General features: G+C 70.5%; 43 protein-coding genes. 27 read left to right on the top strand and 16 right to left on the bottom strand.

The window, feature by feature from the left end:
- Positions 1 to 139: 139 nt before the first annotated feature.
- From ACFVWD_RS43410 to ACFVWD_RS43370, 9 genes are all read left to right on the top strand, one after another.
- Positions 140 to 784, top strand: a complete 645-nt coding sequence (locus ACFVWD_RS43410) for an HAD family hydrolase (protein WP_389603466.1) — start codon at positions 140 to 142, stop codon at positions 782 to 784.
- Between the two features lie 133 nt (positions 785 to 917).
- Positions 918 to 1640, top strand: a complete 723-nt coding sequence (locus tag ACFVWD_RS43405) for a VC0807 family protein (protein ID WP_389603464.1) — start codon at positions 918 to 920, stop codon at positions 1638 to 1640.
- 60 nt (positions 1641 to 1700) lie between these two features.
- Entirely contained in the window at positions 1701 to 2951 is a 1251-nt protein-coding gene (locus tag ACFVWD_RS43400; protein ID WP_389603462.1) for an MFS transporter, read from the top strand.
- Positions 2902 to 4074, top strand: a complete 1173-nt coding sequence (locus ACFVWD_RS43395; protein WP_389603461.1) for an acetoin utilization protein AcuC — start codon at positions 2902 to 2904, stop codon at positions 4072 to 4074. Before ACFVWD_RS43400 ends, ACFVWD_RS43395 begins: the two co-directional genes overlap by 50 nt.
- An 853-nt stretch (positions 4075 to 4927) precedes the next feature.
- Positions 4928 to 5743 (top strand): phosphatase, encoded by an 816-nt coding sequence (locus ACFVWD_RS43390; RefSeq protein ID WP_389603470.1) that lies wholly within the window; start codon positions 4928 to 4930, stop codon positions 5741 to 5743.
- A 129-nt stretch (positions 5744 to 5872) separates the two neighbouring features.
- Positions 5873 to 6085, top strand: a complete 213-nt coding sequence (locus ACFVWD_RS43385) for a helix-turn-helix domain-containing protein (RefSeq protein WP_004984898.1) — start codon at positions 5873 to 5875, stop codon at positions 6083 to 6085.
- Between the two features lie 165 nt (positions 6086 to 6250).
- Positions 6251 to 6349: a 30S ribosomal protein bS22 gene (locus tag ACFVWD_RS43380; protein ID WP_003948845.1), complete on the top strand. Its 99-nt coding sequence runs from the start codon at positions 6251 to 6253 to the stop codon at positions 6347 to 6349.
- Between the two features lie 405 nt (positions 6350 to 6754).
- Entirely contained in the window at positions 6755 to 7816 is a 1062-nt protein-coding gene (locus tag ACFVWD_RS43375) for an NAD-dependent epimerase/dehydratase family protein (protein WP_389603468.1), read from the top strand.
- Between the two features lie 14 nt (positions 7817 to 7830).
- Positions 7831 to 8913, top strand: coding sequence for a lysophospholipid acyltransferase family protein (locus ACFVWD_RS43370; protein WP_168494313.1), 1083 nt, complete (start codon positions 7831 to 7833; stop codon positions 8911 to 8913).
- 75 nt (positions 8914 to 8988) lie between these two features.
- On the opposite strand, the gene ACFVWD_RS43365 is transcribed toward ACFVWD_RS43370, so the two are convergent.
- The 3 genes from ACFVWD_RS43365 to ACFVWD_RS43355 all read right to left on the bottom strand — a co-directional run bounded on the left by ACFVWD_RS43365 (position 8989) and on the right by ACFVWD_RS43355 (position 12796).
- Entirely contained in the window at positions 8989 to 10212 is a 1224-nt protein-coding gene (locus ACFVWD_RS43365; RefSeq protein ID WP_389603460.1) for a DUF5667 domain-containing protein, read from the bottom strand.
- A gap of 272 nt (positions 10213 to 10484) precedes the next feature.
- Positions 10485 to 11264 (bottom strand): ECF subfamily RNA polymerase sigma factor, BldN family, encoded by a 780-nt coding sequence (locus ACFVWD_RS43360; protein WP_054230018.1) that lies wholly within the window; start codon positions 11262 to 11264, stop codon positions 10485 to 10487.
- A 581-nt stretch (positions 11265 to 11845) separates the two neighbouring features.
- Positions 11846 to 12796: an HAD family hydrolase gene (locus ACFVWD_RS43355; RefSeq protein WP_389603459.1), complete on the bottom strand. Its 951-nt coding sequence runs from the start codon at positions 12794 to 12796 to the stop codon at positions 11846 to 11848.
- A gap of 128 nt (positions 12797 to 12924) precedes the next feature.
- Between ACFVWD_RS43355 and ACFVWD_RS43350 the strand changes: the two genes are divergently transcribed.
- The 6 genes from ACFVWD_RS43350 to serC all read left to right on the top strand — a co-directional run bounded on the left by ACFVWD_RS43350 (position 12925) and on the right by serC (position 20587).
- Positions 12925 to 13224: a glutaredoxin family protein gene (locus ACFVWD_RS43350; protein ID WP_075033738.1), complete on the top strand. Its 300-nt coding sequence runs from the start codon at positions 12925 to 12927 to the stop codon at positions 13222 to 13224.
- Positions 13225 to 13586: 362 nt separating this feature from the next.
- Positions 13587 to 14351: a redox-sensing transcriptional repressor Rex gene (locus tag ACFVWD_RS43345; RefSeq protein ID WP_054228018.1), complete on the top strand. Its 765-nt coding sequence runs from the start codon at positions 13587 to 13589 to the stop codon at positions 14349 to 14351.
- Positions 14348 to 16117 carry a glutamyl-tRNA reductase gene (locus ACFVWD_RS43340; RefSeq protein WP_389603457.1) on the top strand — a complete coding sequence of 590 codons (1770 nt, stop codon included), beginning with the start codon at positions 14348 to 14350 and terminating at the stop codon, positions 16115 to 16117. Before ACFVWD_RS43345 ends, ACFVWD_RS43340 begins: the two co-directional genes overlap by 4 nt.
- The gene (gene hemC, locus ACFVWD_RS43335) at positions 16114 to 17136 is read left to right on the top strand and encodes a hydroxymethylbilane synthase (protein WP_389603455.1); all 1023 of its coding nucleotides are present in this window, start codon (positions 16114 to 16116) and stop codon (positions 17134 to 17136) included. The genes ACFVWD_RS43340 and hemC overlap by 4 nt, the downstream gene beginning before the upstream one ends.
- Positions 17133 to 18854: a uroporphyrinogen-III synthase gene (locus ACFVWD_RS43330; protein WP_389603453.1), complete on the top strand. Its 1722-nt coding sequence runs from the start codon at positions 17133 to 17135 to the stop codon at positions 18852 to 18854. Before hemC ends, ACFVWD_RS43330 begins: the two co-directional genes overlap by 4 nt.
- A gap of 614 nt (positions 18855 to 19468) precedes the next feature.
- Complete coding sequence (gene serC / locus ACFVWD_RS43325; RefSeq protein ID WP_389603452.1) at positions 19469 to 20587, top strand: phosphoserine transaminase; 1119 nt, start codon at positions 19469 to 19471, stop codon at positions 20585 to 20587.
- A 137-nt stretch (positions 20588 to 20724) separates the two neighbouring features.
- Here the strand turns inward: serC and ACFVWD_RS43320 are convergent, their stop codons facing one another.
- The gene (locus ACFVWD_RS43320; protein WP_389603451.1) at positions 20725 to 21714 is read right to left on the bottom strand and encodes a WD40 repeat domain-containing protein; all 990 of its coding nucleotides are present in this window, start codon (positions 21712 to 21714) and stop codon (positions 20725 to 20727) included.
- A 138-nt stretch (positions 21715 to 21852) separates the two neighbouring features.
- Between ACFVWD_RS43320 and ACFVWD_RS43315 the strand changes: the two genes are divergently transcribed.
- Entirely contained in the window at positions 21853 to 22527 is a 675-nt protein-coding gene (locus ACFVWD_RS43315) for an SGNH/GDSL hydrolase family protein (RefSeq protein ID WP_389603449.1), read from the top strand.
- Here the strand turns inward: ACFVWD_RS43315 and ACFVWD_RS43310 are convergent.
- Complete coding sequence (locus ACFVWD_RS43310) at positions 22515 to 22991, bottom strand: nuclear transport factor 2 family protein (protein ID WP_389603447.1); 477 nt, start codon at positions 22989 to 22991, stop codon at positions 22515 to 22517. The two genes, ACFVWD_RS43315 and ACFVWD_RS43310, sit on opposite strands and share 13 nt — an antisense overlap.
- Before the next feature lie 125 nt (positions 22992 to 23116).
- Between ACFVWD_RS43310 and ACFVWD_RS43305 the strand changes: the two genes are divergently transcribed.
- Positions 23117 to 23695, top strand: coding sequence for a Uma2 family endonuclease (locus ACFVWD_RS43305; protein ID WP_389603445.1), 579 nt, complete (start codon positions 23117 to 23119; stop codon positions 23693 to 23695).
- A gap of 60 nt (positions 23696 to 23755) precedes the next feature.
- Entirely contained in the window at positions 23756 to 24748 is a 993-nt protein-coding gene (locus tag ACFVWD_RS43300; protein WP_389603443.1) for an aldo/keto reductase, read from the top strand.
- A 252-nt stretch (positions 24749 to 25000) separates the two neighbouring features.
- On the opposite strand, the gene thpR is transcribed toward ACFVWD_RS43300, so the two are convergent.
- On the bottom strand, positions 25001 to 25573 hold the full coding sequence (gene thpR, locus ACFVWD_RS43295) for an RNA 2',3'-cyclic phosphodiesterase (RefSeq protein ID WP_389603441.1): 573 nt from the start codon (positions 25571 to 25573) through the stop codon (positions 25001 to 25003).
- Positions 25574 to 25593: 20 nt separating this feature from the next.
- Between thpR and ACFVWD_RS43290 the strand changes: the two genes are divergently transcribed.
- Positions 25594 to 26139 (top strand): hypothetical protein, encoded by a 546-nt coding sequence (locus ACFVWD_RS43290; protein ID WP_389603439.1) that lies wholly within the window; start codon positions 25594 to 25596, stop codon positions 26137 to 26139.
- Here ACFVWD_RS43290 and ACFVWD_RS43285 read toward each other — a convergent pair.
- Positions 26081 to 27364, bottom strand: coding sequence for an MFS transporter (locus ACFVWD_RS43285; RefSeq protein WP_389603438.1), 1284 nt, complete (start codon positions 27362 to 27364; stop codon positions 26081 to 26083). The genes ACFVWD_RS43290 and ACFVWD_RS43285 overlap by 59 nt on opposite strands.
- A 344-nt stretch (positions 27365 to 27708) precedes the next feature.
- On the bottom strand, positions 27709 to 28146 hold the full coding sequence (locus ACFVWD_RS43280) for a MarR family winged helix-turn-helix transcriptional regulator (protein ID WP_054235179.1): 438 nt from the start codon (positions 28144 to 28146) through the stop codon (positions 27709 to 27711).
- A gap of 143 nt (positions 28147 to 28289) precedes the next feature.
- Between ACFVWD_RS43280 and ACFVWD_RS43275 the strand changes: the two genes are divergently transcribed.
- Entirely contained in the window at positions 28290 to 28472 is a 183-nt protein-coding gene (locus ACFVWD_RS43275) for a hypothetical protein (RefSeq protein ID WP_054235178.1), read from the top strand.
- Between the two features lie 39 nt (positions 28473 to 28511).
- Here the strand turns inward: ACFVWD_RS43275 and ACFVWD_RS43270 are convergent, their stop codons facing one another.
- A complete protein-coding gene (locus ACFVWD_RS43270; RefSeq protein WP_389603437.1) occupies positions 28512 to 29963 on the bottom strand; it encodes an NCS2 family permease in 1452 nt (483 codons plus the stop codon).
- Between the two features lie 320 nt (positions 29964 to 30283).
- Between ACFVWD_RS43270 and ACFVWD_RS43265 the strand changes: the two genes are divergently transcribed.
- Both ACFVWD_RS43265 and ACFVWD_RS43260 read left to right on the top strand, forming a co-directional pair.
- Positions 30284 to 30562, top strand: a complete 279-nt coding sequence (locus tag ACFVWD_RS43265; protein WP_101404378.1) for a DUF2530 domain-containing protein — start codon at positions 30284 to 30286, stop codon at positions 30560 to 30562.
- 112 nt (positions 30563 to 30674) lie between these two features.
- On the top strand, positions 30675 to 33074 hold the full coding sequence (locus ACFVWD_RS43260) for a cation-translocating P-type ATPase (protein ID WP_389603436.1): 2400 nt from the start codon (positions 30675 to 30677) through the stop codon (positions 33072 to 33074).
- Between the two features lie 171 nt (positions 33075 to 33245).
- Here the strand turns inward: ACFVWD_RS43260 and ACFVWD_RS43255 are convergent, their stop codons facing one another.
- The 4 genes from ACFVWD_RS43255 to ACFVWD_RS43240 all read right to left on the bottom strand — a co-directional run bounded on the left by ACFVWD_RS43255 (position 33246) and on the right by ACFVWD_RS43240 (position 39988).
- Positions 33246 to 34178, bottom strand: coding sequence for a hypothetical protein (locus ACFVWD_RS43255; RefSeq protein ID WP_389603434.1), 933 nt, complete (start codon positions 34176 to 34178; stop codon positions 33246 to 33248).
- Between the two features lie 227 nt (positions 34179 to 34405).
- Positions 34406 to 35254, bottom strand: coding sequence for a DUF5707 domain-containing protein (locus ACFVWD_RS43250; RefSeq protein ID WP_389603433.1), 849 nt, complete (start codon positions 35252 to 35254; stop codon positions 34406 to 34408).
- 311 nt (positions 35255 to 35565) lie between these two features.
- Positions 35566 to 38799 (bottom strand): sacsin N-terminal ATP-binding-like domain-containing protein, encoded by a 3234-nt coding sequence (locus tag ACFVWD_RS43245; RefSeq protein ID WP_389603432.1) that lies wholly within the window; start codon positions 38797 to 38799, stop codon positions 35566 to 35568.
- Positions 38800 to 39061: 262 nt separating this feature from the next.
- The gene (locus ACFVWD_RS43240) at positions 39062 to 39988 is read right to left on the bottom strand and encodes a DUF3027 domain-containing protein (protein WP_389603431.1); all 927 of its coding nucleotides are present in this window, start codon (positions 39986 to 39988) and stop codon (positions 39062 to 39064) included.
- 476 nt (positions 39989 to 40464) lie between these two features.
- Between ACFVWD_RS43240 and ACFVWD_RS43235 the strand changes: the two genes are divergently transcribed.
- From ACFVWD_RS43235 to ACFVWD_RS43220, 4 genes are read left to right on the top strand one after another with little or no spacing between them, the layout of a single operon-like run.
- On the top strand, positions 40465 to 41895 hold the full coding sequence (locus ACFVWD_RS43235; protein WP_389603429.1) for an MFS transporter: 1431 nt from the start codon (positions 40465 to 40467) through the stop codon (positions 41893 to 41895).
- A gap of 59 nt (positions 41896 to 41954) precedes the next feature.
- A complete protein-coding gene (locus tag ACFVWD_RS43230; protein WP_389603427.1) occupies positions 41955 to 42440 on the top strand; it encodes a DUF2771 domain-containing protein in 486 nt (161 codons plus the stop codon).
- Between the two features lie 26 nt (positions 42441 to 42466).
- A complete protein-coding gene (locus ACFVWD_RS43225) occupies positions 42467 to 43204 on the top strand; it encodes a futalosine hydrolase (protein ID WP_389603425.1) in 738 nt (245 codons plus the stop codon).
- The gene (locus ACFVWD_RS43220) at positions 43182 to 44045 is read left to right on the top strand and encodes a 1,4-dihydroxy-6-naphthoate synthase (RefSeq protein WP_389603423.1); all 864 of its coding nucleotides are present in this window, start codon (positions 43182 to 43184) and stop codon (positions 44043 to 44045) included. Before ACFVWD_RS43225 ends, ACFVWD_RS43220 begins: the two co-directional genes overlap by 23 nt.
- A 91-nt stretch (positions 44046 to 44136) precedes the next feature.
- Here ACFVWD_RS43220 and ACFVWD_RS43215 read toward each other — a convergent pair whose 3' ends face one another.
- Positions 44137 to 44520, bottom strand: coding sequence for a cold-shock protein (locus ACFVWD_RS43215; RefSeq protein ID WP_067371847.1), 384 nt, complete (start codon positions 44518 to 44520; stop codon positions 44137 to 44139).
- Between the two features lie 207 nt (positions 44521 to 44727).
- On the opposite strand from ACFVWD_RS43215, the gene ACFVWD_RS43210 reads away from it, so the two are divergent.
- Positions 44728 to 44994: a hypothetical protein gene (locus ACFVWD_RS43210; RefSeq protein WP_389603422.1), complete on the top strand. Its 267-nt coding sequence runs from the start codon at positions 44728 to 44730 to the stop codon at positions 44992 to 44994.
- Here the strand turns inward: ACFVWD_RS43210 and ACFVWD_RS43205 are convergent.
- Positions 44970 to 45632, bottom strand: a complete 663-nt coding sequence (locus ACFVWD_RS43205) for an HAD family hydrolase (RefSeq protein ID WP_389603420.1) — start codon at positions 45630 to 45632, stop codon at positions 44970 to 44972. The genes ACFVWD_RS43210 and ACFVWD_RS43205 overlap by 25 nt on opposite strands.
- Before the next feature lie 64 nt (positions 45633 to 45696).
- The gene (locus tag ACFVWD_RS43200) at positions 45697 to 46767 is read right to left on the bottom strand and encodes a hypothetical protein (protein WP_389603418.1); all 1071 of its coding nucleotides are present in this window, start codon (positions 46765 to 46767) and stop codon (positions 45697 to 45699) included.
- Positions 46768 to 46984: the final 217 nt, after the last annotated feature.

Genomic DNA, 46984 nt, shown 5'->3' with positions numbered 1-46984 from the left:
TAAGCCTCACAGCGCCGATGGTACTGCAGGGGGGACCCTGTGGGAGAGTAGGACGCCGCCGAACTAATTTTAGGGAGAACCCCCGTACCGGGAAATCGGTACGGGGGTTTTCTGCGTTCAGGGGACCTAGGGTTTTGTCATGCGCTATGACCTGGTGATCTTCGACAACGACGGCGTCCTCGTGGACAGTGAGCCGATCTCCAACACGATCCTGGCCGCCTATCTGACCGAACTCGGGCACCCGACCTCGTACGAGGAGTCCATCCGGGACTACATGGGGTCCGCCATGCACCGCATCCACGAGCTCGTCCTGGAGCGGAGCGGGCAGCGGCTGCCGGAGGAGTTCGACGACGTCTTTCACGGGCGGGTGTTCGCCGCCTTCGAGCGGGAGCTGCAACCCGTTCCCGGTGCCGTGCAGCTGCTGGAGAAGCTGGCCGCGGACGAGGTCCCGTACTGCGTGGCCTCCTCCGGGAGCCATGAGCGGATCCGGGTGGGGCATCGGAAGACCGGGCTCGACCGGTGGTTCGACGAGGGGCGTGTCTTCAGCTCGCAGGACGTGGGGCGGGGCAAGCCGGCACCCGATCTGTTTCTCCACGCGGCCGAGCGGATGGGCGTGGCGCCGCACCGGTGTGTCGTTGTCGAGGACAGTCCACTCGGGGTGCGGGCTGCGAACGCCGCCGGGATGGACGTGTACGGGTTCACCGCCATGACACCGGCCGCCAAGCTCACCGGTGCCACTCAACTCTTCTCCGAGCTGGGTGAGTTGGCTGACCTGCTCGTATGACGACACCCACCGCCCGGCACTGACATTTGTCACGCCCAGCTCCGGACGATCGTTTCTGTTGGCGAGTGGGGTCCGACCGCGAAGCTGAGTACATCGAACGGGACGTACACAGCGACGACGGAGGGACCCGATCATGAGCATCACGGCCATCGAGACCAGCACTGGAGCGACCACCGTCGAGGCACCGGCCGCCACGAGCGCCGATGTCGCCGCCAGGCCCAGCTTCCTGCCGCTGATCCTCGACGTGGCGGTGCCCGTCGGGTCGTACTACCTCCTCAAGAACGGGTTCGGCATGAGCACCATGGCGGCCCTCGGCTGGAGCAGCGTGGTGCCGGCGGTGCGGACCGTGTGGAGCGCGGTGAAGGAGCGCAAGGCCAACGCCCTGGCCGGGCTGATTCTGTTCGTCAACGTCGTCGGGCTCGCCCTCAGCCTCGTCGCCGGTGACCCGCGTCTGATGCTGGCCAAGGACAGTGGGGTCAGCAGCGCGATCGGCATCGGCATCCTGGTGTCCGTGAGGCTCGGCAGGCCGATGATGACGGCGGGCATGAAGCCGTTCCTCATCAAGGGCGACGCGGCCAAGAACGCCGCGTGGGACCGGCTGGCGGCCGGCTCCCCGCGGTTCCGGAAGGCCGAGCGGACCTTCTCCCTGGTCTGGGGCGTGGCGCTGCTCGGGGAGTGCGTCGCACGGGTCGTGGGCGCGTACACCCTGCCGGTCGACACGATGGTCTGGCTGGGCACGGTCGTGATGATCGGTGCGATCGCGCTGGCCATCCTGGTAGCTGGGCGGCTGGCGGTCGTTCCGATGGAGAAGATGCTGGAGAACGAGGTCGCCGGGACCATCCAGCCGAAGAGTTGAGCAAAATTCATCTTCGGCTGGATCTACCCACCGGTAAGCCGGGGCCCTACGCTCGCCGCCATGACAGATGTGCTGCGGCGCGGTAGGGCCTCTTTGGCGTTCAGTTTCTTCGCTCAGGGCGCCACCTTTGCCCTGCTCGTGACGCGCATCCCGGCCATCCAGGACCGGTACGGCGTCTCCGACGCGTTGCTGCCCGCGTTCCTGGCCGCCGTGCCGATCCTCGCCGGGGTCGGCAGCGTGACGACCGAGCAGTTGGTGAGGCGAATACGGCCCAGTCGGCTGCTGCGCTGGTCCCAGCCCGTTGTGCTCCTCGCGCTGCTCGGGGTCGGGTCGGGGGACCGGCTGGTCGAACTGGCGGTCGCGCTCGGCGCCTTCGGGCTCGCGGTCGGCGCGCTCGACGCCTCCATGAACATGCTCGGGGTGAGCCTCCAGCGGACGTACGGGCGCAGCATCATGCTCGGCTTCCATGCCACGTACAGCCTGGGCGGGATCGTGGGCGCCTCGCTCGCGTGGGTCGGGGCGCACTGGCATCTCTCGCTGTTCGTGTCCTATCTGCCGGTGGTGCTCGTGCTGCTGCCGGCGGCGTTCGTGGGGAGTCGGTGGTACGTCGACGCGGGCGCCGCTTCTGTTCCTGAGGCCGCTGCCGAGGGCGAGGCCGCTGCCGAGGTCGGGAAGGGGCAGGGGCAGAGTGGGGCCCTGGTCTTCAGGCTGCTGTTGCCGCTGTGTCTGGTGATGACGTTCGCGTACATCGGGGACTCGACAGTTTCAAACTGGAGTGCGAAGTATCTGCAGGACGTGCTGGGCAGTTCGGAGCAGTTGGCGACCGTTCCGTACAACGTCTACATGGTGATGACACTGGTGGGACGGGCCGTCGGGGACTTCGGGGTGCGGCGGTTCGGGGCGGTGGCCGTCGTACGGCTGGGTGCGGTCGTGGCGGCGCTGGGGTTCGCGGTGGTGGCGGTGGCGCCGGGGGCGTGGGTCGGGATGCTCGGGTTCACGTTGCTGGGGCTGGGGTTGTGTGTGCTGGTGCCGCAGACATTCGCGGCGGCCGGACGGCTGTTCCCGGGGGCTTCGGATGCGGCCATCGCGCGGCTGAACATCTTCAATTACGTCGGGTTCTTGATCGGTTCGCCGTTGGTGGGGGCGTTGGGCGACGCCTGGAACTACCGGGGCGCCATGCTTGTACCGATGGTGTTGGTCCTGGCGACCTTGGGGTACGCCCGCTCGTTCGCGCCCGAACCGGACCGATACGGTGACGGACATGAGCGGCCGCGCACAGCTGATGTGGGACGAGGCAGTAACGGGCTATGACTTCGGCCCGGACCATCCGATGGATCCGGTCCGGCTGGCGCTGACCCGGCGACTGGTCGATGCCTTCGGGCTCGACCGGGAGGTGGATGTCGTCGCGGCGAAGTCGGCCGGGGAGTCGACGTTGCGGCTCGTGCATCGTGAGGACTATGTCGAGGCGGTCAAGGCCGCGTCGGTGGATCCGGGGGCCGCGGACGCCTCGTACGGGCTCGGGACCATGGACGATCCCGCCTTCGCGGGAATGCACGAGGTGTCGGCGCTGATCGCCGGGCAGTCGGTCGGGGCGGCGGAGGCGGTGTGGCACGGGGACGCGCTGCACGCGGTGAACTTCGCGGGTGGGCTGCACCATGCGATGCCGGGTGGGGCGTCCGGGTTCTGCATCTACAACGACGCCTCGCTCGCGATCGCGCGGCTGCTGGAGCTGGGGGCCGAGCGGATCGCGTACGTGGATGTCGATGTGCACCACGGGGACGGGGTGCAGGCGGCGTTCTGGGAGGACCCCCGGGTTCTGACGATCTCGCTGCACGAGCATCCGCGGACGCTGTTCCCGCAGACCGGGTGGCCGGAGGAGACGGGGGCCTCCTCGGCGGAGGGCTCCGCCGTCAATGTCGCGCTGCCGGCCGGGACCGGGGACGCGGGGTGGCTGCGGGCGTTCCACTCCGTGGTGCCCGAGCTCGTCGCCGAGTTTCGGCCGCAGGTGCTTGTCACCCAGCACGGTGCCGACACCCACTTCGAGGATCCGCTCGCTCATCTCGCCGTCTCGCTCGACGCGCAGCGGGCCGTGCAGGTCGCCTGTCACGACCTGGCGCACGAGTACGCCGACGGGCGGTGGGTCGCGTTGGGTGGGGGCGGGTACGCGGTCGTGGACGTCGTACCGCGGTCGTGGACGCATCTGGTCGCCGTCGCGGCGGGGCGGCCCATCGACCCCGAGACGGTGATTCCCGAGAGCTGGCGGCAGGAGGTCTTCGCTCGTACGCGGCAGTTGGCGCCCGTGCGGATGACGGACGGGCGGTGGCCCGTGTCCTGGAAGGGGTGGGAGTCCGGGTACGACCCGGCGGACCGCCTCGACCAGGCGATCGTCGCGACGCGCCGTGCGGTGTTCCCCCTACGCGGCCTCCTCCCCTAACACCCACCAGCCCCCACCACCGCATCCCCGCCCCCTGAGCTCCCGTCCCCCCGGCGGGGCTGCGCCCCGGGGGCTGTGGCCCCCGACCTCTGGGGGGGGGCTGCGCCCCCGCACCCGGCGGGCTCTGCTCCGGACTTCCCGCGGTGTATGCCCGTTCCCTCGGCGGGGCTGCGCCCCGGCCCCCTTACGGGGCCGTGTTCCTGTATCCCACCTGGGGAGTCTCTGCCCCGGACCTCCCGCGGGGCTGGGCTTCGGAACCCCCGGCGGGGCTCCGCCCTTGCACCCCGCGGCTCCGCCCTTGCACCCCGCGGCTCCGCCCCTGCACCCCGGGGCTTCGCCCCTGACGTCCCGGCGTATGTGCCGCGGCATCCCCGGGGCTGCGCTCCGGACCTCCCGCGGGGCTCCGTTCGCATTCCCTTGGCGCGCCTGCGTCCCGGACTCCTTTGCGGGGCTGCGCCCTTGTATCCCAACTCGGGCTCTGCCCGAGACCCCGGCCGGGCTCTGCCCGAACCCCCGGACCTCCCGTGGGGCAGTGCCCCGTCCCCTCGGCGGAGGTGCGCCGCAGACCCCCCAGCTGGGCTGCGCCCCGGACCCTCGGCGGGCTGCGCCCCGGACCCCGGCGGGGCTGCGCCCCGGACCCTCGCCGGGCTGCGCCCCGGACCCCGGCGGGGCTCCGCCCCGGCCCCCAGTGGGGCTCCACCCCGGCCCCCGGCGGGCTGCACCCCGGCCCCCCGGGGACTCCGCGTCACCCCCCGGCGGGGAACAGCCGGGGCAGAGTGTGCATTACGCCAAGTGTGGGGCGTTTTCGGGAAATTCGGGGTTAAGGGGGTTCATGTGCGTCAGCATCGCTGTCGTGTTGAGCACCGGAGCATTACGTGCGCACCTGCTGGCGGCCCGGTTGGCCGGGCCCGTTGCGACCTCGCGTGAGGAGAGTCTGCGGAGCTATCGCCTCTTCGCGGCCCGCGATCCCCGTGTGCTGCTCGGGCTCGATCCCGAGTGGACGTGGGAGCAGCGGGATCTGATCGAGTTGATGGCCGACAAGTGTGGAGTTTCGGCCGATCCGGCGCACACGAGTGGGCATGATGTGATCGACCCCGAGCGGACTTTGGTCGCACTCGATTCCTTCGCGGCGCGACTCGCGGCGGCGGCCCGGAAGCGCGAGGCGGTACTCCTCGGGACCGGTCATCCGCACCGTCTGCTCGGTTTCTACGCCGCCCTTGCGGACGCCCTGTCGGCGGCGGGATGTACCGTCCTCACCCCCGCGCAGGGTAGCTCTGTCGACATAACGACCCGGTTCGGCCTACGCACGTACAACCTTGACTACGTACAAGGTGTCGCGCTGGTACGCGAACCCGCCGCCCAAGCCCCCGGTGGTGCGACCGGCGCACACACCCACTCGCCGCTGCCGGTTCGGACCGTTCTGGCGGCTGCCGCGGAGGGCGGCGGGCCGCTCCCGGAACTCGTCATCGGGGACCACGGCTGGGTCTGCGGAGCAGGTCAGCTGGGGTTCGAGGCGATGGGGCTGGCCGATACGGACGATCCTGCGCTCTTCGTCGGAGAGGCAGAGGGGCGGGTGTCCCTCGTCGTTCCGCTTGATGACGCTGTGCGGTCTGATTACTACCGACCGCTTACTCGCTATGTACTCAATCGAGCGTGTCTGTCACAGTAGGCGGCCGATGCCATCCCCTCTTCCCCACTCGCATCACCCGCCCCTACATTGGGGAGTGAGCACGCAACGACGAAGAGTCACCGGAAGGGGAAGCCGGTGGCCGTCGAGTGCGGAAGGTTCAGGTGTGTCATGGCTGCAGCTGGCGAGAGGCCTCTGAACGAGGTTCAGTTCCTTACCGTGGCGGAAGTCGCCTCGGTGATGCGAGTGTCGAAGATGACCGTGTACCGCTTGGTGCACAGCGGTCATCTGCCGGCGATCCGGGTGGGGAGGTCCTTCCGGGTGCCGGAGCAAGCGGTTCACGAGTACCTCCGCGAGAGCTATGTGGGGGTGGAGACAGCCTGACGGATGCTTCGAGGGGTTCCCGAGAGGGTCTTGTGGCCGCCTCGGGAATCCACTCGGATCCCCTCGATTACGACCTCAGCGCTCGGACGGGTAGGCTGGCCCCTCATAGGTCGTGTGGGCCCATGCAGCCCAGCACCGAGTAAAGAGAAGTGAGCGAGGGTAGTCGTGGGCTCTGTTATCAAGAAGCGGCGCAAGCGGATGGCCAAGAAGAAGCACCGCAAGCTGCTCAAGCGCACTCGCGTTCAGCGTCGCAACAAGAAGTAGGGCCGTGCCCCGCATCGCCGGGGCTCGTCCTTGCGCTTGTGCGAGCGCTGCGAACGGCGCGCTCTGTGGCCCCCCACCGGCCGGTGGGGGGCCACAGCCGTTTTCCGGCCGGAGTCAGGGCCCTCGGCTTCCGCCGTCGCGGCGGCTTTCGCCCAGAGCGGGTACTTTCCGTGGAGAGCGGGCGCGCGTCTCCTGCGCGAGGGCCCCGGAGGGCGATGCTGTGCATACGCCCATGTGGCGTGTGGCTTGGTCTGATCGTATGTCCGTGGCTGTCGTCACTTCGTGCATCGGGTGGTCATCACAGCGCAACATCAACCCGCTAGGTTGGCGGCACACGGGGAACACGGCAGGGTACGAGCAGAGCTACGTCCGCTCATGTCCAGAACGGGAAGAGAGGCGCTGATCTTGGGGAAGGTCGTGCTCGTCACCGGAGTGGCCCGTCAGCTGGGAGGCCGGTTCGTACGACGGATCCAGCGTGACCCCCAGGTGGACCGGGTGATCGCCGTGGACGCGGTGCGGCCCGACCACCATCTGGGCGAGGCCGAGTTCGTCCAGGCCGACATCCGCCAGCCCACGATCGCCCGGGTGCTCGCCGAGCACTCCGTCGACACGGTCGTCCACATGGACGTGACGGGCATCGCGCTGGGCGGCGGCAGCCGGACGACGGTCAAGGAGACCAACGTCATCGGCACCATGCAGCTGCTGGGCGCCTGCCAGAAGTCCCCGTCGGTCAAGCGGCTCGTCGTGAAGTCCAGTACGAACGTCTACGGGTCCGCGCCGCGAGACCCGGCCGTGTTCACCGAGACCACCCCGCCCAAGTCGCTGCCCAGCGGCGGCTTCGCGAAGGACACGGTGGAGGTCGAGGGGTATGTGCGTGGCTTCGCGCGGCGGCGGCCCGACGTCGCCGTGTGTGTGCTGCGGTTCGCGAACATCCTCGGGCCGAGCGCCGACTCGCCGCTCGCCTCGTACTTCGCGCTGCCGGTGCTGCCGACCGTTTTCGGCTACGACCCGCGGCTGCAGTTCGTGCACGAGGACGACGTGATCGAGGTACTGCGGATCGCCTCGCACGATCCACAGCGCGGCACTCTCAACAGCGGCACCTTCAACATCGCCGGAGACGGCGTCCTGTTGCTCTCGCAGTGCGCTCGACGCCTGGGGCGCCCCACGGTGCCCCTGCTGCTGCCGGCGCTCAGCTGGGCGGGCACGGCGGTGCGTACCCTGGGGGTGACGGACTTCTCGCCGGAGCAGCTGCGGCTGCTCACCCACGGCAGGGTCGTGTCGACGAACCAGATGCGCGAGACGCTGGGCTACAAACCGAGATACTCGACCGCGGAGACCTTCGCGGACTTCGCACGCAGCCGGGGGCCCGGACTCCTGCCCCCCGAGGCCCTCGCTGGGGCCGTCGACCGGATCGCCGCGCTGCGTTACGTGGGCGGCGGCAACCCCCCGACACTGAGCGCCAACTGAGGAGCGCATCGACGATGGCGGACGCCAAGGTCATTCCGTTCGACGACGACCGGTCGCGCGGGGGTGCTGTGCAGCGCCCGCCGCGGCGGCGGGCCGCGGGGAGCCGGCGCAAGGGCGATCCCGTGGTGGTACGTGAGGTCCAGCCCCTGCCCGGCCGGACCTTCCCGCAGGATGATGTTCCTGTGACGCGTGAGGAACAGCCGCCTCAGCCGTCGACGCCGAAGAACGCGCCGTCGACGTCACAGGCGCGGGAGGGTGGCGGGCTGGAACGGCGCGTCGCCGGTGGTCTCGCCTTCCTGCGCCGGCGCCTCACCGGTGACTACGAGATCGATGACTTCGGGTACGACCAGGAGCTCACCGAGCAGGTCCTGATGTCCCTGATCCGGCCGCTGTACGAGAAGTACTTCCGGGTCGAGGTGAAGGGCATCGAGAACATCCCGACCGACGGCGGCGCGCTGATCGTCGCCAACCACTCGGGCACCCTCCCGCTGGACGGCCTGATGATGCAGGTCGCCGTCCACGACAACCACCCCGAGAGCCGCCATCTGCGCCTTCTCGCGGCGGACCTGGTCTTCATGCTGCCGGTGGTCAACGAGCTGGCCCGCAAGGCCGGTCACACCCTCGCCTGCGCCGAGGACGCCGAACGGCTTCTGGAGCGCGGCGAGCTGGTCGGTGTGATGCCGGAGGGCTTCAAGGGCATCGGCAAGCCGTTCGGCGAGCGCTACAAGCTCCAGCGCTTCGGCCGAGGCGGGTTCGTGTCGACGGCCCTGCGGCAGGGCGCCCCGATCATTCCGTGCTCGATCGTCGGCGCGGAGGAGATCTACCCGATGATCGGCAACGCGAAGACGCTGGCGCGGCTGCTGGGTTTCCCGTACTTCCCGATCACGCCGACCTTCCCGTGGCTGGGTCCGCTGGGCGCCGTCCCGCTCCCCACGAAGTGGACGATCCAGTTCGGCGAGCCGATTCCCACGGACGGCTATCCGCCGGAGGCCGCCGAGGACCCGATGCTGATGTTCAACCTGACGGACCAGGTCAGGGAGCAGATCCAGCACACGCTGTACAAGCTGCTGGTGCAGCGCCGGTCGGTCTTCTTCTGACGAACGTTCCGCTGGTGACGGACATACGAGGCTGGGGCGCCCTTCCGAGAAGGGCGCCCCAGCCTCGTACCGGAGTTACTTGCTGTCCTCGCTGTTGATGCCCAGGCCCGGCAAGAGACCGGGCAGCAGCGGGGGCAGGGTGACGTCCGGCGCGCCACTCGTCGGGCTGGACTTGCCGGCCGACGGGGACGAGCTGGTGGTGTCCTTGGGCGGGTCCAGGAGGCCGCCCGTGGTGCCGCCGAGCAGGCCCTCGCCGGTACTGGTGGAGCCGGACGGCTTCGGCTTGCCGCTGCCGTGGCTGCCGGTGGTGGAGCCGCTGCTGGCGCTGGGCGCCGGACGGTCCGTACCGGACGACGAGCCCGGGGCGTCCGAACTGGCACCCCGGTGACGGCCTGTGCCCTCCTTCGCCGGGGTGCCCGGGAGCAGCGGGTCGACCTCTTCGTCTATGGCGGCGAACACCGACGAGACCTGCTGACTGACGTCGCCGAGCTGGACGGGCAGCCGGTCGCGCAGCGCGCCCCAGGCCTCGCGGTGCGACTGGGCGAAGGCGGACAGGGCCTGGATGGGGCCCAGTGAACCGTCCCGCTCGTACGCCTCGTACAGCAGGCGGTGGCCCTCGGAGGCGTCGTGCTGCATGCCCGAAAGGGCGCGGCGGATCTCGCCCAGGGACTCGTGGTCGAGGTGGCCCGAGCGGCCTCGCTCCATCAGCCGGCGTGCCTCGCTCAGGCGTGTGGACGCCTGGTCGAGGTAGAGCTCACCGCGGTCGCTGTCGCCGTGGGCCAGGCCGAGTTTGATGTCCTCCATGCCTCGTTTGAGCCCGTAGAGCGAGTCACCGGGCAGGGCGTCGGAGCTGGCGGCTGCCACGCCCCCGAAGGCTCCCGCGGCCACACTCACGGTGAGCCCGCCCGCGGCCAGGCCCTTGGACAAACGCGAACGCGGTCGCAGCTTCCCCAGTCCGGTCGCCCGGTGTGCGCCCCGTGCCCGGTGCGAGCGCTGCTCGGGCACGAAACGGTCCGGGCCTTCGCCCCCCGCGGCGGTGCCTTCCAGCAGCATGGCCTCCATCGCTGCCACGAGCTGTGCTCGCTGCACGACCTTGACCTCGGGGTCCAGCTCCGGTTTGGGCAGCTCGCCGAGACCGGTGGCGAGGGCCAACAGGAGGCCCTGCTCGGTCTGTTCCGATGCAGCCCGGGACGGTGCCGATCCATCGGGCTGCTCGGCCGCCGTGCCCCGGTCGGACTGCTCCTCCAGGGCCTGGGCGAAGGCGTCCGCCCGCCGGTGTGCCGATACGTTCGCGATCACTGGCGGCACCTCCTCTCGTCAAGACGGTCGACTCCCCAGGGGGTCCTGAGGGTTGCACGCCCCGAGCGCATCCACACGATCGAGTGATCGGCGAAGGCCGGGTCGTGACCACAGGGAGCCTGTATCCCGCACAACGAGCGTCGCGGCACTTGGGTTACGGACGACGGATGACCGGACCGCGAAGTCAACGGACTTTGACGGAAGGTGAGTTGAGTGTCGCAGAGCGTGTGGGATCACTATGGCGTTCGTACGGACCGGCGTTCGTACGGGTTTCAGCGGGCGTCGTCCGGGAGGAGCCGCGCCAGGGTGCGGACGGCTCGATACTGGAGGGTCTTGATGGCGCCCTCGTTCTTGCCCATCACCCGTGCGGTCTCGGCGACCGAGAGCCCTTGCAGGAAGCGCAGGGTGACGCACTCCTGCTGCTGGGGGTTGAGCCGTCGTACGGCGTCGAGCAGGGCCGCGTTCGACAGTGACTCCAGGACGGAGTCCTCGGGGCTTCGCTCGACCTCGTTCGCGTCGAGCATTTCGCCGGTGGTCACTTCGAGTCGGAATCGGCTCGATTTGAAGTGGTCCGCGACCAGGTTGCGGGCGATGGTGACCAGCCAGGCGCCGAAGTCGCGACCCTGCCAGGTGAACGTTCCGATGCGTCGCAGGGCGCGCAGGAACGTCTCACTGGTGAGGTCCTCGGCGGTCGCCTTGCCGCCGACGCGGTAGTAGATGTAGCGGTACACGGTGTCGCTGTACTGGTCGTAGAGGCGGCCGAAGGCGTCGGCCTCGCCGGCCTGTGCGCGCTCGACCAGATCCATCATCCGGGCGCTGTCGCTGTCTGCGGCCGGGCGGCGTGCGGTGGGCGTGGCGGCCGAGCCCGAGCGGCCTCGTCTGCCGACCGCCGCGCTGCCCTCGGCCAGGGCGTAGCAAGGGCCGAGGGGCGCGGGGACGGCGGCGAGGGCGGGGACGGCGTAAGCGGTGGGGACGAAGCCGCGCAAACGGTCCAGGACCGTTGCGCGCAGCGTAGCCAGGCCCGAGGCGTCAACCCCGACGTGTGAGTACACGGGACTCCCAGAGGCAGAGCTTCCATCACGTGCAGTGCGGGACCGTTCACCCGTCGTAGCGACGGAGGGGTACCGGTTTGCGTCTGAGGAGAATAACGCTTCGTACAGGCAGCGCTACACCGAGTTGCTCAAATCATCGATTACGTCGCTTCTGTAACCGATTGACGCCCGATCAAGTGCCGGACAGTGACCGGTTGTTGATCGGATGGGTTCGGGTTCCGTCTGGGTGCGGGGCGTGTTGTGGCCGTGTGGGGATGGGGTGACTGGGCGGGGGGCCGCGGGGGTAGGACAGGGGATTGGCCGACTCCCGGCGGGATCCCTGGGGGCTGCGCCCCCAGACCCCCGAGGTGGGTTCTTCGGCTGCGGGTGGGTGGGGGCTGGTCGCGCAGTTCCCCGCGCCCCTGGGGCACGGGGCTGCGCCCCAGCGCCCCGGCGCCCCATCGGCCTGAGTGGCCTTGTCCTCGCACGCCGGACGGGCTGGAGGTCTTTAGAGGCGCGGGGAACTGCGCGCCAAGCCCCCACCGGCCGGTAGTCGAAGAACTATGGGCGGGCGGGGGATGCGGGGCGCGGCCCCGGGTGTGTCAGCGGCGGCGGCGGTGGAGGGCGATGGCGGCCGCTGTGCCGCCGGCCACGGCGCCGACGCCGGCCGCGGCGGGGATGCCGACCTTCGCGGCCTTGCGGGCCGTACGGTAGTCGCGCAGACGCCAATCGAACGTATGAGCGTGCTTGCGGAGTTTCGTGTCCGGGTTGATCGCGTAGGGGTGGCCGACCAGGGACAGCATGGGGATGTCGTTGTGGGAGTCGCTGTAGGCGGCGCAGCGGGAGAGGTCCAGGCCCTCGGCGGCGGCCAGCGCACGGACCGCCTCCGCCTTCGCCGGCCCGTGCAGGGGCTCGCCCACCAGCTTGCCCGTGTAGACGCCGTCCACCGACTCCGCGACCGTGCCCAGCGCACCGGTCAGGCCCAGCCTGCGGGCGATCACCGTGGCGATCTCGACAGGGGCCGCAGTGACCAGCCAGACCTTCTGGCCCGCGTCCAGGTGGGCCTGGGCGAGGGCGCGCGTACCGGGCCAGATGCGTTCGGCCATGTACTCGTCGTAGATCTCCTCGCCGATCGACATCAGCTCCGCGACCCGGTGGCCCTTGACGATCGAGAGTGCCGAGTCACGGGCGTCCTGCATGTGTTCCGGGTCCTCGACGCCGGCCAGCCTGAACCATGCCTGCTGCCAGGCGAATCGGGCGAGGTCGCGGGTCTCGAAGAACTTCCGTTTGTACAGGCCCCGGCCGAAGTGGAAGAGGGCGGCGCCTTGCATCACGGTGTTGTCGAGGTCGAAGAAGGCCGCGGCCTTCTCGTCGCCGAGGACCGGGAACTCCGGTTCCTGGGCGGGCGCGGCGGCGTCGGGCGCGGCGTCGTGGGCTAGTTCCTCCAGTTCCTGGGAGGACTTGCGCGCTGCCTCCGCCGAGGCCTCGCCTGCCAACACGCTCCGCGCGGTGGCGGAGCGCCTACGGGGAGTGAGCCATCCGAGAGCGGCCATGTCGTGAGCATAGCCAGTTTGTTCGGAGCTTCCGGAGTCGAGAGGATGCGAGGCTGTGAACTCTCCGCGACCGAGCCGTTAAAGAAGTCGTCCGACCGGCACCTCCTGGCCGCGCGGGTGGCGGGAGAATGACCCGTATGAGTTCCATGTTCCGGCGCGGTGGGCGCCGTACGACGCAGAAGGCACCCTCGGAGCGGCTGGTCACGCTCATCAGGAAACCTGGTTGTCATCTGTGTGATGACGCACAAGAAGTGGTGGAGAAGGTGTGTGGGGATCTCGGGGTCCCCTGGGAGCACAAGGACATCACCGAGGATGAAGAGCTGCACCGTGCCTACTGGGAGCAGATCCCCGTGGTGCTGGTGGACGGGGCGCAGCACACCTTCTGGCGTGTGGACGAGGCGCGGCTGCGCAAAGCCCTCGCGCCGTAGCGGCGCCTTGTGGCGCGGTGTGGCGTGGCGTTCCGTCCGGATTGTGCCGTGATCGGGTCCGGGCCCCCTCCTGACCGGTGAGTCCAACGGGTCCGGAAAGTCGCCTAGGATCGACGGCGATTGGTCTCGGGGGCGGGATTTGTTGAGGAGAGTGTACGGTTTTGCCCCCTTCAGGTGCGGAACGAAGTTGTGTGCGCGCCGGTTCCATACGGGCGCGCCGGGAGTGCGTGACCCCCGTCACGTTGCCCGGGCAAATCGGACACCATCTTTGTGCACGCGTTCACAAAGACATAGCCTGCATTCGACGGGGCGGTCTAGGTACGTGTGACCGCCTGCAGCCCCGCGCTACCCGCAGGAGCACCGTGGCAACTGGCCGAACTCACCGACCGGCGACCCGCAGCCGAGGGATTCCCGAGGCCACCGTCGCCCGGCTTCCGCTGTACCTCCGAGCCCTCACCGCACTGTCGGAGCGCTCGGTACCCACGGTCTCCTCCGAGGAGCTCGCGGCCGCGGCGGGGGTCAACTCCGCGAAGCTGCGCAAGGACTTCTCCTACCTCGGCTCCTACGGGACGCGTGGTGTGGGGTACGACGTCGAGTATCTCGTGTACCAGATCTCCCGTGAGCTGGGCCTGACCCAGGACTGGCCGGTAGTGATCGTCGGTATCGGTAACCTCGGCGCCGCGCTGGCCAACTACGGCGGGTTCGCCTCCCGTGGTTTCCGGGTCGCCGCGCTGATCGACGCCGATCCGGAGATGGCCGGAAAGCAGGTCGCCGGGATCGCCGTGCAGCACAGCGACGGCCTCGAGAAGATCATCGACGAGAACGGCGTCTCCATCGGCGTCATCACCACCCCGCCGGGCGTGGCCCAGCAGGTCTGCGACCGCCTGGTCGCGGCCGGAGTCACCTCCATCCTCAACTTCGCGCCGACCGTCCTGTCCGTCCCGGACGGCGTCGACGTGCGCAAGGTCGATCTCTCCATCGAGCTGCAGATCCTCGCCTTCCACGAGCAGCGCAAGGCCGGCGAGGAGGCCGAGGCCCAGGCCGGTGCCGCCGCCGTGGCCCAGGCCGCCCAGGAGGACAACGGCAAAGGTCCTGACGGGGACGTCCCCGCCGTGATGCCGGCATGAGTCTCCTCGTCGTCGGGCTGAGCCACCGCAGCGCCCCGGTCAGCGTCCTGGAGCGGGCCACGCTGAACGCGGACGCCCAGATCAAGCTGCTGCAGGACACGGTCGCCGCCGAACCGGCCGCCGAGGCCACGCTGCTCGCCACCTGCAACCGCATCGAGCTGTACGCCGACGTCGACAAGTTCCACGCGGGCGTCGCCGAGCTGTCCACGCTGCTCGCCCAGCACAGCGGGGTCGGCCTCGACGAGCTCACCCCCCACCTCTACGTGCACTACGAGGACCGTGCCGTCCACCACCTCTTCTCGGTGGCCTGCGGGCTCGACTCGATGGTCGTGGGCGAGGGCCAGATCCTCGGCCAGATCAAGGACGCGCTCGCCACCGCGCAGGAGATGCACACCGCGGGCCGGCTGCTGAACGACCTGCTCCAGCAGTCGCTGCGGGTCGGCAAGCGCGCCCACTCCGAGACCGGCATCGACCGCGCCGGGCAGTCCCTCGTCACCTTCGGCCTCCAGCAGCTGTCGGCCGGCACCGCCGTCGACGCCTGGGCCAAGGGCAAGAAGGCCCTCGTCATCGGCGCGGGCTCGATGTCCTCGCTGGCCGCGGCGACGCTCGCGCGCGCCGGAGTCTCCGAGATCGTCATCGCCAACCGCACCCCGGACCGCGCGGAGCGGCTCGCCCAGATCCTCAACGAGAACGAGGGCGGCGACACGGACGTGCTGGCCCGCGCGGTACCGATGGATTCGGTGCCGCTCGAGCTGACACGTGCCGACGTCGCCATCTCCTGTACCGGAGCCACGGGACTCGTCCTGACGGCCGAGACGGTCGCGGCGGCCGTGGAGGGACGCACGGGAGAGTCCGTGGTCAGGGCCGAGCCCGCGGCGAAGCCCCTCGTGCGAGGTGCCGGCTCCGCTCGTACGGCGTCGCCCGCGGCCGTGGGCCACCAGACGCAGCTCGCTCCCACCAGCGTCGGCACCGACGACGACTGCCCGCTCGACCTGTCCGCCGTGCAGGGCACGGCCGGCTTCTCCGTACTCGGCGAGGCCGCCGTCGCCGGAATGGCCGCCGCCGAGCTGGAGCAGCACGCGGCCTGGGTGGACAAGGGCGATGTCGCGGCCCGTGCCCCGCGCGGGGCGGCCGTACTCGACCCGGAGGCCGACGCCGACGCCATCGCCGCGCTCGTGCTGGCCGTCGCCACCGTCGGCCGGGTGCCCGAGCGCCGCAGGCCCGAACCGGTCGCCGAGGCCCCCCGGCCCGCGCCCGTGCTCTCGCTGCTGGACCTCGCCATGCCCCGTGACATCGACGCGGCCGTGCACCGGCTGCTCGGCGTGCGGCTCGTCGACATCGAGTCGCTGGCCGAGGCGTCCGCGGACGCGCCGATGGCGGCGGACGTGGACCAGGTGCGGAGGATCGTTTCCGACGAGGTGGCCGCCTTCAGCGCCGCCCAGCGGGCCGCCCACATCACCCCCACCGTCGTGGCGCTGCGCACCATGGCCGCCGACCTCGTCGCGAGCGAGATCGCGCGGCTCGACGGGCGGCTGCCGGACCTCGACGACAAGGAGCGGGGCGAGATCACGCAAACCGTGCGGCGCGTCGTCGACAAGCTGCTGCACGCACCGACCGTACGGGTCAAGCAACTCGCCGCCGAACCCGGTGGCGCCGGGTACGCGGACGCGCTGCGAACCCTGTTCGACCTGGACCCCGAGACGGTCGCCTCCGTCTCGCGGGCCGAGAACAACAACGAGAACGCCAAGAACCGAGGGCGAGCATGAGTGAGCCACGTGAGCCACGTGCGCCGCAGGGGCAGGCTGGAGCGCCCCAAGGGCGACCAGATGAGAAGGCGGCACTGAGGCTGGGGACCAGGCGCAGCAAGCTCGCCATGGCCCAGTCCGGGCTGGTGGCGCAGGCCGTGAGCCAGGTGACCGGCAGGCCCGTCGAGCTCGTGGAGATCACGACGTACGGCGACACCTCCCGTGAGCACCTCGCGCAGATCGGCGGCACGGGCGTCTTCGTCACCGCGCTGCGCGAGGCGTTGCTGCTCGGTGAGATCGACTTCGCCGTGCACTCCCTGAAGGATCTGCCGACCGGGCAGCCCGACGAGCTCGCGCTGGCCGCCGTGCCGCCGCGCGAGGACCCGCGCGACGTGCTCGTCGCCCGCGACGGGCTGCGCTTCGAGGAGCTTCCGGACGGCGCGCGCGTCGGTACCGGTTCGCCGCGCCGGATGGCCCAGCTGAACGCGTACGCCCGCAACCACGGGATGACGATCGAGACGGTCGCGATCCGTGGGAACGTCGACACGCGGATCGGATACGTACGCAGCGGGGAGCTCGACGCCGTCGTGCTCGCCGCCGCGGGCCTCGGCCGCCTGGGGCGGATAGAGGACGTGACGGACTTCCTGTCCGTCGACACCGTTTTGCCCGCCCCCGGCCAGGGGGCCCTGGCGATCGAGTGTGCCGCGGACAACGCGGATCTCGTCGCCGCGCTCGGCGAACTCGACGACCCGTTCACCCGGGCCGCCGTGACCGCCGAGCGGTCCCTGCTCGCCGCCCTGGAGGCCGGCTGCAGCGCACCCGTGGGTGCTCTCGCCGACCTTCTGGCCGACGGGCAGATTGTCAAGGAGATGCGCCTGCGCGGCGTCGTCGGCACGACCGACGGCACGACGTTGGTGCAGCTGTCCACCACCGGTCCCGTGCCCGAGACACATGACCAAGCAATGGCGCTCGGCCGTGAACTCGCCGCCGAGATGCTTGCCAAGGGCGCGGCCGGTCTGATGGGGGAGCGAGCACATTGAGCCCCACCAACCTTCCCGCCGGTCCCGCACACGGGCACGTCACCTTCCTCGGTGCCGGACCCGGAGATCCGGGACTACTGACACTGCGCGCCGTCGAGGCGCTGGCGAACGCGGATGTTCTCGTCGCCGAGTACGAGGTACTCGACATGGTCCGCGTCCATGCCAGACAAGGCGTCGCCGTACTGAGTACGAATACGGACGGGGGGACGCCTTTGGGCACGTCTTCCAGTACGTATCCGGGCACAGGCACGCCTCAACTAGCGGTTGTTGACGCCGTGTCAACGTCCGCTGGTGACCCCGCGTTGAGGGACGCTGCCAATCTTGTCATGGAGGCCGCGCGGGGCGGCAAGCGGGTCGTGCGTGCGGTGTCCGGTGACCCCGGGCTCGACACGTACGCCGCCGAGGAGATGCTGGCCTGCGCCGCGGCGGGCGTGCCGTTCGAGGTCGTGCCGGGTGTCGCCGCGGCCGTGGGCGTGCCCGCGTACGCCGGTGTGCCGCTGCGCGACGCGCAGGGCGCCGACGTGCGGTTCGTCGACGCGCGTACGGCCTCCGACCGGTGCTGGACCGAGGTCGGGGCGTCGGACGGGACGGTCGTCGTCTCGTCGACGCTGGACTCCGTGGCCGCCGCCGCGGGCGAGCTGGTCGCGGCCGGTCGCAAGCCGGACACGCCGATGACGGTGACGATCGCCGGTACGACGACGCGTCAGCGGACCTGGTCGGCCACGCTCGGGACGATCGCCCAGACCCTGAAGCAGGCGAAGGTGCTGCCGTCCCCGGACGGTGGGCGCCCGGTGATAGCCGTGGTCGGTGAGCGTTCCGCCGCGGCTCAGCGCGAGCAGCTCTCGTGGTTCGAGTCCAAGCCGCTGTTCGGCTGGAAGGTGCTCGTACCGCGGACGAAGGAGCAGGCGGTCTCGCTCTCCGACCAACTGCGGTCCTACGGCGCTGTGCCGCACGAGGTGCCGACGATCGCCGTCGAGCCGCCGCGGACGCCGCAGCAGATGGAACGCGCGGTCAAGGGGCTGGTGACGGGCCGCTACGAGTGGATCGCCTTCACCTCCGTGAACGCGGTCAAGGCCGTGCGGGAGAAGTTCGAGGAGTACGGGCTCGACGCGCGGGCCTTCGCCGGGATCAAGGTCGCGGCGGTGGGCGAGCAGACGACGAAGGCGCTGGTCGCCTTCGGCGTGAAGCCGGATCTGGTGCCGAGCGGTGAGCAGTCGGCCGCGGGGCTTCTAGAGGACTGGCCGCCGTACGACCCGGTGTTCGACCCGATCGACCGGGTGTTCCTGCCGCGGGCCGACATCGCCACCGAGACGCTGGTCGCGGGGCTCATCGACCTGGGCTGGGAGGTCGACGACGTCACGGCCTACCGGACGGTGCGGGCCTCGCCGCCGCCGGCGGAGACGCGGGAGGCGATCAAGGGGGGCGGTTTCGACGCCGTGCTCTTCACGTCGTCCTCGACCGTACGCAATCTCGTCGGCATCGCGGGCAAGCCGCACAACGTGACGGTGATCGCCTGTATCGGTCCGGCCACCGCCAAGACGGCGGAGGAGCACGGGCTGCGGGTCGATGTCATGGCTCCGGAGCCGTCCGTGCTCAAGCTGGCCGAGGCGTTGGCGGACTTCGGTCTCAGGCGGAGGGCTGCCGCCGCGGAGGCGGGGGATCCGGTTACTCGGCCGAGTGAGCGTCGGCCGGGGGCGCGGAGGCGTCGGACGACGTAGGGGTGTGTAGGGGGTGCGGGGCGGTCGGGGCGGACCAAGGGTTTTCCGCCCCCGCCGCCTCTACCCGTCCCGTCCCTGGGGGCTCCGCCCCCAGACCCCCCGGGTGGGTTCTTCGGCTGCGGGTGGGTGGGGGCCGGTCGCGCAGTTCCCCGCGCCCCTGGGGCACGGGGCTGCGCCCCGTCGCCCACCGGCCCGCACTCAAACGAAGCCGGGTGAGCGGGGGATGCGGGGCGAAACCCCGCCTCAGAGGCACGAGGAACCGCACCACCAGCCCCCACCCACCCACAGCCAAACGAAGCCGGATGAGCGTGCCATGCGGGGCGAAACCCCGCCTCAGAGGCACGAGGAACCGCACCACCAGCCCCCACCCACCCACAGCCAAACGAAGCCGGATGGGCGTGGCATGCGGGGCGAAGCCCCGTCTCAGGGGCGCGGGGAACTGCGCGACCAGCCCCCACCCACCCGCGGTCAAAGGACGGCTTACGGGGTCCCGGGGCGGAGCCCTGGGGATGGGTCGGGTAGGGGCGGCGGGGGCGAGGAAACGTGGCCGCCGCCCCGTCTCACCCGCCGGACGAGGTTTCCACCACGTTTCGCATAACGGATACGCTCCCACCGTGGCTGATATCCAGATCCCCGCTGACATCAAGCCCGCCGACGGACGTTTCGGCGCGGGCCCCTCCAAGGTGCGCACGGAGGCGCTCGACGCGCTGGCCGCGACCGGGACCTCCCTGCTCGGCACCTCCCACCGCCAGGCCCCGGTCAAGAACCTGGTCGGCAAGGTCCGCGAAGGCGTGCGCGACCTGTTCTCGCTCCCCGACGGCTACGAGGTCGTCCTCGGCAACGGCGGCTCCACCGCCTTCTGGGACGTCGCGACCCACGGCCTGATCGACAACAAGTCCCAGCACCTCACCTTCGGCGAGTTCAGCTCCAAGTTCGCGAAGGCAGCCAAGCTCGCCCCCTGGCTCGCCGAGCCCACCGTCATCTCCTCCGACCCGGGCACGCACCCCGAGCCGACGGCCGAGGCGGGCGTGGACGTCTACGCCTACACCCACAACGAGACCTCCACCGGCGTCGCCGCCCCCCTCAAGCGCGTCAACGGCGCCGACGAGGGTTCCCTCGTTCTGGTGGACGCCACCTCCGGCGCCGGCGGCCTCCCGGTCGACATCACCGAGACGGACGTCTACTACTTCGCCCCGCAGAAGTCCTTCGCCTCCGACGGCGGCCTGTGGATCGGCGTCTTCTCCCCCGCCGCCATCGAGCGCGCCGAACGCATCCACGCGAGCGGGCGTCACGTGCCGGAGTTCTTCTCGCTCCCCACGGCGATCGACAACTCCCGCAAGAACCAGACGTACAACACCCCGGCCCTCGCCACCCTGTTCCTGCTCAACGAGCAGCTGGAGTGGATCAACGGCCAGGGCGGTCTGGAGTGGTCCACGGGCCGTACGAAGGACTCCTCGACCCGCCTCTACACCTGGGCCGAGGAGAGCAAGTACGCGACCCCGTTCGTCGCCGACCCCGCCAAGCGCTCGCAGGTCATCGGCACGATCGACTTCGCCGACGAGATCGACGCCGCCGCCGTCGCCAAGGTCCTGCGTGCCAACGGCATCGTCGACACCGAGCCCTACCGCAAGCTCGGCCGCAACCAGCTCCGTATCGCGATGTTCCCGGCGATCGCCCCGGCGGACGTCGAGGCGCTGACGAAGTGCATCGACTACGTGATCGAAAAGCTGTAGTCCTCACTCGTACGCAGAGGGGGGCGCCCGGCGCGGGCAATCGCGCCGGGCGCCCCTTTTCTCATGCCGTACGCATCCTCACGTCACCGAGCGACCGTCCCCGTGTTGGTCACTGCCCAGCGGCATCCATGGGGCGACTACGACTTGCGCAACAACCTCCGCAGCCCGAACCCCGCCGCCAGAACCGCGGCGACGGCGAGCGCCCCCTTGGCACCGGAGCTCATGCCGCCGCCGTCGCCTCCACCGGCCGACGCCGATCCCCCGCCCTCCGAAGGCGACTTGGAGCCGGAGCCGCCCCCGGGAACCGAACCGGGCTGGACCGGACTGTCCTTGCCCTCGCTGCCGTACATGAGCTCGGACCCGTCGGGGGTGTACGTGACCGACTCCCCCTGCCGCTGGAGCGGCACGTTCAACCGCCCCTGCCGCTTGGGCTTCCCGTCGTTCCAGGCGTACGCGATCCCGCCGAAGTACCCGCGCACGACGAGCTGTTCGCCGTCGGGCGAGAAGGCGCCGTCGGTGACCCAGAGGTCGATGGTGGCGACGGGACGGAAGATGTTGGTGCCCGACGTGGAGAGCCGGGCGGGACCCTCGTACAGGTGGCCGCCGTCCTCGTTCTTGTCTGCGATGTAGACCCGGCCGGTCTTCGGATGGACCATCAGCGCCTCGGCGTTGCGAGGGCCGTCCGCGTACTTCACGACATACTGCGTGGCCCGGATCGTCTGGTCCTTGAGCACCTTCGGCTCGGGCAGCTTGTAGATCCACACGTAGGACCACTTGCCGCCGAGGTTGTCGCCGATGTCGCCGACGTAGAGGTCTCCGTCGGGCCCGAGGGAGATGGCCTCGACGTCACGCGGCGCGCCCACCCCCTTCATGGTGATGGTGGCGACGGTCTCGCCGGTCCTGCTGTCGACGGCGTAGAGGTACGGACCGTCGTCGCTGTCGTTGTGGGTCCAGTAGATGCCGGGGTGGAGATGCGAGGCGGCGAGCCCGCTCGACTCGGTGATCCGGGGGTCCTTGATCGTGAACCCCCCGTCCCCGTCGGCGGCGAGGGCCGGCGCCGGCAGCGTGAGGGCGAGAACGGCAGCGGCGGAGGCGGCTCCGGCGAGGAACGAGGACGATCGGCGCATGGCCCAAGCCTGCCATCCCGGCGCCACCGGGACCCGGGTGCGCCCGCGGGGAGCCGCCGCCCCCGGCGTGTCCATCCTCACACCTCGCACCCCACACGGCCCTTACTGATCGCCCGCCCGATCATCCATGATGAGCGGATGCTCAGGTTCATGCCCGTCGGCGACTCCATGACGATCGGAAGCGCGGGCGAACACACATGGCGTTACCGAATGTGGCAGCACCTGCGCGCGACGTACGGGGGCCCGTTCCGGATCGTCGGCCCGCGCGAGACGCTGTACGACAAGGCGACGGAGTCCGCCGACTCGCACGAGTACGCGGACCCGGACTTCCCGCGCGCCCACCTCGCGGGCTGGGGCGAGGGTTGGCAGCACATGGTGCCCCTGATCGGTGAAGCGGTCCGCACCCAGCGCGCGGACGTGCTCCTGGTCTCCCTCGGCCTGATCGACCTGGGCTTCTACACGAACGCCGTACAGACGGCGGCGAACGCCCGCGCCTTCGTCGCCGAGGCCCGCGCGGCGAACCCGCGCGTCCACCTGGTCCTCCTCCCGGTGATACCGAACGTCCGCGCGGAGTCCGACGCGCCCTTCGCCACCGAGGTCGCCGCCTTCAACGAACTCCTGGCGAAGGCGGTGGCCGACCTGGACGAACCCCGCTCCCCCGTCCTCCTCGCCTCCCCGCCCCCCGCCTACGACTTCCGCCACGACACCTACGACGGCACGCATCCCAACGCGACCGGCGAGCACAAGATCGCGGAGGCCTTCGCGGAGGCGATGTACCAGGCCTGGGACCTGGGCGAGCCCTACTCGGCCTGACCGCCGACATCGGCCGGCGGCTTTCCCCGGGTCCAGACCACCTCTATGGCCGTGTCGCGGAAGCGCCAGCCCTCGGGGGTACGCCGAACCTCGGCCCGGCAGTGACCGCCGACGGTGAAGAGGGTGCCGTCGTGGTGAACGTGAGTCATCAACGCGTTCCAGGAGACGGCGGCCACCGCCCCGCCCTCCGCCACCTCACTCATCACGTCGGTGGCGATGTGCTGTGTACGAGCGAACCGCCCGAGCGCCTCGACGGTGTGCCGCAGCACGGCGTTGCGCCCCTCGTTGTCACCGATGGGAGTCCGCTCCCGCACGTCTTCCGTGAAGTACTCCCGTGCCCACTCCTCGTCGATCTCCCGCACGTCGAGCGAACGGAAGAACCGGCTGACGAGCAGACCGATGGCGCTGTGGTCGGCGTAGTCGGGGTGGTTGGCGTGATCTGTGTGCTCGGTTACCGAGGTCATGCCGCCAGCCTGATGTCTCAACCAAGGTTGAGGTCAAGCATGCCCCCACGTAACCAGGTCACCGTGCGTATCGTTGTACCGCGCGGCTGCACTCGACCGGGTTGCGGCCGGGGAGGAGCGCCACCATGACCGTCGTAGAGAACGACAGGATCGCCATGGCCACCATCAACGAACAGACCTTGGACGAGCTGTTCGCCCAGATGATCGTCCCCGAGGGCTTCAAGGCCGAGATCGTCGAGGGGGCCATCTACATGTCGCCGCAGCGGGATGTCCACTGGGAGACCATTCTCCTGATCGTCGAGATGCTCAGGGATCACTTCAAGCGGCGCGCAAAGGTGCTGTCCGACGTGCGCGTCGACTTTCCCGGTCACCTCAACGGCTTCTGCCCAGATGTAGCGAAGTTGCGCGACGGCTCCGAGAAGGACGCCGAGGGCCGTTGGCGCTACCAGGACGTGGAGTTCATCTCCGAGGTCATCTCCAAGGACACCGCCAGGAACGACTACGGCCCCAAGAAGACCGCCTACGCGCTCGCCGAGGTCCCCGTCTACCTCATCGCCGACCCGTACCAGGGCCGGTGCCACGTCTACACCCAGCCCAAGGACGGCGAGTACGTCACGGAGACGACGGTCTCCTTCGGCGGAGACGTCGACCTGACCACCACCCTCGGACTCACCCTCAAAACGGACGAGTTCCCCCGCGACTGAGCCCCCGTCCCGCACGCCTCCCTTGCCTAGAGCGCACTCCACCCCGTTGGCTAGGGAGTCATGAAGTACACGCAGCTCGGACGCACGGGACTCAAGGTCAGCCGACTCGTCCTCGGCACCATGAACTTCGGTCCGCAGACCGACGAAGCCGACAGCCACGCCATCATGGACGCGGCGCTGGACGCAGGGATCAACTACTTCGACACCGCGAACGTGTACGGCTGGGGCGAGAACAAGGGCCGTACGGAAGAGATCATCGGAAACTGGTTCGCGAGGGGCGGTGAGCGGCGCGACAAGGTCGTGCTCGCCACCAAGGTGTACGGGAACATGGCCGCCGACGGCGACGCCTGGCCCAACCACGACAAGCTGTCGGCCCTCAACATCCGACGGGCCGTGGACGCCTCCCTCAGGCGGCTGCGGACCGAATACATCGACGTCTACCAGTTCCACCACGTCGACCGCCGCACTCCCTTCGAGGAGATCTGGCAGGCCATCGACGTACTGGTGCAGCAGGGCAAGATCCTCTACGTGGGGTCCTCCAACTTCCCCGGGTACAAGATCGCCCAGGCCAACGAGATCGCCGCCCGGCGCGGCGGCACCATCGGCCTCGTCAGCGAGCAGTGCCTCTACAACCTCGCCGAGCGGCGCGCGGAGATGGAGGTCATCCCGGCCGCGCAGGAGTACGGCCTCGGGGTCATCCCCTGGTCGCCGCTGCAGGGCGGACTGCTCGGCGGTGTCATCAAGAAGGAGGTCGAGGGCGGGCGCAGGGCGAGCGGCCGGGCCGCCGACTCCCTCGCCAACACCACCATCCGCGCGCAGGTCCAGTCGTACGAGGATCTGCTCGACAAGCACGGGATCGAGCCCGGCGAGGCCGCCCTGGCCTGGCTGCTGACCCGCCCCGGCGTCACCGGCCCCATCGTCGGCCCCCGTACCGCCGCACAGCTCGCCTCGGCCCTGCGCGCGGTCGAACTGGAGCTGTCGGACGAGCTGCTGACCGGCCTGGACGAGATCTTCCCGGGTCCGGGCCCGTCCCCGGAGGCCTTCGCCTGGTAGCGCTCCCCAGGGGGCGCCCGCCAGGGCGCCCCCTCAAGGGGCGTGAGGAACCACGCGACCGCCACGACCTGCCCGCGGGCAGACGGGCCGCGCGGTGTTCCGGCCGACCCGGCGGAGCGGTCCGGTCGGCTCTACTTGACCGCCGCCGCCAGTGCCACCACGACGAACATCAGCACGAGCACACCGGCCATGATTTGGTTTCGGGTCTTCGGGTTCACGCCATCGAGGTTAACCGGCCGCCCCCGAGCGCCTTCAGCCGCCCGCCCCGTCCAGCGGCCAGCGCGCCACCGTCTCGTAGCGGGGCTGCTCCCCCCGCACTCCCGACCTCGGCAGATTGCTGCGTACGAGACACAGTTCCCGGGCCGTCCAGTCCCGCCCGGCGAAGGCGTCCAGGCCGGCGACGTACGGGGCGAAGTCCGCGGTGTCCCGGCTGCGGGCCAGCGTCAGGTGCGGGCGGTAGCGACGGTGCTCGCCCGTCTCGACGCCCGCCTTCCGCGCCGCCGCCTCCGCCCGGTCGGCCAGCAGCCGCATCGTGTGAACGTCTCCCGACACCCCGGTCCACAGCGCCCGGCCCCCGAAGTGGCCGCCGCCATGGAGGGCGAGGGGGAAGGAGGGGGTGCGGTGGGCCGCGCGGGCCAGGCGGTCCGACAGGGGCTGGACGAGTTCCTCCGCCACCTCGCCGTAGAAGGCGAGGGTGAAGTGCCAGCCGGGGCGGCCCGTCCAGCGCAGTCCGTCCGCGCCCGGCAGGCGGTGCAACTCGTCGACCACCGTGCCGAGTTCACGCAGCGCGGCCTCCGGTGGCAGCACGGCCGCAAAGAGTCTCATGCGCATCACCCTTCCAGGGAATGGATCATCGGGCCACCTTCGCCCACGATGAATGCCTGGCCGAACGGAAGGCGAACAACGACGCGGTGGGGTTCGTGTACGCGCAGGTCGGGGTGATCTACGCGGTCGTGCTCGCGATGGTCGTGGTGGGCGTGTGGGACGCGCGCTCCCGGGCGCACGAGAACACGTACACGGAGACGAACGCGCTGCTCCAGATCACCTGGTTCAGCCGTACGCTCCCGCAGCCGGACCGGGGGCGGCTCGGCACCCTGACGGAGCAGTACACGCGCACGGCGATGTACGACGAGTGGCCGCTGCTCGGCGAGCAGCGGGACGATCCGGCGGCCTGGCGGCAGTTCACCGAGATCCGCCAGATCATCAACACGCAGGAGCCGGAGAGCGCTGAGAGTGAGCCCGACGGCGTTCCGGCCGGCACTGGTCCGGATACGGGCACTCGGATAGCCGTACGGCCGTCGTCCGGATGGCTGGACAGCCGTACGGCCGTCGTCACACCGCCGTGGCCAGCCGCTCCTTCTGCTCTGCCGCTTCCTTCGGTACGAAGCTGACCCGCGGGTGGCCGTGATGCCAGCCCACCGCCAGGCGCAGCCCGCCGACACGGGCCAGGACCAGGCCGACGGTGGTCGCGGCGACGGCCGAGACCAGGCCGCCGAGGGCGAAGCCGACGCGCGGACCGTAGGCGTCGGTGACCCAGCCGACCAGGGGCGCCCCCAGGGGCGTACCGCCCATGAAGACCATCATGAACAGCGCCATCACCCGGCCGCGCATGGCCGGATCGGTGCCCATCTGGACGGCGGTGTTCGCCGTGACGTTGACGGTGAGGCCGAAGATCCCGATCGGGACCATGAGGAGTGCGAAGAGCCAGAAGGACGGGGCCAGGGCCGCCGCCACTTCCAGGACGCCGAAGGCCATGGCCGCCGCGATCAGGATGCGCAGTCTCGCCGTGCCACGGCGGGCGGCGAGCAGCGCGCCGGCCACCGAGCCGACCGCCATCAGCGTGTTGAAGAGGCTGTACCCGCCGGCGCCCGCGTGGAAGATGTCGTCCGCGTACGCCGAGAGCCAGACCGGGAAGTTGAAGCCGAACGTGCCGATGAAGCCGACGAGGACGATCGGCCAGATCAGCTCGGGGTGGCCGGCGACATAGCGCAGGCCCTCACGGAGCTGGCCCTTGCCGCGCGGCGCCCGCTCGACCGGGTGCAGGTCACGGCCGCGCATCAGGAGCAGGCCGACGACGGGCGCCACGAAGGACAGACCGTTGAAGAGGAACGCCCAGCCCGTGCCGACGCCGGTGATCAGGACGCCCGCGACGGCGGGGCCGACCAGGCGGGCGGACTGGAAGTTGGCGGAGTTGAGGCTGACCGCGTTCTGCAGTTGGCCCGGGCCGACCATCTCGGAGACGAAGGACTGGCGGGCCGGGTTGTCGACGACCGTGGCGAGACCGACGGCGAAGGCCGCCAGGTAGACGTGCCAGACCTGGACGTGGCCGGAGAGGGTCAGGAAGGCGAGCGCGAGGCCGGTGACGCCCATGGCGGTCTGGGTGGCCAGCAGGGTGGGGCGCTTGGGGAGGCGGTCGACGAGGACGCCGCCGTACAGCCCGAAGAGCAGCATCGGCAGGAACTGCAGCGCGGTGGTGATGCCGACCGCGGCGGAGGAGCCGGTGAGGCTCAGGACCAGCCAGTCCTGCGCGATGCGCTGCATCCAGGTGCCGGTGTTGGAGACGACCTGGCCGAGGAAGAACAGCCGGTAGTTCCTGATCCTCAGCGAGCTGAACATCGAGGAGCGGGGGGAGCGGGAGGAATTCTCGGGGGCGGGCGGGGAGTCGGGGGTGGCTGGTCCGGGGGCGGAAGGTATTCCGGATCCCGTACTCAAAGGGATTCGCCTCCTAGCGTGGGACGTCATTGCACGCGGGCGCGGCCGCGTCTGTCACGGTGAGGTTCGGGCACGGCGGAGTGTGCGGGGCAGTGCGCACGGCCGTCACGGCGTGCCCCTGGCGGTGCATGGGACACCGTGGCCGGCGCACATCCGGCGCTCTGCCGTGCGCGGCCGCGACCGCCGCGCGGCGCCCGCGCCGAGGCCGCGCCCGGCGCGGGTGCGCCCGAGCCGGGTGTGCGCCCCTGTCACAGTTGCGCGAGCTTTTCGAGGACGGGCGCGGCCTCGCGGACCTTCGCCCACTCGTCCTCGTCCAGGGCCTCGACCAGTCCGGCAAGGAACGCGTTGCGCTTGCGGCGGCTCTCCTCGAGCATCGCCTCGGCCTTGTCGGTCTGGGTGACGACCTTCTGGCGCCGGTCCTCGGGGTGCGGCTCCAGTCTGACCAGGCCCTTGGCTTCCAGCAACGCGACGATGCGGGTCATCGACGGGGGCTGCACATGCTCCTTACGGGCGAGCTCGCCGGGCGTGGCGGTGCCACAGCGGGCGAGGGTGCCGAGCACCGACATCTCGGTCGGGCTCAGCGACTCGTCGACCCGCTGGTGCTTGAGTCGACGCGACAGCCGCATTACTGCGGAGCGCAGGGCGTTCACGGCGGCAGCGTCGTCGCCATGGGTGAGATCAGCCATGTCTTTAGGGTAACTCATTACTCTCGCTAAAGAGCCACAGAGTGCCCGTGACACGGGCCACTGAACCTTTACGTCACCCATATGAGTGAGTCGCATCCAGAAAGTGACCCCTCATTCCTCCCGCTCCCGCGACCCTCGACCGCATGGGGACCAGCGTGCTCAGCCTGCGGATAGACGGGGAGCTGCTCGACCGGCTCCGACACCATGCCGCCAAACGCGGAATGAGCGTCCAGGACTATGTCGTCCGGACGCTCATTCGCGATGACTTCGACGAGCGGTTCCAGACCGCGGTCGAGGAGACGGAGAAGTTCTACGGGGTCACGTGAGACCCCGTGGGGCCGCTCGCGTGAGCCCCACGGGGCCGCTTACGTCAGGCCCAGGGCCGGCATCAGGTAGTAGAAGGCGAACACCGCCGAGACGACGTACATCGCGACCGGGATCTCCCGGGCGCGGCCGGCGGCCAGGCGCAGCACCACGAAGGTGATGAAGCCCATGCCGATGCCGTTCGTGATCGAGTAGGTGAACGGCATCATCACCATGGTCACGAAGGCGGGCATGGCGATCGTGTAGTCCGCCCAGTCGATCTCCTTGACCGAGCCGGAGAGGATCAGAAAGCCGACCGCGAGCAGGGCGGGGGTCGCGGCCTGGGACGGGACCATCGTGGCGATGGGGGTCAGGAAGAGGGCCACGGCGAAGAGCGCGCCGGTGACGACGTTCGCGAAGCCGGTGCGCGCGCCCTCGCCGACGCCCGCCGTGGACTCCACGAAGCAGGTGGTGGCCGAGGAGGAGGTGGCGCCGCCCGCGGCGACCGCGATGCCGTCGACGAAGAGGACCTTGTTGATGCCGGGCATGTTGCCCCGCGCGTCCGTCAGCTTGGCCTCGTCGCCGATGCCCATGATCGTGCCCATCGCGTCGAAGAAGCACGACAGCAGCACGGTGAAGACGAAGAGGATGCCGGTCAGCACGCCGACCTTGCCGAAGCCGCCGAAGAGGCTGACCTTGCCGACGAGACCGAAGTCCGGGGTGGCGACCGGGTTGCCGGGCCACTTCGGGGTGGTCAGGCCCCAGGACGGGACCTTCGCGACGGCGTTGATGATCACCGCGAGGACCGTCATGCTCACGATCGAGATGAGGATGGCGCCGGGCACCTTGCGCACGATCAGCGCGAGTGTGAGCAGCGTGCCGAGGATGAAGATCAGGACGGGCCAGCCGTTGAGGTGACCGTCGGCGCCGAGCTGGAGCGGGACGGTGGTCTGGGCGACGTCCGGGATGCGCGAGACGAAGCCCGAGTCGACCAGGCCGATCAGCATGATGAACAGGCCGATACCGATCGAGATGCCCTTGCGCAGGCCCAGCGGCACGGCGTTCATGACGCGCTCGCGCAGACCGGTGGCGACGAGCAGCATCACGATGAAGCCCGCGAGGACGACCATGCCCATGGCGTCCGGCCAGGACATCCGCGGGGCGAGCTGGAGGGCGACGACCGTGTTCACGCCGAGGCCCGCCGCCAGCGCGATCGGCACGTTGCCGATGACGCCCATGAGCAGCGTGGTGAAGGCCGCGGTCAGGGCGGTCGCGGTGACCAGCTGGCCGTTGTCCAGGTGGTGCCCGTACATGTCCTTCGCGCTGCCCAGGATGATCGGGTTCAGCACGATGATGTAGGCCATCGCGAAGAAGGTGGCGAGACCGCCGCGGATCTCGCGGGGCAGGGAGCTGCCGCGCTCGGAGATCTTGAAATAGCGGTCCAGCGCGCCCTGCGCGGGGCCGGGCCCGGGCTGCTCCGGGGCGGGGGCCTTGGTGGTGGCCGAGGTGGACATGGGTGACCTCATACATGCGGGGCCTTGCGGGCCAGGACTGGCGCCGGGCGATGGGGGTACCCCCTGCTCGAGCGAAGCCGAGAGCTTGGGGGAGGCGCCGGGCTGGGGAAAACATGATCGAGTCTGGCCGCTGCGCGATCACCAACAGGTTTCTCAGATGTTTCTGTTGGAGTTTCGTACGAACAGAAAGAGCCAGACTCAGACCGTTTCAGTATGAACATATGAGTCCGAAATCGCTATCTCCGCGCGTAGACCGTTGGTATACAAGGGGCCGCACGGGTAGGGCGGAGCCGGCGCCGACGGCCTCGTAAGCTGTGTCCATGGCGAAGTGGACCCCCAAGCACGAGGCGCCGGAGCCCCTGGAGGGCCCCGTCGTCGCCACCATCACGGGCGGCACGATCCTCTGGTTCGTCCTCTTCCTGGTGCAGCTGCCGTTCTACGGCTGGTTCGACGACCACGGGCACCTGTGGTGGGTGTGGACCTGCCTGGCCGGCGCGGGCCTCGGCCTGATCGGCATCTGGTACGTCCGCGGGCGCGACGCCGCCCTCAAGAGGGCCGCCGCCGAAGCGGAGCGACCCTCGTCCGCTGCTGCGGAGTAACCAGCTCCCCCTACAACCACGGCATCACCCACCGCCGCCCCGGTCCTCCCCTGGTCGGATCTTTGGGGCACTCGGCGGGTGAAGCCGTATTTCCGCACGTACCGTCGAATGCATGACGCACATCGACGCGGGCGCCGAACTCGACCCTGTTCACCCCGTGCCCCTGCCCGCCCCCAAGCGGGCCCCGGGGCTGTCCGCCGCCGAAGTGGCCGAACGGGTCGCCCGCGGCGAGGTGAACGACGTCCCCGTACGCAGCAGCCGCTCCATGGGCGAGATCGTCCGCGCCAACGTCTTCACCCGGTTCAACGCGATCATCGGTGTGCTCTGGCTGATCATGCTGTTCGTGGCACCGTTCCAGGACAGCCTGTTCGGGTACGTGATCATCGCCAACACCGGGATCGGCATCATCCAGGAGTGGCGGGCCAAGAAGACCCTGGACTCGCTCGCGGTGATCGGCGAGGCGAAGCCGACGGTCCGCAGGGACGGGGTCGCGGGCGAGGTCAGTACGTCGGAGATCGTGCTGGACGACGTGATCGAGATCGGGCCCGGGGACAAGATCGTCGTGGACGGCTCGTGCGTCGAGGCCGACGGTCTGGAGATCGACGAGTCACTGCTCACCGGCGAGGCGGACCCGGTGGTCAAGCACGCCGGCGACGAGGTGATGTCGGGCAGCTTCGTGGTCGCGGGCGGCGGCGCGTTCACCGCGACGAAGGTGGGACGGGAGGCGTACGCGGCGCAGCTCGCCGAGGAGGCGTCCCGCTTCACGCTGGTCCACTCCGAGCTGCGCAGCGGTATCTCCACGATCCTCAAGTACGTGACGTGGATGATGATCCCGACCGCCATCGGTCTGGTCATCAGCCAGCTCGTGGTCAAGCAGCACGGCTTCAAGGACTCCATCGCCCGTACGGTCGGTGGGATCGTCCCGATGGTCCCCGAGGGCCTGGTCCTGCTCACCTCCGTGGCCTTCGCGATCGGCGTCATCCGGCTTGGCCGGAAACAGTGCCTCGTGCAGGAGCTTCCCGCCATCGAGGGCCTCGCCCGCATCGACACCGTCTGCCTCGACAAGACCGGCACCCTCACCGAGGGCGGCATGGACGTCACCGAGCTGCGGCCGATCCAGGGCGCCGACGAGACGTACATACGCAAGGCCCTCGGGGCGCTCGGCGAGTCCGACCCGCGCCCGAACGCCTCCCTCCAGGCGATCATCAACTCCTACCCGGACAGCGAGGACTGGCGCTGCACCGAGTCACTGCCGTTCTCCTCGGCCCGCAAGTACAGCGGGGCGTCCTTCAGCGAGGGCAACGGGGAGTCGAGTACGTGGCTGCTCGGCGCCCCCGACGTGCTGCTGCCCGACGGGGACCCGGCGCTCGCCGAGACCGCGCGGCTGAACGAGGACGGGCTGCGGGTGCTGCTGCTCGCCAAGGCCTCGAAGGACCTCGACGACCCCGGAGTGACGGAGGGCGCCCGGCCCACCGCCCTGGTGGTACTGGAGCAGCGGCTGCGCCCGGACGCGGCGGACACCCTGCGCTACTTCGCCGAACAGGACGTCAAGGCGAAGGTCATCTCCGGCGACAACGCGGTCTCGGTCGGCGCGGTGGCCGGGAAGCTCGGCCTGAGCGGCACTGTCGTGGACGCGCGCCACCTTCCCGACGAGAAGGAGGAGATGGCGAAGTCGCTGGACAAGGGCACGGTGTTCGGACGGGTCACCCCGCAGCAGAAGCGGGACATGGTGGGCGCGCTCCAGTCACGCGGCCACACGGTCGCGATGACGGGCGACGGCGTGAACGACGTGCTCGCTCTGAAGGACGCCGACATCGGCGTGTCCATGGGCTCTGGCTCCGAGGCGACCCGGGCGGTGGCCCAGATCGTGCTGCTCAACAACAGCTTCTCGACGCTGCCCTCGGTGGTCGCGGAGGGCCGCCGGGTCATCGGCAACATCACCCGCGTCGCGACCCTCTTCCTCGTGAAGACGGTCTACTCGGTGCTGCTGGCCATCCTGGTGGTGTGCTGGCGGGTCGAATACCCCTTCCTGCCCCGGCACCTGACCCTGCTGTCCACCCTGACCATCGGCATCCCGGCGTTCTTCCTCGCGCTCGCCCCCAACACGGAGCGGGCGAAACCGCACTTCGTCCAGCGGGTCATGCGGTACTCGATCCCCGGGGGCGTCGTCGCGGCGGTCGCCACCTTCATCACCTATCTGGTGGCCCGTCAGCACTACACCGGGCCCGGCGAGTTGGACGCGGAGACCAGCGCCGCCACGCTGACGCTGTTTCTGATCTCGATGTGGGTGCTGGCGATCATCGCCCGCCCGTACACCTGGTGGCGCGTCGCCCTGGTGGCCTCGATGGGCCTGGCGTTCGTCGTCGTACTGATCGTGCCGTGGCTCCAGCACTTCTTCGCCCTGAAGCTGGTGGGCGTGGAGATGCCGTGGATCGCGGTGGGCATCTCGGTGGTGGCGGCGGCCACCCTGGAGTTCCTGTGGAGATGGGTGGACCGCCGCTTTCCGGCGTGAGCCGTACCGGCCCGTGCGCCCAAGACCGGTGCGGCTGATCGGGCTCACTCCCAATGAATGCGGCTGAAACGTGTGCGGTCCCCGCGCCCCTGGCGGGAGCGCGGGGACCGCACGGCGATTACTGCGCGTCGATCACTGCGGGTCGACTACTGCGGGTCGACTACTGCACGACTACTGCACGTCGATGTAGTCACCCGCGGCGCTGACGGCCGGGGTGGTCGAGGTGCCCGCGAAGCTGTAGCGGTAGTAACCGTCGACGGACGCCGTGGTGGTCGTCTTCAGGTTGCCGTAGCCGTCCGTCTTGATCGTCTTCACGGTGGTGTAGGTGGTGCTGCCCTTCTTGCGGAACTGCAGCTTCACGGACTGGCCGGTGTAGCCCGCGTACTTGTTCGTCTCCCAGTTGGCGCGGGTCAGCTTGCCCGTGACCGTGATGGTCTTGCCCTTCTTCACGGGCTCCGGGGAGGCGTTGACCGTCAGCTTGGAGTAGCGCTGCACGTTCGGGGAGGTGAAGCCGCCGATGTCGGCGACACCAACCTTGGTGACGTCGAAGGTGGAGCTGCTCGGGTCCTGGCCGTTGAGCGCGATGGCCAGGCCGGCGGCCTTCCAGGCACCGGCGTCCGAGTTGATGAGGTCGCCCTCGGCCGGGTAGATGTCGATGGTGCCCTTACAGGAAGCGGCGGTCGACGAGGTGACGGTGCACTTCGCGGGGTCGACACCGAAGAGCATGTTGTCCGGGTCGCTGAAGGCGCCCTTGTAGATGTAGGGGCCGGTCTGGAAGTCGGCGGCGGTGATGTCGACGTCGGCGCCGTGGGTCAGGGTGTACGTGACCGGAACGGCGACGTGGTTGGTGGTACCGACCGCGATGGCCTTGCCACTGTTCACCTTGAGGTTGGAGAAAGTGACGTTGAGGGCGTAAGGCGCGTCGTCAGCGGCGGTGGTGGCGGTGAACGCGGTCTTGCCGGACGCGGAGTGCGCGGCTTCCAGGACCTTGGCGACGTCCGCACGGTAAGAGGAGGCGGAGTCGGCGGCGTGCGCGGCCGGCACGACGAACGCGGAGAGGGCCAGGGCGCCGGTAACGGCGGCCACAGTGGCTCGAATGCGCATGCGATCCCCAAGTGGAGAAAGGGGCCCCGGCGGTGAGTGGTCGTTCCTCACGGCTCGTCGTCACTCGGGGCCCAAGTGATGTGGAGTCTCTTGACTCGGATGATCAGATCCACGACGGGAGTGAATAGTTGTACGCGTAATGAAAAATTTGTGCGCGCATCGCCAGGATCACTGCCCGCGGCGCGCCGGGTCCTCCCGGCTGCGCCGCGGGACGGTGATGGACCGTCCTACTGAACGTCGACGTAGTCACCCGTGGCGCTGACGGCCGGGGTGGTCGTGGTACCCGCGAAGGAGTAACGGAAGGTGCCGTCGACGGACGCCGTGACCGTCGTCTTCAGCGCGCCACCCGTGGTCGTCTTGATCGTCTTGACCGTGGTGTAGGCGCTGGCGCCCTTCTTCTTGAACTGCAGCTTCACCGGCTGGCCCACGTAACCGGTGTACTTGCCGGTCTGCCAGTCGGCGCGGGTCAGGGCACCGGTGACCGTGATGGTCTTGCCCTTCTTGACCGGCTCCGGGGCGGCGTTGACCGTCAGCTTGGAGGCGCGCTGGACGTAGAAGCTCTTGGCGTTGTCCTTCTGGACGTAGTCGGCGTCCTTGCCCTGCGCGATCGCCCAGACCTTCCAGGTGCCCGCGTGCGCGTTGAGCAGCTGCTCGTTGGCCTGGATCGTGAAGGTCTCCTTGCAGTTCGAGGTCGTGCTGCTGACCGCGGTGCAGGAGGCCTTCTCGCCCCCGTTCTCGTTCGGCACGGCGCCGTTGTCGGAGGCGTCGATGTTCGCGCCGTGGTACAGGACCGCGAGCGCCATGTTGATGCCGGAGTTGTCGGAGGCCGTGAAGGTGACCGTGAAGGTCTTCTTCGTGGTCGTGCCGAAGACGACCCCCTTGCCGCCGTTGACGACGACGTTGGAGATCTTGGTGTCACCGTGGGTGACGTCGGTGGGCGACTTCGCCGTGTTCGGCTGGACGCTGCCGGCGAGCGCGGCGGCGCTCGGGGCGTCGACGGCGTGAGCGGCCGGTACGACGAAAGCGGAGAGGGCCAGGGCGCCGGAGACGGCGGCCACAGTGGCGCGTGTGCGCATGCGATCCCCAAGTGGAGAAAGGGGCCCCGGTGGTGAGTGGTCGTTCCTCACGGCTCGTCTTCCCTTGGGGCCCAAGTGATCGTGGAGTCTGTTGACTCGGTGATCAGATCCGCGACGGGAGCGAATGGTTGTACGGGTGATGGAACCTTTGTGCGGGTATGACGAAGGTCACAACACGGGCCCGCCGGAAGGGACTCGGACGACCGCGCGTGCCCTCCGACGGGCCCGTGTCCAGCGTCTTCCGGCAGCCCGTGTCTTGCGTCTTCCGGCGGGCCCGTGTCCGGCGTCTTCCGGCGGGCCCGTACCCGACCTCAGTCGAACCAGCGGTCCCGGGCCAGTTCCTCCGTGCGGGAGGGGTCCTCCAGCAGGGCCGCGACCTCGAAGCGGCGCGGCCACTGTCCGGCCGCCCAGGCGAGACCGGCCGCCACGCCCTCCAGGGTGGCGGCGTGCAGCACCCCGTCCCGTGTGCGGCGCCAGTCCAATTCGGTGCCGTCGACGACGAGTTCCTCGTGTTCGACGTACGAGGTGGGGGTCGAGGGACCCAGCAGGACCCGCACGGACTCCGGTACGTCGTGCTCGGAGCCCTCCGAGGTCACCTCTCCGGTCACCGACTCGCTCAGCCGCCGCACCTGGAACAGCTCGGCGAGATCGGCGGCGCGCGCGGGCCGTACGGGGAGCAGCGGCATGCCGCCGGTGAAGGGCAGCAGGTCGGGCGAGTCGACGACCACGGCGTCGGCGGCGTCCACGACGACCACCTCGCCGTCCACCACGGCCCGCAACTCGTCCGGCAGGGTCACCTGTTCGGGATCGAGGTCGGCCAAGGACCCGTAGAGAGCGTGGAGTTGCGCTCCGGAGACCTCGCGGTCGGGGTCGGCGAGCCGGTCGAGGAGTTCGGCGGCGCCGCCGGGCTCGTCCAGGAGGGCGGCCACGGAGGTGCGTACGCCCAGGGCCCGCAGGACCTGCTCGTCGTCGAAACCGGTGGCGTCGGCGGCGTCGTACAGGCCGTGCAGGAGGGGGTCGCTGCCCTCCGCCCGCAGACCGGCCGGGCGGCGGCCGTCGAGGACGGGGTGGTCGCGCAGCCACCAGGCCGTGTACGGCCGGACGATCTCGTGCGTGCCGTCCGGGAGGAGGATCCGCACCGGCTGGGTGAGCGCGTCCCGCAGGGGAGGCCGGGAGAGCAGCGCGAGTGCCTGCGGCCAGCGGTCGTCGTCGACCAGGTCCAGGTCCCGTACGGCGACGATCTCCGTCGCGACCGGCGGCACCGGCGTGTCGGGCAGCCGGTCGAGGACGTCCTCGCACCACACGTCGACGGCGTCCAGCAGACCCGCGTCGTCGGGTTCGGCGAAGTCCGAGTCGCGGGGCTCCAGTTCGTCCGGGTCGAGGACGACGTCGGTGGCGCGGACGAGGGTGAAGTCGGCGAGCACGCCACAGGCGGCGAGCGGCTGTTCGCCCCAGCGGTCGGCCAGCTCGCCGTCGACGAAGGCGAGTTCGTCCTCGCGCATGACCTGCGCGAAGGGACTGCCCGGCAGTACGAGTTCGCCCGCGGGGAGAAGTTCGCCCTCCTCGTCGGGCAGGGCGAGGGCGCCGAGCCAGGGTTCGTCACCGGGTTCGAGGGCGGCGTCACGGACGAGGGCGAGGACGAGGTCCGCCAGCTCCTCGGTGTCCGGGGTCTCCTGGTCCCAGGCCGCCCCCTCGTCGTCGAGCGAGGCGGCGACAGCGGCACGCACCTGGGGGGTGGTGAGGACGGCGCGGGGGGTGGCAGGGAGGGCGCCCAGCTTCTCCAGTAGAGGGTGGGCGGCGTCGGGGTGGGCGACCTTGAGGCCGAGGCGGGCGAGAGCGTCGGAGGTGGCGGCCCAGGTGTCGTCGGGAGTGGGCCCTTCGGGGAGCGGCAGCAGGATCTGGCGGGGGCCGATGGTCGTACGGCCGTCGGCGAGCGGTACGGGCAGGCCGGAGAGCCGGTCCGGGTCGACGCCGGCGAGGCTGTCGTACAGCCGCCGCCACCAGCCCGGGTCCTTCTCGAGGCCGGCCAGCCGGTCCACGGCCTCGGTGAGCGGGACGCGGGCGACACCCAGCGTCCGCAGCTCCACCCGGCGTTCCAGCCCGGCGGGCAGCAGGCTGGGGATCACCTCGGCGAGGACGCGGACGGTGTCGGCACCGGCGCCCTCGACGACCTCGGCGTCGCGTGGCCGGAGGGCGTCCGGGTTCTCCGCGATCTCCGCGATCTCCGCGAGACCGATCCCGCCCGCGGCCCCGGTTCCGCCGTCGCTCTCGCTCTCGGGCCAGTCCGCCGGGGTGTCCTGGTCCTTGGCCCGAGGGACGGCGGGCGGCAGGAAGGCGGTACGCGGCAGCCGGTCCAGGATCGCCTGGCGCAGGGTGCCGTCCAGCTCGCCCTTGCCGAGCGGGCCGGGCACGAGGTCGATGATCCCGGTGTCCACCGGGCGCCAGGCGGCGAGGAGTTCGGCGTAGGCGTCCGCGGCGCGCTCCACCAGGAACTCGGTGAGCGGGCCGGGTGCGGCATGGCGCCGGGTGGTGTCGAGCGGGAGGGAGGCGATGAGGAGGGCCGGCACGCCGAGGGGTTCGTCGCTGGGCGTGGGCGCGTGCACGACGGGGCTGGTACGGGGCCGCGCGGGCGTGCCGTCCGCGTCCACCGGGACGGCCCAGGTCACCGACCAGTGCGGGCGCAGGCGCTCCTCGACCGGGCGGTCGGCGAGGAGCGCGGGGTCGAGGGGGCCGTGGTGGGAGACGGTGCGGTAGGGCGTGGTGCCGTGGCGGGAGTCCTCGATGGTGACGCCGTGCTCGTCGTCGCGGCGTCGCAGCGTGCGTACGTCCTCACCGCCCTCCCCGACCTCGACGATCACTTCCTCCAGGCCCGGGAGGGCGAGCAGGAGGGCGTCGTCGATGTTCTGCAGGAGGCGCTCGGCGAGGCCCTCGGCGGCCGGGTCGCGCAGCGGGAGGATCACGACGGTGTCGTACGGGTCCGGGGCGGTGCCCTCGGCCGCGAACGGCAGCCGGAGCAGCGGCACATGGCCGTCGCGCCGACGGATCTCGTCCCCGAGGCCCGGGCTGTGGCGGGCGGTGTCCGCCGCCAGTTCGCGGGCCTCGGCGAGGGACCAGCGCACGCCGCCGTGCCGGCCGACCACGGCGGGCTCGTCGGTCACCGCGAGGACGGCCGCGAAGCCGACGCCGAAGCGGCCGACGGCGGTGTCGTGCGCGTCCCGCTTCGCGGAGGCGCGGAGGGTGGCGAGCGATTCGACGCCGGCCGCGTCGAGGGGGGCGCCGGTGTTGGCCGCGAGGAGTACTCCGTCGCGGAGGGTGAGGCGGAGACGGCCGGGGACGCCGGCGCGGGCTGCCGCGTCGGCGGCGTTCTGGGCGAGCTCGACGACGAGCCGGTCCCGGTAGCCGCCGAGGACGAGGTCCTCCTCGGCGTTGGCGTCCTCACGGAACCGGGCCGGGCTGGTGGCCCAGGCGTCCTGCACGCCGCGGCGCAGGCGGGCCGTGCCGAACGGGTCCGCGCCCTCGGCTGCCGGCCGCACGAACTTGCTCACGGTTCACTCTCCCTCTCGCTTCACGCGATCGCGAGCGCTGGGCTCGGCCGCGGCACGAAGGTACCGCGCGGCGGGAGGGGTTCCGGCCCGGCCCACGGTACGTGCGAGCCGCCGGAGGCCCCTGAACCGGGGCTACGCCCCGGATCCCCACCCACAGATCTCCTGTCTGCGGGCCGGTGGGGGCTGGTCGCGCAGTTCCCCGCGCCCCTGAAGGGGCGCTGCGCGCATCCTCGGCCCGCCCGGCGTTCGGGGGCGAGGGAACTTACGAGTGGCCCAGTTCCGCTGTGGTTTCGTCGGGGGTGAGGGAGACCGAACCGGAGTCCGGGGAGGGGCGGAGGGGGAAGGGGTCGACCTTGGTCTCGTCGATGACCGGAGGGGCCGGGCGGGGAGGTGTGGGCATGACCGCGGCCTCGGAGTGGCCGCCACAGCCGTACGAGAGGGAGACGACACGCCCGTCCGCCGGAGAGAACTCGTTCGCGCAGACACCGAACGCCTGCCCGAGCGAGCCCCCGATGGGGTTCAGGAAGCCGCAGCTGACGCAGGACGCGGGGGCGGCCTGGGCCATCGCCGTCTTGGGGCCGTACGACTCCTCCCAGCGGTCGGCCGCGACATGCAGGCCGTACCGGGAGAGGACACGGGCCCGGCGCAGGCCGAGTTCCTCCGCGACGGCCGCGATCGAGCCGCGGCGCGGGGCGACCGGCAGGTGCGCTGGGGTGCCGACGGTGACCTCGGCGTCCTCCGCCTCGACCAGTTCCGCCATGTCCTGGGAGACCGCGGAGTTCGGCGCGGGCTCGTCCTCCCCGGAGAAACCGGGCTCCAGACGGAGGTCCTCGGCGTCGGTGGGCAGCAGGTCGCCCGGGCCCATGTCCCCGGGGCGCAGCCGCTCGCTCCACGGCACCCACTCGGGGGCGAGCAGGGACTCGGGGCCGGGCAGCAGCACCGTCTCGTCGAGGGTGACGACCTTCGCGCGGGAGGCACGGGCGACGGTCACGGCCCAACGCCAGCCGCGGTACCCGAACTCCTTGCACTCGAAGTAGTGCGTGACAACGCGGTCCCCCTCGGAGACCAGTCCCACATGCTCGCCGACGATGCCGGGGGCGGCGGCCTCCTCGGCGGCGGTGCGCGCGAGGTCGACGGCCTCGGCACACAGGCGGTCGGGGGTGCGGCTTCGCGTTGTCGCTGCGCTCACAGGTATCGCTTCTCTCCTACGCCGTCTCACGGGTGCGCCATTCCTCGGCGGGAGTGCGGACGGAGCGGACCGGTGGGCCGCGTCGACGTCCACGCCCGATCGCACTCGGGCGCACCTACGTCATCCATTCTGCGGGATGACCGAGAGGCGCGCGGCCGAGAACAACCGCCGCAGGCGCGCTACGCACGCTACCTTCTCCTGAGCCCTGGGCCCACACCGGCGGGGCTCTTCCGCACTCCGCGCCGGGTTTCCGGACCGCTCAGAGGCAGTGTTTTCCCACCCCACACCCCTTCTCGTACGGATCGAAAAGAACCTCGCACAACCGTCGCGGTCGGCCGGAAAACGCTCCTCGCCCCCGCCCCGGTCCGGTTCGGCACCCCGACACGCGACCCGCGGGCGGCCCGTCACCAGCCCACTCGGCCGCCATACGCGCGGTAACCGCACTACGTACGCACTTCTCGGGGCACTATTGCGGAGTGGCAGCCGCGAGGTCGCCCCAAGGAGCCGCCGGTGTCGGCGCTGCCAAGGGGGGCACCAGAAATGGCGGATCGGGCCGGATGACCGGTTCCGTCCGCGCGGTGGGCCGTGCCCTGCACTTCCCGGTGACCGGAACGGCGCGCGGGATCCGCAAGGCGACGCACGCGCACGGGGCGGGCGAATCCGGGCTCGGGAAACTGATCGAGCTGCACGCGGTGAACGGCGCCGGCGACGTCATGATCACCGTCGCGCTCGCCTCCACCGTCTTCTTCTCGGTGCCCACCGACGAGGCGCGCGGGCGCGTCGCCCTCTACCTCGCCATCACCATGGCGCCCTTCACCGTCCTCGCCCCGGTGATCGGCCCGCTCCTGGACCGTCTCCCGCACGGCCGCCGGGCCGCGATGGCGGGCGCGATGTTCGCGCGGGCCATGCTCGCGCTGCTGCTGTCGGGCGCGGTCGTGACCGGCAGCCTGGAGCTGTATCCCGCCGCGCTGGGCGTGCTGGTCGCGTCCAGGTCGTACGGGGTCGTGAGAAGTGCCGTGGTGCCACGGCTGCTGCCACCCCGGTTCTCCCTGGTGAAGGCGAACTCCCGGGTCACCCTGGGCGGGCTCCTGGCCACCGGTGTCGCCGCGCCGATCGGGGCGGGGTTGCAGGTCCTCGGACCGCGCTATCCGCTCTACGGCGCCTTCGTCATCTTCATCGCGGGCACCTTCCTTTCGTTCACGCTGCCGCCCAAGGTCGACTCCGCCAAGGGCGAGGACCGGGCGCTGCTGGTCGCGGACGAGGAGCATCTGCACGGACCGCATCTCATCAAGGACAAGCTGCGGCGGCCGGGGCTGCGCACCGTCGGTACGGCCGTCACCCACGCCCTCGGCGCCAACGCCGCCCTGCGCTGTCTCTCCGGCTTCCTGATCTTCTTCCTCGCCTTCCTGCTCCGCGAGCACCCGCTCACCGGCGAGAGCGCGGCCGTCTCGCTCGGGATAGTGGGCGTCTCGGCGGGCGCGGGCAACGCGCTCGGCACGGCGGTCGGGGCCTGGCTGAAATCGCGCGCCCCGGAGATCATCATCGTGACGGTCGTCGCGTGTGTGCTGGGGGCCGCGATCACGGCCGCCATATTCTTCGGGGCCTTCCTGGTGGCCTGTCTGACGGCGGTCGCGGGGTTCTCGCAGGCGCTCGCCAAGCTCTCCCTGGACGCGCTGATCCAGCGGGACGTGCCGGAACTCGTCCGTACGTCGGCGTTCGCGCGCTCGGAGACGCTGTTGCAGGTGGCCTGGGTGTTCGGCGGCGCGATCGGCATCGTGCTGCCCCTCAACGGCACGCTCGGCCTGTCCGTGGCCGCCGCGATCGTCGCCGTCGGATGGCTGACCACCGTGCGGGGGCTGCTCGGCGCGGCGCGGCACGGGGGCCCGGTGCGGTCGCGCGTGGCCTGAGGGCGGCACGCCGTACCCCACGTGGGGAGAGCGGTGGACGTGCCCGATAGCCTTCGGCCATGACCTCCCTGCCCCGCGGCAGAGCCGCCAATGGACATCGCCGTCGCGCCGTTGCCGCTCTCGGCGCCGTTTCCGCCGGACTTCTCGTCCTGTCCGCCTGTGACAAGCCGACGCCGCTGGCCACCATCACGGTCGGCAAGAACTCCGTGAGCTCCGAGACCCACTGCTACAACGACGGCAAGGAGGTGAAGGCCGCGGACCTGGCCAAGTGCCTCACGGGCGCGAACATCAAGTCCATCAAGGTCGACCCCGACGAGACCGTCCGGTTCGGTGTGGACCCGAAGATCGCCGACAACGGCTGGACGATCCTGATGAACGGTCAGCCGCTGACCGACTCCAGCAAGAAGACGTACCGCACGATCCCGGGCAGTGTCTTCTTCAACGCTCAGTACGGCGCCAGCGGCAACTCCACGACTGTCTCCATCAAGGAGGGCGACAAGACGGTGACGGGACTGTGGTCGTTCAAGTTCAAGAAGGACGCCTGATCGCTGCCGCTGGGCTGAAGGTGCTGGTGGCCACCGCCGTTCCCGTGGAGAGGGACGCGGTGGCCGGGGCGTTCACTGCCACCGGACGTTCGCTGCGGCTGCCCGGGACGACCCTGGAGCGGCTGTCCCCGGCCTCCCGCGACAGCACGGCCGCCCGCGTGACCCTCGACCTGCTGGCCGCCGGGGTGGGGCCCGCTCCGGCCGCCGCCTCCACCGCGGGCGCGCTCACCGCGGCCGCCCTGGACGGCGCCCCCTACGACCTTGTCGTCTCCACCGGGATCGGGGGCGGTTTTCAGCCTGAGGCCCCGGTGGGATCCCTCGTCGTCGCCGACGAGATCACCGTGGCGGATCTGGGCGCCGAGACCGCGGACGGGTTCCTGCCGGTCACCGAGCTCGGGTTCGGAACCGTCAGCCACCGTCCGCCGCGATCACTCGTACGAGAAGTCGTGTCGGCCACGGGTGGACGCGCCGGAACCGTACTGACCGTGTCCACCGTGACCGGCAGCGCCGAGCGCGCCGCCGAGCTGCGGGCCCGCCACCCGCACGCCCTCGCCGAGGCCATGGAGGGCTTCGGGGTGGCCGAGGCGGCCGCCGCGCACGGTGTGCCCGTGCTGGAGATGCGCGCGGTCTCCAACCCCGTCGGCCCGCGCGACCGCGCCGCCTGGCGCATCGGCGAGGCTCTCGCGGCCCTCACCGAGGCGTTCGGGAAGCTCGCGCCCGTCCTGGAGAGTTGGAACCCACATGACCCAGACCACCAGCCCTGACAAGACGCTGCAGATCGCGTACTCGCCCTGCCCGAACGACACCTTCGTCTTCGACGCCTGGGCCCACGGCCGTGTCCCGGGCGCGCCCGCGCTCGACGTGACCTTCGCGGACATCGACATCACCAACGGCATGGCCGAGCGCGGCGAGTTCGACGTGCTGAAGGTGTCGTACGCCGTCCTGCCGTACGTCCTCGACGAGTACACGCTGCTGCCGTGCGGGGGCGCGCTGGGCCGGGGCTGCGGGCCGCTGGTCCTCACCCGTGAGCCGGACGCGGACCTCACCGGGCGCACGGTCGCCGTGCCGAGCGAGCGGTCGACCGCCTACCTGCTCTTCCGTCTGTGGGCCGCGGACACCGTTCCCGGCGGGGTCGGCGAGATCGTCGTCATGCCCTTCCACGAGATCATGCCGGCGGTACGGGACGGGAAGGTCGACGCCGGACTCGTCATCCACGAGGCCCGTTTCACGTATCAGAACTACGGGCTGCACAAGCTCGCCGACATGGGCGAGCACTGGGAGCGCACGACCGGACTGCCCATCCCGCTCGGCGCGATCATCGCCAAGCGCGCGCTGGGCGAGGAGCGTCTGAATGGCCTCGCCGACGCCGCCCGCGCCTCGGTCCGCGCCGCCTGGGACGACCCGGAGGCCTCCCGCGCCTACGTCCTCGAACACGCCCAGGAGATGGACCCGGCCGTCGCCGACCAGCACATCGGCCTGTACGTCAACGAGTTCACCGCCGACCTCGGGGAGGACGGCTACGCCGCGATCCGGGGCCTGCTCACCCGCGCCGCCGCCGAAGGGCTGGTCCCGGCACTCGGACCCGACGCCCTGTCGTTCCCCTGATCCCCGGCCGACGGCACGGACGGGGCCGAGGGACTGATCACGCCCCTCGGCCCGCCTACGCTTCCGGCGCTTCCGTCCGCCCGCCCGCGGGCTATACGTCGAGTTGGTCGGCGACCGCTCGCAGGAGGCCCGCGATCTTCTTGCCGGAGGCCTTGTCGGGGTAGCGGCCCTTCTCCAGCATGGGCGTGATGTTTTCGAGAAGGGTCGTCAGATCCTGCACGATGGAGGCCAGTTCGTCCGGCTTACGGCGCTGGGCGGCCGCGACGGACGGGGTCGGGTCCAGGATGGTCACCGAAAGCGCCTGGTCACCGCGTTGGCCGGCGACGACGCCGAACTCCACGCGCTGGCCGGGCTTGAGCACATCTACTCCGGCGGGCAGGACCGAGGAATGAACGAAGACGTCGCCGCCGTCGTCGCGGGAGAGAAAGCCGAAGCCCTTCTCGCTGTTGAACCACTTGACCTTGCCGGTAGGCACGTCTGTCCTCGTCCTCGTACTCGTCGGAAACTGCTCTGAAAACTGCACGGGCACACACTCGGACCGTTGCACGGGCAACGGTCGGAAACTGCCCCGGATAGCACTACAGCGGGTCGTCGGACCCGCCGGTACCAAGGCTAATGGTCCCGGGGCCGGTGACAAGACGTCGCCGGATTGTTCCTTCGCGCTGGGAACTACCCTGGTCCGGTGCGTGACAAAACCCAACCGAATTCCACCGAGCCCGGTGACCGGCTGATCCGTGCCGGTGCCATCGTGTTCTTCGTCGGAGCCGTGGCCACATTCGTCACCGTGGCCCCGCTACTCCTCCATACGAAGCCTTTTCCGACGTACATGTTCGGCTTGAGCATGCTCATGGGCGTCGGGTTCCTGATCGCCGCGGCGGGAGTGCTGCGGTCCGTCGCCGCGGGGCGCCGTCAGGCCCGCGCGGTTCAGGCCCGTACGGCCTCCCGGTAGTCCCCGCGGTAGTCGCTCAACCACGCCGGGAACTCCGTCAGGTCGGCCAGCACGACATCCGCGCCCGCCGCGCGCAGCTCCGCCGCGTCGCACGGGCCGGTGGCGACCGCGACGGAGTACGCGTCCGCGGTGCGCGCGCCGCGGACGTCTCCGGTGTGGTCGCCGACATACACGCTCGCGCCGTGCTCCCTCAGCGCCTGCGCCTTCTGCTCGGCCCACAGGTTGCCGACGACCGCGTCGGCGTCGATGCCCAAGTGGTCCAGGTGCAGCTTGGCGTTGGGCTCCCACTTCGCGGTGACGACGACCGCGCGCCCGCCCGCCGCGCGGACCGCCGCGACGGCCTCGCGGGCGCCGGGCATCGCGAGCGTGCCGGTGATGGCATGCATGGGGTACATCTCGCGGTAGAGGTCGGCGATCGCGGGCACCTCGTCCGCCGGGAACCAGTTGACCAGCTCCTCCGCCAGCGGCGGTCCGAGCCGCGTGACGACCAGGTCGCAGTCGATGTACGTCCCCGTGCGCTCCGAAAGTTCCCGGTAGCAGGCGTGGATGCCGGGGCGGGAGTCGATCAGGGTCATGTCGAGGTCGAAGCCGACGGTCAGCAGGCGGGGAGTCCGGGGGGGCGTCGATGCGATAGGCATATGGACCATTGTGCCCATGTGCCCACGTGCCCATGTGGTGGCCGGTGGCGGTCCGTCTCGCGGGTCAGCGGCGTCGCTGTGAGCGCCACACCAGGTACAGCGCCGAGGCCACGGCCGCGCCCCTGACCACCCACGGCCAGGTCTGCGCGACCGCCTCGTTCATGTGCCCCTTGACGATGGGATCGCCCCAGCGGCCGTCCGTACGGCCCCACAGCCAGACGACGCCCGCCGTCACGGCCAGCCCCGGCATGCCGAGCACGGCCCACTTCGACTCGACGGGGCTCAACCGGCGGGAGGCCCAGGCGATGAGCCAGCCGAGGCCGAGGGCGAACCAGTTGCCGAGGACGGCGCCGACGACGAGAAGGACGGCGGCGAGCAGAAGGAGGGGGTTGCTCCAGTTGCCGGGGCGGGGGAGCCGGCGACGGGGCGCGACGGCGACGTCGGCCTCTTCGACGGCGGCGGCCTTCTCGGCCTTGGGCGTCTTGGGCGTCCTGGAGAGCTTGGAGAGCTTGGAGGGCTTGGAGGACTTGGCCGGATTCGACCCCGCTTCCTCCACGGAGTCGGATTCGTCCTCGTCCTCGTCTCCGTCCTCGTGCCTCGGTGGCGGCTTGAGCAGTTCGGGGATCTCCACGCCGCCGACGAATCCCGGCACGCTGTCCCCCAGCCCGAACGGGCTGGTGTCCTTGCGCCACCAGTCCGGATCCGCGGAGCTGTCGCCCAGTTCGTGCGTGCTCGCGAGGTGCGGCGGGGAAGGGGCGCCGTCGGCCTCGGTGGGGCGGGGCGTGGGTTTCGGTTGCGCCGGGCGCGGCCTCGGAACGACTCGGCGCAGGCCCTTGGGGCGGTCCTCGTCCTCGCCGGCGCGCTGGGTGGGGACGGCGGCCCAGGTGTCCGTACCGGCCTCGGGGCCGCCCTCGCGGGCGGCGGCGACGATGTCGTCCGGGGTGCCGAGGCGGGAGAGGATGCGGCGGACGGCGGCCGGGCTGTCGACGGGGGCCTTCGCCCGGCGTCGGTCGATCTCGTTGCGCAGCTCCGAGACGAGTCGCATGCGGGTGGCCGAGGGCAGCTGACGCTGCTGGGCCAGGTCTCCGACGCGGCTCAGATAGTCGAATACGAGCTGGTCGCTCTCAATCCCCACGAAGTCCCCTCCGGGGCGCGCACGTTGTAAACCCCGCGGCCACGACGGTACCGCGTACACCCCGAGTTCTCCGCCCACGCCGCCCGCACCGGGGGCTCCACCCCCAGACCCCCGGGCGGGTTCGTCGACTGCGGGTGGGTGGGGGCTTGGCGCGCAGTTCCCCGCGCCCCTGGGGCACGGGGCTGCGCCCCGGCGCCCCGTCAGGGGCGCGGGGAAC

Source organism: Streptomyces sp. NPDC058086 (assembly GCF_042885015.1).
GTDB lineage: Bacteria > Actinomycetota > Actinomycetes > Streptomycetales > Streptomycetaceae > Streptomyces.
This window is presented reverse-complemented; position numbering and strand designations above follow the sequence as displayed.

What these genes read in the sequence shown, in the direction of transcription:
- ACFVWD_RS43410 (WP_389603466.1), top strand. Translation starts at nt 140, where the DNA reads ATGCGCTATGACCTGGTGATCTTCGACAACGACGGCGTCCTCGTGGAC.
- ACFVWD_RS43405 (WP_389603464.1), top strand. Translation starts at nt 918, where the DNA reads ATGAGCATCACGGCCATCGAGACCAGCACTGGAGCGACCACCGTCGAG.
- ACFVWD_RS43400 (WP_389603462.1), top strand. Translation starts at nt 1,701, where the DNA reads ATGACAGATGTGCTGCGGCGCGGTAGGGCCTCTTTGGCGTTCAGTTTC.
- ACFVWD_RS43395 (WP_389603461.1), top strand. Translation starts at nt 2,902, where the DNA reads ATGAGCGGCCGCGCACAGCTGATGTGGGACGAGGCAGTAACGGGCTAT.
- ACFVWD_RS43385 (WP_004984898.1), top strand. Translation starts at nt 5,873, where the DNA reads ATGGCTGCAGCTGGCGAGAGGCCTCTGAACGAGGTTCAGTTCCTTACC.
- ACFVWD_RS43370 (WP_168494313.1), top strand. Translation starts at nt 7,831, where the DNA reads ATGGCGGACGCCAAGGTCATTCCGTTCGACGACGACCGGTCGCGCGGG.
- ACFVWD_RS43355 (WP_389603459.1), bottom strand. Translation starts at nt 12,796, where the DNA reads ATGGCCGCTCTCGGATGGCTCACTCCCCGTAGGCGCTCCGCCACCGCG.
- ACFVWD_RS43350 (WP_075033738.1), top strand. Translation starts at nt 12,925, where the DNA reads ATGACCCGTATGAGTTCCATGTTCCGGCGCGGTGGGCGCCGTACGACG.
- ACFVWD_RS43340 (WP_389603457.1), top strand. Translation starts at nt 14,348, where the DNA reads ATGAGTCTCCTCGTCGTCGGGCTGAGCCACCGCAGCGCCCCGGTCAGC.
- hemC (WP_389603455.1), top strand. Translation starts at nt 16,114, where the DNA reads ATGAGTGAGCCACGTGAGCCACGTGCGCCGCAGGGGCAGGCTGGAGCG.
- ACFVWD_RS43320 (WP_389603451.1), bottom strand. Translation starts at nt 21,714, where the DNA reads ATGCGCCGATCGTCCTCGTTCCTCGCCGGAGCCGCCTCCGCCGCTGCC.
- ACFVWD_RS43315 (WP_389603449.1), top strand. Translation starts at nt 21,853, where the DNA reads ATGCTCAGGTTCATGCCCGTCGGCGACTCCATGACGATCGGAAGCGCG.
- ACFVWD_RS43310 (WP_389603447.1), bottom strand. Translation starts at nt 22,991, where the DNA reads ATGACCTCGGTAACCGAGCACACAGATCACGCCAACCACCCCGACTAC.
- ACFVWD_RS43305 (WP_389603445.1), top strand. Translation starts at nt 23,117, where the DNA reads ATGACCGTCGTAGAGAACGACAGGATCGCCATGGCCACCATCAACGAA.
- ACFVWD_RS43300 (WP_389603443.1), top strand. Translation starts at nt 23,756, where the DNA reads ATGAAGTACACGCAGCTCGGACGCACGGGACTCAAGGTCAGCCGACTC.
- thpR (WP_389603441.1), bottom strand. Translation starts at nt 25,573, where the DNA reads ATGAGACTCTTTGCGGCCGTGCTGCCACCGGAGGCCGCGCTGCGTGAA.
- ACFVWD_RS43290 (WP_389603439.1), top strand. Translation starts at nt 25,594, where the DNA reads ATGGATCATCGGGCCACCTTCGCCCACGATGAATGCCTGGCCGAACGG.
- ACFVWD_RS43285 (WP_389603438.1), bottom strand. Translation starts at nt 27,364, where the DNA reads ATGTTCAGCTCGCTGAGGATCAGGAACTACCGGCTGTTCTTCCTCGGC.
- ACFVWD_RS43280 (WP_054235179.1), bottom strand. Translation starts at nt 28,146, where the DNA reads ATGGCTGATCTCACCCATGGCGACGACGCTGCCGCCGTGAACGCCCTG.
- ACFVWD_RS43275 (WP_054235178.1), top strand. Translation starts at nt 28,290, where the DNA reads ATGGGGACCAGCGTGCTCAGCCTGCGGATAGACGGGGAGCTGCTCGAC.
- ACFVWD_RS43270 (WP_389603437.1), bottom strand. Translation starts at nt 29,963, where the DNA reads ATGTCCACCTCGGCCACCACCAAGGCCCCCGCCCCGGAGCAGCCCGGG.
- ACFVWD_RS43265 (WP_101404378.1), top strand. Translation starts at nt 30,284, where the DNA reads ATGGCGAAGTGGACCCCCAAGCACGAGGCGCCGGAGCCCCTGGAGGGC.
- ACFVWD_RS43260 (WP_389603436.1), top strand. Translation starts at nt 30,675, where the DNA reads ATGACGCACATCGACGCGGGCGCCGAACTCGACCCTGTTCACCCCGTG.
- ACFVWD_RS43255 (WP_389603434.1), bottom strand. Translation starts at nt 34,178, where the DNA reads ATGCGCATTCGAGCCACTGTGGCCGCCGTTACCGGCGCCCTGGCCCTC.
- ACFVWD_RS43250 (WP_389603433.1), bottom strand. Translation starts at nt 35,254, where the DNA reads ATGCGCACACGCGCCACTGTGGCCGCCGTCTCCGGCGCCCTGGCCCTC.
- ACFVWD_RS43230 (WP_389603427.1), top strand. Translation starts at nt 41,955, where the DNA reads ATGACCTCCCTGCCCCGCGGCAGAGCCGCCAATGGACATCGCCGTCGC.
- ACFVWD_RS43220 (WP_389603423.1), top strand. Translation starts at nt 43,182, where the DNA reads ATGACCCAGACCACCAGCCCTGACAAGACGCTGCAGATCGCGTACTCG.
- ACFVWD_RS43205 (WP_389603420.1), bottom strand. Translation starts at nt 45,632, where the DNA reads ATGCCTATCGCATCGACGCCCCCCCGGACTCCCCGCCTGCTGACCGTC.